We start from the raw sequence: 57,332 nt of genomic DNA on the forward strand, positions 1-57,332 counted from the left end.
GCCCACAGGCACGACACCCGCCCGATCCCGGTGTGATCGAGCGGGCGTCGCACCGCATCAGACCGCGGTCTGCTTCTCTGACGCAAGCGGTGCCGACCCGCCTTGCGCAGCCGGTTCAACAGCCTTGCCGCGCAGCGGAACTTCCTCGATGAACCAGGAGATCACGAAGCCGAGCGCACAGATCACCGAGGCGGCCAGGAAGACATTCCCGACGCCGGAGGCGAAGGCTGCCAGATATCCGGGACCGTCGGCGGGCGCATGCCCCTGAAGTGCCCTGGTGAACAGGGATCCGAAGGCCGCGACACCGATTGATCCGCCGAGGGTGCGGAACAGGGTGACCGCGCCGGATGCCGCGCCGATATGCGATATCGCCACGCTGTTCTGCGCGATGGCGGTGGACAGCTGCATCGAGAAGCCGAGTCCGGCTCCCATCAGCGCCATCGCGAATCCCGTTGCCAGCCGCCCGGTTTCGGCATCGACGGTGGCCAGCAGTACGGCACCCGCGGTGAGGAACACCCCGCCGAGAATGAAGAAGATCTTGTACTTTCCGGTGGCGGTCATCCGCTTGCCGACGATCTGGGACACGATGAGCAGGGGGATCATCATCGGCAGCAGCAGCAATCCGGAGTTGGCCGCCGAGGCACCCTGCACCGTCTGCTGGAACAGCGGCAGATACAGCACCGATCCGAACATGATCACACCACCGACCAGTGCCGTCAGCGCGGCCAGGGTCAGATTGCGGGCACGGAAGATCTCCAGCGGAATCACCGGATCGGCGGCCCGGCGCTCGATGACGAGGAATGCGGCAAGAGTGGCCACCGCGAGCACGGCGAGTCCGATGATCCGGGCCGAGAGCCAGGCGTAGTCGACACCGCCCCAGGTCGCGATCAGCACCAGCGCGGCGATCGCGATGGCGAGCGTGCAGATGCCCGCGTAGTCGATGGTTACCTTCCTGCGCGCGACCGGAAGCTCGAGCCGCCACCACGACCAGGCGAAGGCCACCAGGCCCAGCGGGATATTGATGTAGAAGGCCCACCGCCAGTCGAGTCCGTCGGTGATAACACCGCCGAGCAGCGGTCCGCCGATGGTGCCGATGGCCATCGTGGTGGCGGTCATGCCCTGGTACTTCCCGCGTTCGCGCGGCGGGACCAGCGCGCCGATGAGGGCGAACGCGGTGACGGCGATACCGCCCGCGCCGAGCCCCTGCAGTGCGCGGAATCCGATCAGCGCCGACATCGACCACGATGCACCCGCCAGCACCGAACCGATCAGGAATACGCCGATAGCACTGAGGAATACGGTCTTTCGGCGGTAGAGGTCGCCGAGCTTCGCCCATACCGGCGTCGAGATCGCCGATAGCAGGGTGTACGCGGTCACCACCCAGGCGACCTGGGACAGTCCGCCCAATTCACGCACGATCGTCGGCATCGCGGTGCCGACGATCGCGTTGTCCAGCATTGCCAGCAGCATTGCCAGCAGCACCCCGGCCAGCACCAATCGGATCGATCGCGTTGGCGCGGTTCTCATTTCGGTCATTTCTGCGGACATGACCGCTCACCTCCTTCGGACTTGTCATCGGCAATCCGGACCGCCGACCGATCCAGAAAAGCATAGCCGCTACAAAAGTACAACTGCTCCGACTTTGGTGCAGATAGCCGAATCGAGTAGGGTCGGCAATATGACCGCGACGACCGGACGCCGTGAGCGCAAGAAGGCCCAGACGCGCCAGGCCCTGGCCGACGCCGCGATGCAGCTGTTCACCGAACGCGGCTATGACAATGTCGGCGTCCGGGAGGTCGCCGAGGCGGCAGACGTATCACTGAGCACGCTGTTCAAACATTTCCCCAGCAAGGAATCGTTGGTCTTCGACCTGGACGCAGATGTCGAGGCCGATCTGGTCGCGGCCGTCCGCGATCGCCCCTCGGGACAACCGGTCATGCACGCGCTGCGCGACTATCTGATGCGCAGTCGCACCGCGCGCAGCGATGATCCCGGCATCGTCGCCTTCCATCGCCTCATCGACTCGACGCCAGCACTGCGCGAATACGCACACCAGATGCTGCTGCGGCACGAGTCCGCGCTGGCGGCCGCAATCGCCGAGGCGACCGGCAAACCGGATGGGGATCTCGCCGCCGCGGGATTGGCCCACTTCGCCCTGGAAAGCTCCAAAGTCGCCAGTACACGGGAGGATCCGCCGCGCGCGCTCCGAGAGCTGTTCGACCTGCTCGAACACGGCTGGGGCACGGACGCCGCCGGCCAGTGACTTGCGGCGGCACGAAACCCTTTGGGCACCAAGCACATCGCAAGCACACTTCGCGACAATGCCCGCCGACGGCCACGGCGCAGTAGCCGGTGCCACATCGAAGCCGTGTCGCGCGCTGATACGCCGTGACGGAATGACCAACTTCGAGCAGTGAGTCGGGCGCGGCGAGTTGATGACGCCCAGCCGGAGCGCTCGACCGCAGAACCGCCGACGATCGGGCCGCTGCGGACCAGGTAGGCGCAGACCGGCCCGCACGTTCCGACTCCACACCGATACGCCCTGAGCCAACGCACCTCCGCGCTTGCCGCAGCATTCCTGCAGACATCGCACGCTTGGATCGCCCATCGGCGTCCAGCCAGCATTCATCACATTTCAGCTAACAGAAGGCTACCGAACCGAACCGGGCGGCGGCCGAGGGGAATCCACGCATCGGCAGCAACCGGTTGACGCATAGATCTAGCGCTGCTAGATTCTCTATCGACGCTAAACACGAAGAACGGAAGCCATCATGATCACCACCGCCATTCAGATCATCGCCATCGCCTCGGTCCTCGCGAACGCCGTCGTCTACGGCACCGACGCCTGTTTCGCGCTGATCACGCGTTCGGTGTACGACAAGCTGGACGACCGGACCGTGACCATCTCGGCGGGATGGGGCCATTACTACGGCGATCGCCGGATGCCGATCGTCGGCATCGGCGGCGTGGTGACCGCCGTCGCGGCAACGCTGCTCGCGGCCATCGGCGGTCACGTCTCGGCGGCGATCGCGGCGGGTATCGCCGTCATCGCGCTGGTGACCTGGCTCGGGATCTACGTTCGGGTCGCGAAGCCGGTGAACACCCAGCAGACGGCCGCCGCGAAATCCGGCATCATCCCGTCGAATGCGCGTGCGCTGCAGGATAAGTGGAACAGCGTCATCAACGGCCGGGTCGCCCTTCAGTTCATTGCCGTCGGCGCACTCTGCGCCGCCATCGCCCTTGCCTGATGCTGCTCATCGAAACCCTGTGTCGAACGCACATCGGATGTGCGGTCGACACAGGGTTTCGCTGGCATGTGGCCATCTCGAAATGTGTTGTCTAGCGGATGATCTGGTCGATCAGCAGGCGCGCGGCTCGGTCGGTGCGTTCGACGTCACCGGTGATCAGCCGATCCTGAATAATGCCGCGCAGACCCGAAATCAATAGCGTGGCAACGGCTTCCGGATCGTCAATGGTGGTCTCGATCCGACACAGCGCATCGGTGAGTGTGCCGACGAAGGTCGCGATCGCAGCATTCGCGTATTCGCCATAGGGGCTCCCCGGCGCACACGCCGCGCCCAGTACTTGCAGCAGCACGCGCCCACTCGTCGTGGCCTCCCCCGCGAGATTCACCGAGCAGAATGCGCCGAGCCGCTCGCGCAGCGCCGCCGCATCGGTGACATCGGCGAAGATGGCGGGGATATCCGGGCGCTGCGTGGTGAGCGCCTGGACCAGCAGCTCCTCCTTAGTTTTGAAGTAGTGGATCAGCATGCGGGAGCTGGTGCCGAGTTCGGCGGCGAGCGGGCGCAGCGACAGATCGCCGAGGCCGTGTTCGGCGATGTATTCGACGACACCGGCCAGCAGATCGGCGCGTTTCGCGTGGTCGAGGGGGCGGGCCATGAGTTGACTGTAGCGATTGGTACAGGTATCCATGACATCGTGACTGTAACAATCGCTTCAGAAACTCGACCGTCGGTCGTGGTCACCGCGGTCGCCGCGACCACATCGATTGCCGATGACATCGACGCGACCTGGTCCGGCCTGCTCGCCGGACGCAGTGGTATCGGCAGGCTCACCGACGATTTCGTCGCCGAATACGATCTGCCGGTCCGCATCGGCGGCAAGTTGACCTCGCATCCGGGCGCCGAACTCACCCGCGTCGAACAGCGACGCCACTCCTATGTCGAGCAGATGGCCCTGGTGCTCGGCCGCCAGGTGTGGCGCAATGCGGGCTCACCCGAGGTCGAGGGCGAACGGCTCGCGGTGGTCATCGGCACCGGCCTCGGCGGTGGCGATGCGCTGATCAACGCCGTCGACTCGATGCGCGACGGCGGCTACCGCAAGGTGTCGCCGATGTCGGTGCCGATGGTGATGCCGAACGGCCCGGCCGCCACGGTCGGCCTCGAGATCGGCGCAAAGGCCGGGGTCTTTGCGCCGGTCTCGGCCTGTTCGTCCGGTTCGGAGGCGATCGCGCACGCGTGGCGGCTGATCAGCACCGGCGAGGCCGATGTCGTGGTCGCGGGCGGCGTCGAGGGTCATATCGATGCGGTGCCGATCGCGAGTTTCGCGATGATGCGCGCGATGAGCACCCGCAATGACGAACCGGAGCGGGCGTCGCGGCCATTCGATCGGGATCGGGACGGCTTCGTTTTCGGCGAGGCCGGTGCATTGCTGGTGCTGGAATCCGAGCGGCATGCGCGGGCGCGCGGCGCGCGGATGCATGGGCGCGTACTCGGCGCGGGGATCACCTCCGACGCCTACCACATCGTCGCCTCGGAGCCGGACGGCATCGGTGCGGCCCGCGCTATGCGCAAGGCGATAAGTACTGCCGGACTTCAGGTTTCGGATATTCAGCACGTCAATGCGCATGCCACCTCGACATCGATCGGCGATGCGTCGGAGGCCAATGCCATCACCGCCGTCACACCCGAGGCATCGGTCTACGCACCCAAATCCGCACTCGGCCATTCGATCGGCGCGGTCGGGGCGCTCGAATCCATCCTCACCATGCTGACGCTGCGCGACCAGATCGTCCCGCCCACACTGAATCTCGACAATCGCGATCTGGAGATCGACCTCGATATCGTCGCGGGCGCGCCCCGCGAGCAGCGCATCGACTTCGCCCTCAATAACTCCTTCGGCTTCGGCGGCCACAATGTCGCCCTCGCCTTCGGCCGGGCGTAGTGACGCCCAGCCGGTTACCGGGGAGTAGCGTCGTAGCAGAATCGTTAACCGGACGAACAATTCCCCGGGCAGCTTTGATGGGACAACGACGTGGCCGACGCTTTCTACACACCGGATCCGACGAATCCGAATCGGTTCGTCTCAACCGAGCTCACCCGCGGTCCGTGGTCACCGGACGCCCAGCACGCCGGACCGCCCTCCGCGCTGCTCGGGTATGCGATCGAGCGCTGTGAGCCGCGGGCCGGATTCCAGGTCGGGCGGGTCGCGGTGGAGATTCTCGGCCCGATTCCGCTGGAGCCGCTGACGGTGGCGGCGCGGGTGGCCCGCCCCGGCCGCAGCGTCGAACTGATCGAGGCGACCCTGTCCACCGATCGCGGGCCGGTGCTGCGGGCGAATGCCTGGCGCTTCAAACTCGCCGAGCCGGAACTCGAACTGCCCGAACAGATTCTGCCGACCGGTGCGCGCCCCGGCCCCGATCAGGGTGCGCCGTCCCCGTTTCCCTCGGATCAGCCGGTCGGCTTCCACACCGGCATCGACTACCACTTCGTCACCGGCTCATTCGGCGAACCCGGCCCGGCGATCTGCTGGATCCGGCTGCGGTATCCGATCGTCGCCGGAACCATCCCCAGTCCACTGGAACGCACACTCGCGGCGGCGGATTCGGGCAATGGCGTCAGCTCGGTGCTGGACTGGTCCCGGTACCTGTTCATCAATACCGATCTCACGGTCACCCTGCACCGGCAGCCGGTCGGCGAATGGGTCTGCCTGGACGCCGTCACCTATCCGCAACCACACGGCATCGGCCTGGCGGAGTCGGCACTGTTCGATGAAAAGGGCCCACTCGGCCGCAGCACCCAAACTCTGTTCCTCGGACCGCGCTAGCGTCCGCGCGGGCCGAAGTTCGCGGCCTGCGCAGATGCTCGGCGCACGCCGTCGAATCGGATTGCGCAGCAGCTGAGACTGCGGCCACACGGCACAAACTTCGCAGGTGGAGACCAACGGTCGGCCTGTTGCTGAGCAATCGCCGCATGTGAAACCATAAAAGTGATTCGGTCGACCCAAGAACTCTGATGACTGGACACCCGGCAGCAAACCGCGCACCGCGGACACCGGGCCCGGCGACCGACACCACTCGCGCAATGGTTTCCGGTCCGGGTCTTGCTGGTTTATGTGCCCTGCTCGGGCTGCTTCCGATCGCGCCGCTGCTGGCCTGGGCGTACGCGCCGGGACCTTTCCGAATCTGGCTCTGGACGCCTGCGCGCAGCGCCCCGGACGCGGGAAGGAGTTGAATCCGATGCGTTTCCGACTGAACCCGGACCAACTCGCCGCGGCCCTGTCCATCGCTGAGGTGCAGCCGGGGCCGCGCTCCACGCTGCCGGTGCAGACCCCGCCGACCGACCCAGCGGCGGCGCTGCAGGACACCGGACTGCTCGAAGATGACGGCCGACTCATCGGACCGACGATGCGAGCGTTGCGAATCGCCGCCGATCCCGCCCGCACCGTCGTCATCACCGCCAACCGCGCCGGACAGGCCAGCTGGAAGTCGGCGCTGCTGCTGCACGGGGACGAAAACGACACCTTCGTCATGCAGGCCGGGACCGGCGACGACGGCTTCGATTTCGCCGTCGTGCCCACGCTCGCCCAGGCCACCGTGCTGGTGGACGAACTGCTCGATCTCACCTCCTACGGCCCCGGAGCCTCATCGCCCCCCATCGACCTCGATCTCATCGCATTCGCCGCCCTGCTCGCCGCCACCGACACGGCGCAAGAGGCCCGCCTGGCCGGGGGCCTGGGTCGAAAGGTCACACCCGGACCGCCCGAACTGCGGGCGCTCGAACTGGAGGAGCAACTCGCCAAGGGGCTCGCCAGCGGCGACACCCGTTGGGCCCTGCCCGCCGCCCAGGGGGCCGCACCGGTGTCACTCGCGGCCGCGGCCGGTCGGATGACCGAGGGGCTGGCCAGGCTGGCCCTGCTGGGCCTGGTCCGACTGGAGGCGCTCGGCAGCTACCGATTCACCCACGCCGGGACCGCGGTGGCGCGGACGTTCGGTCAGCTATTGACGACGGGCAGCATTGCCGTGTTCACCGGTGCGGCAGCGGAACGGACCGCACTCGCCCATTTCACGGTGTTCCGATCGACGTTCACGACGCGGTTCGCGTTCTGGAGCGAGCTGGCGGCGCGAAACCCGCGCGTGGAATTGTTCGAGACCACAGCGGAAGTCGCACTGCGTCTGGTGCACGACGTGCTCGATCCTGCCGTGGTCACGTTCGCCGGTGGCACCGCGGCATTCGACGCGGCCTCGGCCCCCACGGAGGCCGTACCGGTGGTCGAGCGCGGCGGCGCAGCGGCGTGGTATCCGACCCACCAGGTGCCCGATAACGGCATGCCCGCCTGGGCCACACCCGACCCGTCCCAACCACCCGTCGCGCACATCGATCCCGGCGTCGAACTCCAGATCCTCGAACGCGCCGGCGACTGGGCACATATCGCCTGCAATAACGGCTGGACCGGCTGGGTAGACGGCCGCGCCGTCGAACCCCTCGCGGCCCCCGCCGCAGCACCCTGGTACCCCACCCACCGGGTTCCCGAGGGCGGAATGGCCGCGTGGGCTTCGCCGGATCCGAGATTCGGACCCATCACCAGCATTGATCCCGGCGTCGAACTCCAGATCCTCCAACGCGCCGGCGACTGGGCACATATCGCCTGCAACAACGGCTGGACCGCATGGGTCGACGGCCGCGCGATCCAACCCCTGACACTGCCCCCCACCGCGCCAACGACATCCACCGACAACAGGCGCGTCTGATGTCTCAGCACGAGTCGGACAGTGCGTGAAATGGAAAGGGGCCGAACGCATCAGGGGCGGGTCGAGATCTGCTGAACCGCCCAGCCGTTGCCGTCCGGATCGCTGAAGAAGCAGAAGCCGACATTGTCGAGCGGGTCGGGCATCGGGGTCGGGTTCGTGCCGAGGACCTGGACATCGCCGACCTCGACACCGCGTTCGACCAATTCGGCGTGGGCCTTGTGGATATCGGGGACGACGAGCTGCAGGCCCTGTATCGAGCCCGGTTCCATCTTCGGAACCGCGCCCTTGCCGATCACGATGGAGCAGCCGGAACCGGGCGGGGTCAGCTGGACGATACGCATATCGTCGCCGACCGCGGTGTCGTGGTCGAGAACGAAACCCAGTTTGTTCGAGTAGAAGTCCTTGGCCCGGTCGATATCGGATACCGGCACGATCACGACCTCGAGCGTCCAGTTCATTGCACATCCCTTCGCTGCGGCGGACAGGTCCATTCGTAACAGTGCAGACGGCGCGCCGCGGCCGAATTCATCGGCGCTACGCGCGCGGCTGCCAGCGCCAGGCGAATTCACCCGGCTGCGGCGCCGGACCCGGCAGCTCGCCCTTTCCCGAAAGACCCGCGACCAGCATGGCCAGCACCCGCCTGCGCAGCTGGGCGGTGCGGAGCTGATCCGGCATGGCGATGGCCGCGCACGACTCCAGGATGAGACCGAGATCGTTGGCATTGACATCCGCGCGCAGCCGACCGGAGGCATGCGCCCGCCGCACCAGTTCCTCGGTGACCTCACCCGAATGCGTGATGTCCGGAAGCATCGAGTCCTCCGGGGTGAAGGTACCCGCCAGATGCACGGCCAGCGAGTGCACGTCGGCGTCGACCACCCGTTCCAGGAATCCGACCAAACCGCGCCAGCCATCCGAATCCTCCAGTGCGGCATCGGCTTCCGCGTTGTAGCGGCGCAGGCCCTCATGGCAGAGAGTGCGCAGCAGCACCTCCTTGCTCGGATAGCGGCGATAGAGGGCGCTGATCCCGACACCCGCGCGTTCGGCGACGGCGGCGATCGGCGCATTGGCATCGGCCAGGAAGACCGCGCGGGCGGCCTCCAGGATGAGTCCGTCATTGCGGGCGGCCTGGGCCTTGCGTCCTGGCAGACCCTTCTGAGCTGGGGCGTTGGATGTTTTCGGCATGGGTTCAGATTAGCACTTGAAACGGAATGATCCGTTCTGTTACTGTTCAAACAGAACGAAGCATTCCGTTTCACAAGGAGTAGAGATGACCGCCATCACCCCCTTCACCATCAACATCGACCAGGCCGAGCTGGACGACCTGCAGGACCGGCTGGCCCGCACCCGCTGGGCGGATCAGATCCCCGGGTCGGACGACACCTACGGGGTGAGCGTCGAGCGCGTGCGGCATCTGGTGAACTACTGGCGCGACGGATTCGACTGGCGCGCGGTCGAGGCGAAGCTCAATGCGTACCCGCAGTTCACCACCGAGATCGACGGGCAGAACATCCACTTCCTGCATATCGAGTCCCAGCGGGACAACAGCTTTCCGCTGATCCTGACCCACGGCTGGCCGGGCACCTTCGTCGAATTCCTCGGTGTCATCGAGCCGTTGACCGCGGCCGGATTCGATCTGGTGATCCCGTCGGTGCCGGGCTACGGATTCTCCGGTCCGACAACCGAATCCGGCTGGAACGATCAGCGCATCGGCAAGGCTTGGGCCGAGCTCATGCGGCGGCTCGGGTACACCAAGTACGGTGCGGTCGGCAATGACGGTGGCGCGCAGATCTCGCCCGAACTCGGTCGAGTCGCGCCGGAAAATGTTGTCGCCATTCAGGTTTCGCAGGTGTACTCGTTCCCGTCGGGTGATCCGTCGGAACTGGCCGATCTGACCGAGGACGAGCAGCAGTCACTGGCGACGCTGGATTGGTTCGTCAAGAACAAGATGGGCTTCAATATCCTGCAGTCGCAGCAGCCGCAGACGCTGGCGCACGCGCTGATGGATTCGCCGACCGGCCTGGTCGGCTGGAACAGCCAACTGCTGGGTCCGGATCTGGACGATGAGTTCGTGCTGACCAATATCGCGATCCACTGGCTCACCGGCACCGCGGGTTCGGCCATCCGGCACTACTTCGAGAAGGCCAGGGCGCAGCAGCCGACCGAGCCGACCACGGTGCCGCTCGCGCTGTCCGGATCCAATGGCGACTTCCACGGAATCCGCCGGTTCGCCGACCGCGATCACAGCAACATCGTGTCGTGGCGCACCCACGACGTCTACACCCACTACCTGCACCACGTCGCCCCCGCGCTGATGGCCGGCGAGATCACCGAATTCTTCGCGCAGTACCGCTGACGCCCGATGCCGGTTCCGTGCGGCACCTCGCGTCCCCGTACGGTGCCGCACGGACATTGCCTTCCGATCGACCAGGGAGATTGCCGTGACCGCTATCCGCCCCTTAACCATCGACATTCCCCGGGCCGAGCTCGACGACCTGAACGACCGGCTCCGACGCACGCTGTGGCCGGACGAACTGCCGGGTGGCAGCTGACAGGAAACCGCTGGGCATCGGCCCGCGTTCGACACACGCCGAACGCGGGCCGATGCGCGTAGACCCACTCTTATGTCCGCGAGACTCACGGCCATGGTTCGTCTCGCTCTCCGTTGATGTACTGGATTCACCAACAGCTCAACAGCTTTCAGGAAACCCCCGCGATGCGAGCGTCAGGGCCTGCGTAACCGCGTAGGGCCCGGGAGCATCGCGCATTCAACAAGGAGAGAACAATGCGGATCGCAGTCTTCGGAGCAACCAGCACCGTCGGTCGTCTGGTCGTCGAGCAGGCGCTCGAACAGGGGCATGAGGTCACCGCCTTCACCCGCAATGCGGCCAGCGTCGGGCAGCGGCATGAGCGGCTGCACATTGTCGAGGGCAATGTGCTGGATACGAATTCGGTCGAGCGGGCGGTCGTCGGTCAGGACGCGGTGCTGATCTCGCTCGGCGCGGGCCGCAAGGGCGTCATCCGGGCCGAGGGCACCCGCGCGGTCATCGAGGCGATGAACCGGACCGGCGTCAAGCGCCTGATCTGCCAGACCACCCTCGGAGTCGGTGACAGCGAGGGCAACCTGAACTTCCTCTGGAAGTACGTGATGTTCGGGATGCTGCTGCGCCAGGCCTATGCCGACCATGTCACGCAGGAGGAATACGTCCGCGCCAGCAATCTGGACTGGACCATCGTCCGCCCGAGCGCCTTCACCGACGGCCCCCGCACCGACGCCTTCCGTCGCGGCTTCGGCACCGAGGAAAAGGGCCTGTCGCTGAAGATCGCCCGTGCCGATATCGCGGCGTTCATGCTCGAACAACTCACCGACGCCACCTACACCCACCGGGCCCCCGGCATCTCCAACTGAGCCACGATGCCGCTCGAACTCAGCAGGTTCCCCCAATCGACCAGCAACCCACGCCCCGATCCGGTGCGTGGGTTGCTGGCGCTCAGTGGTGGTTGTGGAGTTCACCCCAGGTGGGGAACGGGTCGGGGTAGGTGGACCAGGCGGTCGGGCCAGCGGCGAATTCGGCGTCGGTCAAGACCGCGGCATCGAGGAGTCGGCGAATCTCGTCGAGGTCGAGTTTCACGCCGATGAAGACGATTTCCTGGCCCGCGGGGACTTCGAGGGCGGACCACCAGGTGGCGGGCTCGAAGGTCAGGTTGGGACCGGCCTGGGACCAGATGGCGGCGAGCTCGGGGCGGGTGGCCAGCCAGCAGAAACCCTTGCTGCGCAAGATGCCGCGGAGTCGGGCGAGGGCATCGGCCAGGCGTTCGGGATGGAAGGGCCGCTCGGCGGTGTAGGTGAGGCTGCGGATGCCGTATTCCTCGGTTTCGGGGGTGTGGCCGCCGGCGAGTTCCTCGGCCCAGCCCTCGGATTCGGCGGCGACGACCGGGTTGTAGCGGCCGGTGGCGAGGACTTCCGCGAGATCCACCACACCCTTTTCGGTGCGCAGCACATGGGCGCGCGGATTGAGCCGCCGCACCGTCGCTTCCACGGTTCCGACGGCATTCGCGCTGACCAGGTCGGTCTTGTTGATCAGCAGCACGTCCGCGAATTCCACCTGGTCGACCAGCAAATCGGCGATGGTGCGCGTATCCCCCTCGCCCGCTTGCAGATTCCGTTCGGCGAGTGCCTGGCCGCGAGCGATCTCGGCGAGGAAGGTCGAGGCGTCCACCACTGTGACCATGGTGTCGAGGCGGGCGATATCACCGAGTTTGAAACCGTCCTCGAACTCCCAGTCGAAGGTCGCGGCCACCGGCATCGGTTCGGAGATCCCGGTGGATTCGATGACCAGTTGATCGAAGCGACCAGCCCTGGCGAGCCTGCCGACCGCTTCGATCAGATCTTCGCGCAGGGTGCAACAGATACAGCCGTTGGTCAGCTCGACCAACTTCTCCTCGGTGCGGTCGAGCTGACCCTGCCCCGCGACGAGCGCGGCATCGATATTGACCTCGCTCATGTCATTGACGATGACCGCGACGCGGCGGCCGTCCCGATTGGCCAGGATGTGGTTGAGCAGGGTCGTCTTGCCCGCGCCGAGGAAGCCGGAGAGCACGGTCACGGGCAGCAGATCAGGAGGCGATGCAGTGGTCACGCATTAATGATAATGGTTTTCATTTAGATGCGGCCGGGTGGGTCGTCCGGGACATCAGGACGACGCGACTTCGAGACCGCGCTGCGCCACCACCGGCGCATCCGGATGCCGCCACAGCCCACGCGCGGCCAGCCGCGGCAACACGCCCTCACCGAACCAGTACGCCTCCTCCAGATGCGGATATCCGGAGAGCACGAACTCATCGATGCCGAGGTCGTGGTATTCGAGAATGCGCTCGGCCACCTCCTCGTGACTGCCGACCAGCGCCGTGCCCGCGCCGCCGCGCACCAGTCCGATGCCCGCCCACAGATTCGGGTAGATCTCCAGCGCGTCGCTGGCGCCCGCGTGCAGCGCGAGCATTCGGCGCTGCCCCTCGGATTCGCTGCGCGCCAACGATTTCTGGATATCGGCGACGGCCGCCGGATCGAAACCGGCCAGCAGCCGGTTCGCCTCGGCCCAGGCCAGTTCCGAGGTGTCGCGGGTGATCATATGCAGTCGGATACCGAAACGCACGGTGCGGCCCGCACGGTGGGCCAGTTCGGTGATCCAGGCGATCTTCTCGGCAACCTGCGCGGGCGGCTCACCCCAGGTCAGGTAGACATCGGAGTGCGCGGCCGCGACGGTGCCCGCGATCGGCGAGGAACCGCCGAAGTACACCTCGGGCACCGGATTCGGCACCCGGGCCAGTTTTGCGTGGGCGATGTGGATGTGCTCGCCGGTCAGGCTTACGGTGTCGCCCGCCCAGAGTTTGCGCACCACCTCGAGGAATTCGCCGGTGCGCACATAGCGGGCGTCCTTGTCGAGGAAGTCGACATAGGCGCGCTGCTCGGTGGACTCACCGCCGGTCACCACATTGATCAGCAGGCGGCCACCGCTCTGGCGCTGGAAGGTGCTGGCCATCTGCGCGGCCAGCGTCGGCGAGATGAATCCGGGCCGCAGGGCCACCAGGAACTTCACCGGAATGGCGAGGTCGGTGCGGCCGCTGAGTAGGGTCTGGGGTGTGAAATTGCTGCCGCTTGTGCCCGACGGGCAGACTCCGGTTCGTGTCCTCACCATTGCCGGAACCGACTCCGGGGGCGGCGCGGGTATTCAGGCCGATTCGCGGACCATGGCCCTGTGCGGCGTGCACGCGTGTGTGGCGGTGGCCGCGGTGACGGTGCAGAACTCGGTCGGGGTGAGCGGGTTCCATGAGATTCCGCCGCAGATCGTGGCCGATCAGGTGCGTTCGGTGGTCGGGGATATCGGGGTCGGGGCGGCCAAGACCGGGATGTTGGCCTCGACGGCCATTATCGAATCCGTCGCGGCGGTCTGCCAGGAGGTGGGGATCGGGCGGAACCGCACGCCCCTGGTGGTCGATCCCGTCGCGGCGTCCATGCACGGTGATGCGCTGCTGCACGCGGAGGCGCTGGATGCGGTGCGGCATACGCTGATTCCGCTGGCCACGGTGGTGACACCGAATCTCGACGAGGTGCGGCTGATCACCGGCATCGAGGTCACCGATGACGCCTCGGCGCGGCGCGCCGCGCGGGCGCTGCACGAGCTCGGGGCGCAGTGGGCGGTCGTCAAGGGCGGACATCTGCGATCCTCCGAGGTCAGCACCGATCTGCTCTTCGATGGCGATCAATTTCTGGAGTTCACCGCGCCGCGGATCAGCACCGGGAACGACCACGGCGGTGGGGACACCCTGGCCGCCGCCATTGCGTGCGCACTCGCCAATGGTTACTCAGTGCCCGACGCGGTCGCGTTCGCCAAGGACTGGACCTACCGGTGTCTGGCCGCGTCCTACGATCTCGGTGCAGGTCACGGGCCTGTTTCCCCGCTCTGGCGGCTGTCGGCGAGCTAGCGCCGAAACTTGTCGGTGGGTGGGTACATACTCGAGGTATCGCAGCCACCGTGGGCCGCAACGGAGCGGTTCAGTGAGAACAATGGGGTTCGATGTGGCTGTGGAAGCCGACCGCCACTGGCGCGCCCGCGGTCGGCGCCACCGGTGGTGCGCACATCACTCGCTGGAAAACGCAAGGTGCAGTGGCAGATCCGCGTCCATGCTGATGCCGTTCAATCGCGCGTTGGCCTCGGCCAATGCGGAGATGATCTCGGCCAGATAGGCGACGAACTTCTCGATCGGCATCCCATGCGCCTGTAGTCGGTTCGCGCCGAGCCACCAGTCGGTGGCCGAGGCCACCGCGCCGAAAATGGAATAGTTGACCAATTCGACGCTGGACACCTCGACGGAACTGTCCGCGAGCAATCCGGTGAACAGATCGGCCGCCCGCCTGGCCGACTGGCGAGCCGACTGCAGCGCGCGCTCGGAATCATCGGCGCGCCGGGTGAAGTGGCTGTGCAGCATGAAGCGGAAGACATTCGGATGCTCGGTCACCACGAGCACATATTCGGCCGCGCCACGCCGGATCACCTCGCGCGCTGAATCATTGGTCAGGTCGACACTGGCGACGATCCGCTCCCACAGCATGTCACCGACCCGGTCGACAATGGCGTTATAGAGATCGGTCTTATCCTCGAAGTGCCGATACAGCTTGGGTTTGGCCGCACCGGCCTCCTTCGCGATATCGCCCATGCTGACCTCGGGCCCGAACGTGTCGAGCGCCCGAAACGCCGCATCGACGAAATCCGCCCGAACCTTGCGCCGATGCTCCCGCCACCGCTCGGTCCGAGCATCCACCCGCTCAGGCGGCACCTCACCCACGCCCCGCCCACTACGTATCACACCCCCGACGGTACCAACACCCCACCCGACCTCGGCCAACTCGGTCGAACCGCAACCGCACCAGCCTCCTTCAGAGTTCGACAAGCGCCGGGAGCCCCCTCCACCACAGCAATCCTGGACCGATGATCACCATGCGCTCACGCAGGCAAACGTCGAGAGCACACCCGCACCAGCGCATTCTCGAGGCCGGGTGGGGGTTTGCTGGAGTGGCAAGAAAGTTGGGTGTTGGGGGTGGTGGGGGGAGATTATGCGGTCGGGGTGGTTGTGGCACGGGGCGATTTGGATAGGAGATCGACGGATGGGCGACGGGGCTGGATTGCAGACTGGTCGGGAATTTTGGGAGGAGTTTTATCAGGATCGGGATCAGGTTTGGACTGGGAATCCCAATCCGTTGTTGGTGCGGGAGGTTGTCGGGCTTGCGGTGGGGACTGCCCTGGATCTCGGGTGTGGTGAGGGGGGTGACGCTGTGTGGTTGGCACGAAACGGGTGGCGGGTTACGGCGGTCGATGTGTCTGCGACGGCGTTGCGGCGGGCGGGGGCGCATGCCGCTGAGGCGGGGGTCGCGGATCGGATCGTGTTCGCGGAACATGATCTGGCGCAGTCGTTTCCGGAGGGGGAGTTCGATTTGGTTTCGGCGCAGTTCTTTCATTCACCGGTTGCGCAGGGGGACGAGCGGGCGAAGATTTTGCGGCGGGCCGCTGAGGCGGTGGCCGTTGGCGGGGTGCTGTTGATTGGGTTGCATGCGGGGTGGCCATCGTTTATGGAGCATCGGCATGACGTGCACTTTCCGACGATGGATGAGGTACTGGATGGACTCGCATTCGACGGAGATGAGTGGCGGGTGGAGACTGCGGATGAGGTCGAGCGGGTGGCGACCGGGCCGGAGGGGCAGGTCGGCACCCGCTCCGACACGATCTTGCGGATCCGCAGGCTCCGGTAGGCAATAGTCCCCAGGAACCTCACAGCCAGGGCCCAGCTGGGCTCCAGCGCGGTTGGCGAGGGTGGTCACCATGACCGAATCGACGACCGCCGCGCACCGGGCGGATATGACCGAAACGGTGATCACGCCCGTGCTGGACGTCGTGATCCCTGTCTATAACGAAGAGGCCGACCTGGGCATTTGCGTGCGGCGGCTGCACGCCTACCTGCGCGACGGGTTTCCGTTCCCGACCCGGATCACCGTTGCCGACAATGCGAGCACCGATGACACCATGCAGGTCGCGCAACTGCTCGCCGATGAGCTCGACGATGTGCGGGTGGTGCATCTGGACGCGAAGGGCCGGGGCCGCGCACTGCGCGCGGTGTGGGAGCACTCCGACGCGCAGGTCGTCGCCTATATGGATGTGGATCTGTCCACGGATCTGAATGCGCTGCTGCCCCTGGTGGCTCCGCTGATCTCGGGACATTCGGATCTGGCGATCGGCACCCGGCTCGACGCGTCGTCGCGGGTGGTTCGCGGTCCGAAGCGGGAGTTCATCTCGCGGTGCTACAACCTGATCCTGAAAGCCTCACTGCAGGCGCGGTTTTCGGATGCGCAGTGCGGATTCAAGGCGATGCGCACCGATGTCGCGCGCCAGCTGCTGCCGCTGGTGCAGGACGGTGAATGGTTCTTCGATACCGAGCTCCTGGTGCTCGCCGAGCGTGCGGGCCTGCGCATTCACGAGGTGCCGGTCGACTGGATCGATGATCCGGACAGCCGCGTGGATATCGTCGATACGGCACGCAAGGACCTGCTCGGGGTGTGGCGGCTGCTGCGCGGACTGACGACCGGTGCGCTGCCGCTGGAGGAACTGCGGCGCGCGGTCGGACGCGAACCACTGGTTCCCGGTGTGCCTTTGGGGATGGTCGGGCAGGTCGTTCGGTTCGCGATAGTCGGCGTGATTTCCACGCTCGCCTATATGCTGCTGTACCTGGTGTTGCAGCCGATGACCGGTGCGCAGGTCGCGAACTTCCTCGCACTGCTCATCACCGCGATCGGCAATACCGCCGCCAATCGCGCCTTCACCTTCGGAGTGCGTGGGTCGACCGGCGTGGTGTCGCATCAATTCCAAGGGCTGCTGATATTCGGCTTCGGCCTGCTGGTCACCAGCGGATCGTTGTTCGCCCTGCATCGCTGGGCCCCGGATGCGGCCGTTCACCTGGAGCTGTTCGTCCTGGTGGCGGCCAATCTGATCGCAACCCTCATCCGATTCGTCGGTCTGCGTTGGGTATTCCGAAACCCCACCGGCGGGGTCGAAACCCGAACGATCGCACCGGATGGGGTCACCCAGCCGATGCTGCGCGCGACGAAGACGACCATTGATGGAGTTCGCCGATGACAGCGACGCTGACGCCACCGACTGCGGCGACCCTGCCGGAACCACAACCGAAGCAGCAGATCCGCTGGGAATACCCGGCATTGGCCACACTCCTGATCGGCACCGGTATCGCCTACCTGTGCAACCTCAGCGCCAACGGCTATGCGAACTCCTTCTATTCCGCTGCGGTACAGGCGGGTTCGAAGTCCTGGAAGGCCTTCTTCTTCGGCTCCTCGGACGCGGCCAACTCGATCACCGTCGACAAACCACCGGCCTCGCTCTGGCTGATGGAACTGTCGGTACGGGTGTTCGGGCTGAATTCCTGGAGCATCCTGGTCCCTGAGGTGCTGCTCGCCATCGCCTCGGTGGCACTGGTGTGGGCGACGATGCGCAGGCCCTTCGGCCCGGCGGCCGGGCTCATCGCCGGACTCGTGCTCGCGCTGACTCCCGTCGCGGTGCTGATGTTCCGGTTCAACAACCCGGATGCGCTGCTGGTATTCCTGATGGTCGCGGCGGCCTGGGCGATGACGAGGGCGGTCGAGGACGGGCGCATCCGCTGGCTGGTGCTCACCGGTGTCTTCATCGGATTCGGGTTCCTCACCAAGCAATTGCAGGTGCTGCTGGTGGTGCCCGCGCTGGCGCTGACCTATCTCATCGCCGGTCCGCCCAAACTCGGCAAACGCATTCTGCACCTGCTCGCGGCGGGCGCGGCCATGCTGGTCTCGGCCGGCTGGTGGCTGCTCGCGGTCGAGCTGTGGCCGGCATCGTCGCGGCCGTGGATCGGTGGGTCGCAGCATAATTCGATCCTCGAACTCACCCTGGGCTACAACGGGCTCGGCCGGTTGAACGGCAATGAGCACGGCAGCGTCACCCCCGGCCGGGGCGATATGCCGCCCGGTGGCGGGGGCATGTGGGGCAGCACCGGGATCACCCGGCTGTTCGAACCCGCACAGGGCGGTCAGATCGCCTGGCTGATCCCGGCCGCACTGGTCGCACTGGTTGCGGGAATCCTGCTGCGCGGCAAGGCCACTCGCACCGATGGGCAGCGTGCGTCGCTGATCCTGTGGGGCGGCTGGGTGCTGGTGACCGGACTGACCTTCAGCTTCATGGCGGGCATCTTCCACCAGTACTACACGGTGGCGCTGGCCCCGGCGATCGCGGCATTGGTCGGCATCGGCGCGGTCCAACTGTGGCAGCAGCGGCATCGGCTGTGGGTCCGGTTGTTCGCGGCACTCACGGTCGGCCTGACCACCGCGACCTCCTGGATGCTGCTGTCGCGCGACTCGCACTTCGTGCCGTGGTTGCGCTGGACGATGCTGGTGGTCGGCGTGCTCGCGACCATCGCGGTGCTCTTGCCCGCACCGCGCAAGCTGGCTCTGGTCGCGGCACTGGCCGCCGCCTTCGCCGGATTGTCCGGGCCCGTCGCGTATTCCGCCCAGACCATTGCGACCTCGCACGAGGGCGCCATCCCGTCGGCGGGACCGAATGTCGGAATGTTCGGTCATCGACCCGGCGAAGGCGGCTTCGGCGGGCCGGGCGGCCTGCCAGATGGACGAAATGGCAATGGACGCAATATGAATGGCGCGCGGGGCATGAATGGTGCAATGGGCACTCCGCCCGGCGGCGCCGACCTGCCGCCCGGCGGCACCAATGACCCTGCGGGCCAGGGTGGTCCGATGATGGGCGGCCCCGCCGGTGGGCTGCTCGGCGCGAGCAAGCCGAGCGATAAGGTCGTCGCACTGCTGGAAAACCATGGCACCGACTACACCTGGGTCGCCGCCGCCAGCGGCTCCAATAGCGCCGCCGGATTCCAGCTGGCCACCCAACTGCCCGTCATGCCGGTCGGCGGCTTCAATGGCAGCGATCCGTCGCCGACGCTGGATCAGTTCAAAGCGTTTGTCGCCGACGGGAAGATCCACTACTTCATCGGCAGCGGCAACCGCGGCGGCGAAGACGGCGGCTTCGGTCCCGGTCGGTCCGGCACCAGCGCCGAGATCAGCAAGTGGGTGCAAGAGCATTTCACCGCGACGGAGGTCGACGGCGTCACCCTCTACGACCTGACCACCGCCCACTGATCCACTGCATAAGGTGATCCGCCCGGTGCGTGCGCACCGGGCGGATCGGTTTCGGCGGCTCGGACACCACATCGGAGTCGCCGAAGCTCGGGCTACTTCGCCGCGGACTCGGTCGCATCGAGCCATTCCGCGAAGGTCGGGCCCGCGAGGACCGCGTGCGGACCGGCGAGCAGGGTGCCGTCCTCGAAGATCTCGCGGTCGGCGTTGTCCGGGTCGCTCACCTCGCGGACCTCGGCCGGAGTGCCGCGGCGAGCGGCCAGCAGCGCAGCCGCACCCGCCATGGTCTCCGCACGTGGACCCGCGATTTCCGGGACCGGGCCAGCCGAGGACTCCGGCAGCGGATTCACCGCGAGATCCACCAGCGCCTCCGCGACCGAACGAGCCGCAACCAGTTGGGTTTTCATATTCGCGACGTAGGAAACGTCGCCCTGGGTGCCCCACTGCATCATCACCTCGACCAGTTCATGGAACTGGGCGGCGCGCAGGATCTGTACCGGCAGTGGACCTTCGAGCAGCACCTTCTCGTGGACGAGCTTGGCGGCGTTGTAACCGGCGACGGTGTCGTCGATGCCGATGATGGAGACCACGACCAAGCGCTCGACACCGGCCTTCTGGCCCGCCTCGTGCAGGTTCTTCGCCGAAGCGGTGAAGAATTCGGTGGCAATGTCCTTATCCGCGGACGGCGTGCTGGACGCGTCGATGACAACCTGCACCCCTTCGAGCGCTTCTACGAGTCCTGCACCGGTTTCGATATCGACACCGTTGGCCCGGGAGAAGGCGACCACCTCATGTCCCTGCTCGTTCAGCACCTCCACCACGTGGCGGCCCAGCCGTCCGGTCGCTCCGGCCACTGCGATCTTCTTGGTGTTCGACATGATTCCCGCTCCTGGTTCGTTGCGTTGTTTCGCGTTCACAGAGACGACGGAGCAGGATGGGCGAGTGTGACATGCCCTCGCGGACAGGCTTCCTCGAAATCCTCTTAATGAGGCTTTCACGCGAAACTCTTTCGCACGCCGCGAACTCCGGCAATGATGAAGTCCCGCGCGGGACTCTGCGGTCGGAATCCGCGATCAGGTCACGCGCCAACTCCGAGCCATCAGGACAACTGTGAGAAGCATTTCGAGATTCGCCTTAACCGTCATCGGCGCACTGGTCGCCATCGCGCTCACCGTCGGATTCGCCGCCAACGCATCGGCGGAACCGGTCGAATCGCCAGCGCCCGCCGCACCGGTGGCCTCGTCGGAGCCGATCGCCGCGGCATCCGAACCGGCCCCGCAGGCGAGCCTGATCAACGGCTGCCTGGCGCCCGGCGACAGCATCGAGCTCAGGACGGCACTCGGCGGCCTGCTCGGTGCCACCATCGGCGGCATCGCGGGCCTGCCCATCTTCCTTTTCGGCGCGATTCCCGGAGTGATCATCGGCGGCCTGCTCGGCGTCCTCATCGGTTCCTCCTCCTATGCGGTCGATGAGGGGCACGCGCAGCAGCAAGGTCTGTGCTAGTCACGAAAATGGTTGTGTAACAGCGTGTTAGCGTGCAGGCATGAGCTCGACCACCGATCGATTCATTGACGCCGTCTTCGATTTCGAGCGCGCGGTGCACGCGCAGGACCCGCAGGAACAGCAACAGGCTCATATGGAGATGCACCGCCTGTACCAATCGGCGACTCCACAAGAGCTCGCACAGGGCGGAAAGCGGCTCGCCGACCTGTTGACCGATGTGCAGCTGGGACCGCGGGCGAGTATCGCGGTCCTCATCGGCGCGTGCGTCGAGGGTGGTGCGGATCCGGTGCCATGTGCACCCCAGGTACTCGGCAACCTCGCGAAAACACTCGACAGCGCCAAGGAATTCGCCGAAATGTGGGCGGCGGCCGATGCCGGCGACGCACCCGACCCGGAACAGGTCGAGCTGGACCCGGAGCTGTTCGAGGTCTTCGGATTCGACCAGACGCTGTCGTGGTGGACGCTGGACGACTGGAACCGCGCGGGTCTGGCCATGTTGCAGCACAAGTCGGTGCGGCAGAAGTTCGGACAGGCGGGGCGCGACATCATCCGCGAGCGTCACGATGCGCTGGGCGAGATCTCCGCACGGTGGGACAAGTGCCTCGGATACGCGCTGATCGTGCTGGACGACGAGCCGCTCATCGCGCTGCACCGCGAGACCGGCACCGGTTACGCGATGCGAATGACCGGCATCGGTGACAACTTCCAACTGCACACCCTGCTCGCCGATGCGCTCATCGGCGGTGGGCATATTCCCGGCGAAGCACCAACGGCGGAGGCGGTCGCCATGTGCCGCGATATGCCGGGCATGGTGCACACCACCGGATCATTCAATCTGGTCGCGCCGGACGGCTCCTGGATCTGGAACGAGGGCACGCCCTCCGATATCCCGGTGATCGACGGCACCCGCCTGCTGATCCTGGATCCGCCGCCGTACCAGCGCAATTGGCCAGCGGGCCGGTTCTTCCCGAATATGCTGGGCGATCTGACGCTGGAGCGGGTACTGACTCCCGAGGAGGCGGCCAGCTGGTTCCGGCACGTATCACCGGACAAGGGCCCAGTCGAGGATTAGCTCGACACCCCCCACCGATAAACGCTCGAGCCGTCGCTTGACGCACCTCGCGGCTCTGCGCCGGTTCGATCAGCCCACATGCGGGCGTATGTCCGCCTGAGCCGATGCCTCGGACCGGGTACCACCGAGACGTTAGGCTCGCGGCATGAGCGAGGCTGTCGACTGGTCATGGCTGCGTACGCCGATCCCGATTGTCGACATGACCATGTACCTGGACATGCCCGAGGACATAGCCCGCACCCTCGAGATTCGCGATGGCATGATCGTGCATCGCGAATCCCCGTCGCCGAACCACGTCGCGATCAGCGACAACATCAAGGGAGCACTGCGCGAGGCGGTATCCAAGCGTTCCCGTGACATGCCCTGTTTGCGGGCCAGTGGTGAACTCGACATGTTGGTTTCCGAGGTTCCTTTTCATTACAAGCGGCCGGATGCGATTGTGTACCGCTGCATCGATGAGCCGCGGGGCAAGTGGAAGACGAAGCCGACAGCGTCGGACACGCTGTTGGTTGTCGAGGTCGTGTCCCCGAATACGGTGACGGCCGATCTGGTCGAAAAGCGCGCGGAGTACGCGCGGCTGGGAATCCCCTGTTACTGGATCGTGCGCATGGTGCAGGACGATGGGCCCGCGACATCGATCGAGATGCTGAGACTCACCACCGATGGCACCTACGTCCGGGAGAACATGTCGCTGCGGGCTCGCGGTGACGCGGTAGCGGTCGATGTTGCCGACCCACTTGACGTGGCGATCAGCTGGAATCAGCTCGATGTCGGCCTGGACTGATATCGGATAGTCATTCCGACGGCGACCCACAGTGACCGATGTTCGTCGTGTGCGGGATTGCCGCAGCCATATCCGCGTACACGAGGGTGGGTGTCAAAACCGACGGATCACCGCGGTGCGTTCAATGCGGTGTGTAGTGTTGCCGCCCACTGCGAAATGATCTGCTTGCGGCGGGCCGAGTCATCGGTCAGCACATCGGCCAGGCCGAGCCCGCGGGCCAGATCGAGGGTGGCCTGGACGAGGTGGTGGGCAACGGGGTCGGAGTCGTCCACCCCGAGCGCCTCCACCGCACGCCGATGCGAGATGCGACCGAATTTGGCTTCCAGCGGCACGATTCGCTCCCGCAGCGCCGGATCGGCCGCCGCATGCGTCCATACCTGCAGCGCCGCCTTGAACAGCGGACTGGTGTAGGACTCGACCAACCCGGCCACCACCGCCTCGGTGCGGCCGATCCCTTCGTCCATGGCGGTCACCACCCTGCCCTCGTCCACGGCGTGCTGGGTGCGGCTGTCGAACATGTACTCGAGTGCGGCGGTGATCAGATCTTCCCTGGTCGGAAAGTGATGCTGAGCCGCACCACGCGACACCCCCGCCCGTTCCGCGACGACCGCGACCGTGGCCGACGCCCAGCCCATTTCGGCCAGGCATTCGATGGTCGCCTCGAGCAGGCGCTGCCGGGTGGCTCGGCTGCGGTCCTGCTTGGGTTCGTGGGGTGTGACCATGGGCGCTATTCTGCCCAGCTCGGAGGACGGCGCTGCAAGAAGGCCGCCATGCCCTCGTGCACCTCAGGAGTGCCGAAGAAGCTCGCCGAGCGGGTGGCCAGCTCCTCCGCAGAGCTGTCGAACTCGGCCAGGATGGCCGCGTTGACCAGCCGCTTGGCCTCGGCGAGGCCCTGCGGTGAGCCCTTGCGCAGCTCCGCACACAGCCGGGCCACCTCCGCTACCGGATCGTCGGCGGTGACCGTGACCAGGCCGATCTGCTCGGCGATATCCGCGCCGAACTTCTCACCGGTCAGGTAGTACCGGCTGGCCGCGCGCGAGCTGAGCCGCGGCAGCAGGGTCAGCGAAATCATGAACGGCGCCAACCCGATTCGCACCTCGGTGAGCGCGAAACTGCTGCCGGGACCGGCCACGACGATGTCGCAAGCGGCGACGATACCCATACCGCCCGCGCGCACATTGCCCTCGATTCGGGCAATGATCGGCTTGGGTGTTTCGACGATTCTGCGCAGTACACCGATCATCACGCGGGTGCGCTCATCGGCGGCCACCGCCGGATCGGCATTGCTGGCTTCGCTGAGGTCGGCGCCCGCGCAGAAGGTATTGCCGGTGTGCGCGAGCACGATGCCGCGCACGGCGGGGTCGGCCGCGGCATCATCGAGACCTTGCAGCAGCTCGGTCACCAATCGCGAGGAGAGCGCATTGCGGTTGTGCGGTGAGTCGAGTGTGAGCGTCGCGAAGCCATTGGCGATCTCGTACCGCACATACGGCGCGGTGGATGTCTCGGGCATCGAACCTCCTATAGAGTGGCCGCCCCCGCCCTCGTCGCCCGGAGTCGGGACGAGGGCGAGAGTGTCAGTAGGACTTGGGCAGGCCCAGCGAGTACTGGGCGACGAAATTCAGCACCATCTCGCGGCTGACCGGGGCGATGCGACCGATGCGGGCGGCGGCGAGCATGGCGGCCAGGCCGTACTCCTTGGTGAGGCCAGCGCCGCCATGAGTCTGGATCGCCTGATCGAGCGCCTTGATACTGGCTTCCGCCGCAGCGTATTTCGCCATATTCGCGGCCTCGGCGGCACCCATCTCATCGCCAGCGTCGTACAGGGTCGCGGCCTTCTGCATCATCAGCTTGGCCAACTCCACCTCGACCTTCACCGCCGCGAGCGGATGCGAAATGCCCTGGTGCGCACCGATCGGCGTCTTCCACACCGTGCGTTCCCTGGCGTACTCGACGGCGCGTTCGATGGCATAGCGGCCCAGGCCCACGGCCATGGCCGCACCCATGATCCGCTCCGGGTTGAGACCGGCGAACAGTTGCATCAGCGCGGCATCTTCCTTGCCGACCAACGCATCCGACGGCAGCCGCACGTCATCGAGGAACAGGGTGAACTGGTGGTCCGGCTCGATAATGTCCATTTCCTGCGGCGTCTTGACGAAGCCGGGGGTATCGGTCGGCACGATGAACAGCGCGGGCTTGAGCTTGCCGGTCTTGTGATCCTCGGTGCGGGAGACGATCAGCACCGCCTCGGCCTGGTCGACGCCGGAAATGAAGATCTTGCGGCCGTTGAGGATCCAGTCCTCGCCGTCACGGCGCGCGGTGGTGGTGATCTGATGTGAATTCGAGCCGGCGTCCGGTTCGGTAATGCCGAAGACCATCTTGCCGCTGCCGTCGGCGAGTTTGGGCAGCCACTGCTGCTTCTGCTCGTCGGTGCCGTATTTGGTGATGATGGTCCCGCAGATGGCCGGTGAGACCACCATCAACAGCAGGCCCGCGCCCTGGGCGGACAGCTCCTCCATGACCAGCGAGAGCTCGTACATGCCCGCGCCACCGCCGCCGTACTCCTCGGGCAGATTCACCCCGAGGAAGCCGAGTTTGCCTGCCTCATCCCACAATTCGGTGAGCGGTTCGTGCTTGCGCGCCTTCGGCAGCACATAATCGCGGTAGCTGTACTTCGCGGCGAGCGCGGCCACCGCGGCCCGCAGCGCCTTCTGCTCGTCGGTTTCGATGAAGCTCATTGGTTCTCCTGGATTTCGGTGGGATCGACGACGGCGAGTAGGGCGCCGACATCGACCTGCTGGCCGACAGTGACATTGAGGGCACTGAGCACACCTGCGGCGGGCGCGGAGATGGTGTGCTCCATCTTCATCGCCTCCAGCCACAGAATCGGCTGGCCCTGTTCGACGGCGCTGCCGACCTCGGCGCCGATCCGGATCACGCTGCCCGGCATGGGCGCGAGCAGCGAACCGTATGCGACCTGATCGGCCGGATCGCTGAAGCGCGGCTGCCTGCGCACCGAGACCGGTCCGAGCGGCGAATCGACGCAGACCAGATCCCCGTAGCGGGCGATATCGAATTGCCGACGCACCAGTCCGCGTTCGCCCGGAACCGCGAGCACAACCCGGTCGGGTCCGGCTGCTACCAGTTCGAGGCCGTCGTGACCGTCCACCGTGACGCCGGTGCGGGTGAAGCGGTAGCCGATGTCATGTGTTCCGCTGGTACGGCTTTCATACGACTTGTGCAGCGACTGCGACGGCAGGTTCCGCCAGCCCGCGGGCAATCCCGCACCGACCCGCGCCGCCTTGCGATTCGCCGCGGCATCCGCGAGTGCGGCGGCCACGATCGACAGCGATTCGTCGGCCGCCGAGACCAGCGGCGCGGACAGCGCGTCCAATCCGTGGGTGTCGAAGAAGGCGGTATCGGTGTCTCCGGCGAGGAATGCCGGGTGGCGCAGCACCCGGACCAGCAGATCGCGATTGGTGACCAGACCGTGAATCCTGGCACGCTGCAATGCCGTTGCCAGCAGGCGTGCGGCCTCGGCGCGCGTCTCGGCGTAGGAGATGACCTTCGCGAGCATCGGGTCGTAGTGCACCCCGACAACCGAACCGTCGACCACACCGGTGTCCAGTCGCACCCCCGGCCGGTCGAGCATGTCGAATTCGGTGAGCACCGATGGGATTTCGAGCCGATGCACCGTGCCGCTCTGCGGCTGCCACTCGTGCGCCGGATCCTCGGCATAGAGCCGGACCTCGATCGAGTGTCCACGCAGCGGCGGCGGGCTGGCGGCCAGGGCACCGCCCGCCGCGACCTCCAGCTGCGCGCGCACCAGATCCAGTCCGGTCGTGCATTCGGTGACCGGATGTTCCACCTGCAGACGGGTATTCATCTCCAAGAAGAAGAATTCGCCCGCCTCGTCGGCGAGGAATTCCACGGTTCCGGCACCGGTGTAGCCGATCGCACCGGCGGCCAGCTTGGCGGCCTCGAACAGCCGCTCCCGCATGCTCTGTCCATCGGCCATGCGCGCGGGCCCTGCGTGCGCGTGTACACCTTGCGGGGTACCGCTTTGACGGCCCCCGCCGCGTGCCTCCGGGCCTGACGCGCGCATGGCGTCGATCCGCTCCACCAGCGGCGACGGCGCCTCCTCTAGCACCTTCTGATGGCGGCGCTGGATCGAGCACTCACGCTCGCCGACCGCCCAGATGGTGCCGTGGGTATCGGCCATGACCTGGACCTCGATATGTCTGCCGGTCTCCAGGTACCGCTCGCAGAACACCGTCGGATCGCCGAAGGCGGATTCGGCTTCCCGGCGCGCGGCCGCGATCTGGGATTCCAGATCGGCGAGGTCGCGCACCACGCGCATGCCGCGACCGCCACCACCGGCGGAGGCCTTGATAAGCACCGGCAGATGCGCGGGGGTGACCTCGGCCGGATCGAGTTCGGCGAGCACCGGAACACCGGCGGCGTCCATCATCTTCTTCGAGGCGACCTTCGAGCCCATCTGCTCGATGGCCTCCACCGGCGGGCCGATCCACACCAGTCCGGCCGCCTGCACCGAACGTGCGAATTCGGCATTCTCGGAAAGGAATCCGTAACCCGGGTGGATGGCATCGGCACCGGTGGCCAGGGCCGCCTCGATGATCAGCTCGCCGCGCAGATATGTCTCCGCCGGAGTGCTTCCCGGCAGGCGCACCGCCGCATCGGCCTCCGCGACGTGCGGTGCCGCGGCATCCGCGTCGGAGTAGACCGCGACCGTGCCGATACCCATGCGGCGGCAGGTGGCGAATATCCGGCGGGCGATCTCACCCCGGTTGGCGACCAGAACATTGCTAAGCCCACCCGCCACCCGGCCACCGCCCCTCACCGAATCGCTACGCGATGCTGTCATTGTTCGGCCCTTCACATCCGGAAGACGCCGAAGCCCTCGGCGCCCTTGACTGGGGCATTGTGGATGGCGGACAAGGCCATTCCCAATACCGTGCGGGTATCGCGGGGATCGATCACGCCGTCGTCGTAGAGCCGCCCCGACATGAACATCGGCAGCGATTCGGCCTCGATCTGCGCCTCCACCATCGCGCGCATCCCGGCATCGGCCTCCTCGTTGAACGCAATACCCTTGGCCTCCGCGGCTGCCCGGCCCACGATCGAGATCACTCCGGCCAGCTGCGCGCCGCCCATAACGGCGGATTTCGCACTGGGCCAGGCAAAAACGAACCGCGGGTCGTAGGCGCGACCGCACATGCCGTAGTGCCCCGCACCGTAGGACGCGCCCATCAGCAGCGAAATATGCGGCACCTTCGAATTCGAGACCGCATTGATCATCATCGCGCCGTGCTTGATGATGCCCTTCTGCTCGAATTCCTTACCGACCATGTAACCGGTGGTGTTGTGCAGGAACAGCAGTGGCGTATTCGATTGGTTGGCGAGCTGGATGAACTGGGTCGCCTTCTGCGACTCCTCCGAGAACAGCACACCGCGCGCATTGGCCAGAATGCCGACCGGATAGCCGTGCAGTTCTGCCCATCCGGTGACCAGACTGCCGCCGTAGAGCGGTTTGAACTCGTCGAAATCCGAACCGTCGACAACGCGGGCGATCACCTCGCGCGGGTCGAACGGAATCTTCAGATCGGATGGAACAATGCCGAGCAGCTCTTCCTGATCGTAGCGCGGTTCGATCACCTCGGCGCGGGGCGCGGGCCCCTGCTTCTTCCAGTTCAGCCGCTTGATAATGGAGCGGCCGATGCGAATCGCGTCCTGTTCGTCGACCGCCAGGTAATCGGCCAGACCCGAGACGCGCGCATGCATATCCGCGCCGCCCAGCGATTCGTCATCGGACTCCTCGCCGGTGGCCATCTTGACCAGCGGCGGTCCGCCGAGGAATACCTTGGAGCGCTCCTTGATCATGACCGTGTAGTCCGACATACCCGGGACATATGCGCCACCGGCGGTGGAGTTGCCGAAAACCAAGGCGACGGTGGGGATTCCGGCCGCGGACGCCCGGGTGAGATCCCGGAACATCCGCCCGCCGGGCACGAAGACTTCCTTCTGCGTCGGCAGATCCGCGCCGCCGGATTCGACCAGGCCGATCACCGGTAGTCGGTTCTGCATGACGATATCGTTCATGCGCAGGTTTTTGCGCAGTGTCCACGGATTCGAGGTGCCGCCGCGCACGGTCGGATCCGGTGCGACGATCATGCATTCGACGCCCTCGACAATGCCGATTCCGCACACCACGCTGGCACCGACATGAAAGTCGCTGCCCCATGCGGCCAGTGGGCACAGCTCCAGGAACGGCGAATCCTCGTCGATGAGCAATTCGATGCGTTCGCGCGCGGTCAGCTTGCCGCGCTTGCGGTGCCGGGCCAGTTTATCCGGGCCGCCGCCCGCGATGGCCTTGGCGAATTCGGCCTCGACCTCATCGAGTTTGGCGGTCATGGCCGCGGCCGCGGCCGCGTACTCCGGCGACGCGGTATCGAGCGTGGTTCGTAATGTCGTCAAGACTGGTACCCCAATCGTTTCGCGGCCAAGCCGGTGAGGATTTCGGTAGTGCCGCCGCCGATGCCGAGAATGCGGATATCGCGGTACTGCCGCTCGACCTCGGATTCGCTCATATAACCGAGGCCGCCGAAGAGCTGCACGGCCTGGTTGACCACCCATTCGCCGGCCTCGACGGCGGTGTTCTTGGCGAAGCACACCTCGGCGATCAGATCGGTTTCCCCAGCTGCGCTGCGCCGCACCACATCTCGGGTGTAGACCCGGGCCACATCGATGCGGCGGGCCATTTCGGTCACCGTATTCTGCACGGCCTGCCTGCTGATCAGCGGGCGGCCGAAGGTCTCTCGATTGCGCACCCATTCCAGGGTCAGATCCAGACAGCGCTGCGCTTGCGAATACGCCTGCACTGCGAGGCCGACGCGCTCGCTGACGAAGGCACCCGCGATCTGATAGAAACCGGAATTCTCGGCGCCGACCAGATTCTCCACCGGCACCCGGACATCCACGTAGGACAGTTCGGCGGTATCGGAGGCGCGCCAGCCCATCTTGTCGAGCTTGCGGCTGACGGTGAATCCCGGCGTGCCCTTCTCCACCACCAGCAGCGAAATCCCGCCGGAACCAGGGCCACCCGTGCGCACCGCGGTCACCACGAAATCTGCTCGCACACCCGAGGTGATGTAGGTCTTGGCGCCATTGACGATGTAGTGGTCGCCATCGCGGCGCGCGGTCGTGGTGAGATGGCCGACATCGGAACCGCCACCCGGTTCGGTAATGGCGAGCGAACCGATCTTTTCCCCGGCCAGGGTCGGGCGCGCGAAGCGTTCGATCAGATCCGCATTGCCCGAGGCGACAATGTGCGGCACCGCGATACCGCAGGTGAACAGGGAGGCGAACAGACCACCGGAACAACCGGCCTGGTGCATCTCCTCGCAAACGATCATGGCGTCGATGCCGTCACCGCCGGAACCGCCTGCGGATTCCGGGAATTGGATGCCGAGCAGGCCGAGGGCTCCGGCCTTCTTGTGCAGTTCGCGCGGAATCTCACCATTGCGCTCCCAGTCGTCGAGATACGGGAGGACTTCCCGCTCGGCGAAACCTCGTACAGTCGAGCGCAATTCGCGACGCTCTGGCGTATTCCACGAATCCCCATCCGTCGCCCGGCCACCGCCCCCGGTCGAATCGCTTCGCGATACTGAATTCATAACAACTCCAACGGGATATCGATATAACGCGAGCGCAGCCATTCGCCGAGCCCCTTGGCCTGCGGATCGAATCGGGCCTGATAGGCCACCCCCTGTCCGAGCAGACCTTCGATAATGAAGTTCACGGCACGCAGATTCGGCAGCACATGCCGGGTGACGGTCAGCTGCGCGGCCTCGGGCAGCAATTGTTTGACCCGCTCGACCGTTAGCGCATGCGCCAGCCAGCGCCACTGTTCATCGGTGCGCACCCACACGCCGATATTGGCATTGCCGCCCTTGTCGCCACTGCGCGCCAGTGCGATCGTGCCGAGCGGGACGCGGCGAGTTTCGCTGGCGGGCAACGGTTCCGGCAGCTCGGGTGCGGCGACCTCGGCCAATTCCCGGGTATCCGATGCTGGCTCGATATCGACGCGGGTGCCCTGCGGCAGCACCGCCGCATGCGGCACCTCGGCGGCGTCGACGAATCCCGGTGTATACACACCGTACGGCGATCCATTGCCGGGCAGACTGGTGAAGTTGGTCCCCGGATAACTGGCCAACGCCAACTCGACCGCGACATTGGAGAAGCCACGACCGACCTTGTTCGGATCCGGATCGCGAACCACACAGCGCAGCAGGGCACTGGCCTGCTCCTCGGTTTCGGCATCCGGCCGGTCCAGTCGCGCCAGCGTCCAGGTCAGCTCGGCGGGCCGCACGGGCAGCCAAGACTCCAGCTGTCGTTGTGCGAGTGCGGCTTTCGCCTCGATATCGAGTCCGGTGAGGACGAACTCCATTTCATTGCGGAAGCCGCCGAGCGTATTGAGGGAGACCTTCAGCTGCGGCGGCGGCGCTTCGCCGGTCACACCGCCGATCAGCACCCGATCGGGGCCGTCCGAACTCAGCTCGATACTGTCCAGCCGCGCGGTGACATCGGGCCCCGCGTAACGCGCGCCCTGGATCTCGTACATCAGCTGCGCCGCAACGGTATCCACGGTGACCGCACCGCCGGTGCCCTGATGTTTGGTGATGACACTGCTGCCGTCCCTGCGCACCTCGGCGATCGGGAAGCCGGGGCGGCCCAGATCGGCCAATTCGGTGAAGAACGCGAAATTGCCGCCGGTGGCCTGGGTGCCGCATTCGATGACATGTCCGGCCACCACCGCACCGGCCAACTGGTCGTAATCGGTTCGCCCCCAACCGAAATGGGCGGCGGCGGGGCCGACGATCACCGAGGCGTCGGTGACCCGTCCGGTGACCACGATATCCGCGCCCGCGTTCAGACATTCGACAATGCCCCAGGCACCGAGGTAGGCATTGGCGGTGAGCGGCGCACCGAGGCCGAGTTCGCCTGCCCGGCCGAGCAGGTCGTCCCCCTCGACATGGGCGATCTTGGCGTCCATGCCGAGATCCGCGGCGACCTTGCGCAGCTTCTCCGCCAACCCGGCCGGATTGAGCCCACCGGCATTGGTGACGATCTGGACATTGCGTTCCAGCGCCAGCCCGAGACAGTCCTCGATCTGCCGGACGAAGGTCTTGGCATAGCCGAGGCTCGGATCCTTCATCCGGTCGCGGCCGAGGATCAGCATGGTCAACTCGGCGAGATAGTCCCCGGTGAGCACATCGAGCTGCCCGCCATCGAGCATCTCCCGCATGGCGCTGAGCCGATCACCGTAGAACCCGGAACAGTTGCCGATTCGGATCAGCTCCGGATCGGCGGCCAGCATACTCATCAGCTGGAAGGCCCTCCTGTGCGGCGAACCGTCCCGGCGCGCCGCGTTGCGCCGCCGGTGGAGTCCGCGTTCCCGGGTCCAGCATCACACTCGATCCAGAAAAAAGCAAGCACGCGTGCTTGTTAATTGGCCAGACCAGACACTGCACTCAGGGCAGCAGCCGTACACAACAGCCGACCACCACGGAGCGAGTCTTACGAGCGACCGTTCGCGGCCCCGTCTCACGTCCGAGTCGTCGAAGCGCATGCGACGAAGTCGCGAGTCTCGACGGCTCGGACGCGAGACAAAAGGGGGCCGCGAACCCGCCGCGCCGAAGGCGCGGCCAAAGATACAGAATGGGCGAATGCCCTCGTACATCCTGTTCGCCCTGGCCGGATTCCTCCTCGGCGGGGCCTACACCACCTGGAAGACCACCCGGCCGCTTGCCATCACCCTCGCGGTACTCGGCGTACTCGCGGCCGCTGGCGCGGCCCTGTGGTTGATGTAGATCAGCCTTTCGACAGCCGGAAGATCCGCAGGTCCTCGGGTACACCGCTCAACGGCGCCGCGAAGAAGCTGCGGCGGTACGGCTTGACCACGAATCCGAGCTCCCCCAACGTCTCCGGCGCCAGCGACTGCAACGTGGCCTCCGACAGCATGGTGTTGCCATTGCCGCCGGCCTCCATCACCCGCGCGGCGATCGTGACATCGACTCCGAGCCAGTCGCCGCCGATCTCGCGCGGCGTGCCGGTGTGCAGGCCGATCCGCATCTGCGGCCGATAGCCGCGCACGTCGACCTCGGCCAGATTGCACTTGGCCTGTACGGCGGCGCGCAATGCGCGATCGGCCGAGGTGAATACGGCCATCACACCGTCGCCCATGCGCTTGACCACCTGGCCGCCGCGATCGGCGATGGGCGGTTCGATGGCCTTGGCTACCACCCGCAACAGTTCGAGGGTCACCTCATCGCCCGCTGAGAGCGACCAACTCGAGAACGCCACCAGATCGGTGAACATCACAGTTATTTCTTCGCTACCGTGTCCGCGACCAACGCGCTCCAGCACGGCCTGCCAGACCTGCAGTGCGCCGAAGCCGATTTCCCTGGCCGCACTCGGCGCATCGCCGACCAACTTGTCCGCCGCACGCGCAACTGCACGCGCACCGCCCGGACCCGAAACCGACAGTGGGTCACCGAAAGACGGGTCACCGGGCAGCTGTTCGCGCGCCTTGCGCAGGGCACCGATGAGGTCCGGCCGCTGGTTCGCGGCATTCATCAGCGCGGAGAGCTGCCCACGAGGAAATCCCGGACCGGAACGCCGCGGTGTGTCGGCCTCATCGGCGGGCACCAAGGGTATCGATACTTCGGGCGCAACGCCGCCGTTGTCCTCCGGCTCCGACGCGGGCTCTCTACCGCCGGAAGGTGTTTCGGTCACGCTCCGAGCGTATCTCAGCCGACCAACCGTCGGCGGGCTACTTATTACCGCCATCTGCCACCCCTAGATCAGACTCAGCGGGCACTTCAGCGGGTCCACCGATAGATAACTCACTGGTTGCTGTTCCCGAGCGTAACGAGCATCGCTTCCCGATGGAAGCGACGCAAATCACAGTTTTCTGGATATTCACAATGTCGCCCGGATTATCCCGAAATACGCATCGGCCCGGTGTGGAAGGGGATTCACACACCGGGCCGATGACACCGTCCGCCGGGCAGTGGCGAACGGTGCACCGGGCGCGCGGACCTCCCGACAAGGTCGGCGCCCATCACCCGAGTGGCGAGGGAGGGCAACTCGGGTAGCCGATATCAGGCGTCGCGCTGGTTGACCACGAACAGCGCGGCGCCGAAGACGATCGCGACGAAGGCGGCGAAGTAGAGCAGGCTGCCCCACGGTCCCCAGTGCCAGTTCGCCGTCGATTCGGTGGCGCTGTAGAAGTGGCTCGCATTCGCGAAGGGCAGGAACGGCTGCACATTGCGCCCGAAGCTGCCGAAGGCGCCGAGCAGCGGCTCGATCAGCAAGGGCCACAAGACGATCAGTGAAATCGCCGCGGCCGACTGGCGCACCAGCACACCGATGCCCACCGCGAGGAGCACACTGAGCAGCGCGTAGATCGGGATGCCGTAGATCTCGCGCCAGGCATCGCCGCCGGAGAGCGTCAAATTGCTGCTCGCATCGCCGCCGACCGCCTTGGCGATCGCGAAGGCGGCGAAGGCCAGCACAATGGTGAGCACCGCGCCGTACACCCCGACCAGACCGGCCTTGGTCGCGATCACCTTCGCGCGGTGCGGCGTCGCCTGGAAGGTCGTCCGGATGATGCCGAAGCGGTATTCGCTGGTCACCGTCAGGGTGGCCATGATCATCAGGACCATTACGCCGAATCCGCTGATCCCGCCGACCGCCGTGGCGACGGTCAGATCCAGTGCGTTCTCCTTGCCCGATGACGAGCGGGCCACCGCTGCGAACAGCGCGGCCAGGCCGAGGGCGAGCACCACCACAATGGCCGAGCACCACCAGGGCGACCTGGTCGAGGTGAGCTTGATTCGTTCCGCTGCCAGCACGCCCATCAGAGCGCACCTCCCATCACCTGGTCGAGACCTTCACCGTGGTACTGCACCGCGCCACCGGTCATCCGCATGAAGGCCTCCTCCAGCGAGGCCCGCTGCGGCGCCAGCTCGAACAGGGTGATGTCATTGGCGCCCGCGAGCTTGCCGACCGCGTCGCTGGTCACCCCGGCGACCACCAGCGCGGCGCCGTCCTGGCCCGCGCCGTCTTCACGGACGGTCAGCCCGTTGGAAGTGAGCAGGCTGCGCAGCTGCTCGAGCTGCGGACTGCGCACGCGCACCGACTGTTCCGAGGCGCGCTCGATGAATTCCTGTGTGGTCGAATCGGAGATCAGCTGACCGCGTCCGATCACCACCAAATGCTCTGCGGTCTGGGCCATTTCGGAAAGCAGATGGCTGGAGACCAGCACCGTCCTGCCCTCGGCCGCCAGCCGCTGCATGAAACGGCGGATCCAGAGAATGCCCTCCGGGTCCAGGCCGTTCACCGGCTCGTCGAACAGCAGCACCGGCGGATCGCCGAGCAGCGCACCGGCCAGGCCGAGCCGCTGTGACATACCGAGGGAGAAGCCGCCCGCGTTCTTGCCCGCCACCTCGGACAGGCCGACCAGCCGCAACACCTCGTCCACGCGGGACATCGCGATGCCATTGGAGGCGGCCATCCACTGCAGATGCGCGCGAGCCGAACGGTTCGGATGCACCCATTTGGCATCCAGCAGCGCGCCAACGGCGCGCAGCGGATGGTCCAGCTCGTGGTAGGGCTTGCCATTGATCAATGCGGTGCCCGCGGTGGGCTTGTCCAGGCCGAGGATCATCCGCATGGTGGTGGATTTACCGGCGCCGTTCGGCCCAAGAAACCCCGTCACCTGTCCGGGTCGAACGGTGAAGGAGAGATCTTGAACCGCGACGGTCTGCCCGTAATGCTTGGTCAGGCCTCTCAGCTCGATCATGGTGACCAGCTTTCCTCATCGCGCGCCCACGCGCGTCATTAAATGGTGCCTAGTTCAATCATCCTCGAGGATGACGAAGGATCCGACCGGCCCCGAGCCGCATCAGGGAATCCCCCTGACCAATGCCCCCGTTAATGCGCCGGGCGCGGCGGGTCTTCGAACGGCCCGCCACGAACCAGCCGCTGTACGTCAGCGGATGCTGGCGCTGGCCGGTTTCGCGATCCGCGGCAACTGTGAGCCGCAAACCCATCGTTGTGTCGGAGCCAACACCATGCCGTAGTCGACGGGCCTTGTCTACTCGTCGTCCTCGTCATCGCGGCCATTGGTCGGCCAGCAAACCGCGCCGACAAGCACCGCCAGCGGCAACCCAACCGCCACAGCCAATTCGAACGCAACCGTCCCGCTCACCGAAGCCATCCGGCAGGCGCGATCTCCGCCCAACGATGAAACGACAGCCGTGGCAGCACGATCTCCACATCGGCAACACTCATGATCGCGTTCACCGCAAGCACATTCAGATGTTCGAGCGACGGTGTGATCACAGCATCTACATCAGCGCAGCGCACTTGGTCGATCAGCGGAAGCGGCGACAACTCCGGCGGCCAGACCAGCGCGTACCCCAGCCGCTGCGCCAGCCGCCGCACCTGCGCCACATCCCAGTCCGCCGCCGAACTGATTTCGAGGTCGACCCATCCCAACGCAGTCGGCTCGTCTCGCATCGCATACCCCCTCATTCGCATGGTCGGCACCCGCCGCCGGGGACCGGAAATGTCAGCCCAACGGCGGGGTTGACCAGTAGCGTCGCCCCTCCGAGCGGCTGCGAAGCGCCACAGCGTGTGGCACTGTTGGGGTATGGATGAGATGGGGGTCGGCGCTCGCACCTCCAGGGCACGCAAGCTCGCGCGGCTGACGCAGATCCAGCTTGCGCAGAAGGCCAACGTCTCGCTGTCGCTGCTACGCAAAGTCGAACAGGGCGACCGGCCCGCGTCACCCGCGTTCATCGCCGCTATCGCCCGCGTGCTGGGAGTGAGCATCGGCGACTTGACCGGTCAGCCGTACACGCCCGACCACGCTGACGCGGCGGCACATGCCACCATTCCCGAGCTGCGGCGCGCGATCGTGGCATTCAACGACGAACCCCTCACCGGGCCAACCACATTCGAGGACCTGTCCGCTGCGCTCGATCGTGTGCGCGAGGGTATGCGCCGAGCCCGATACACCGATCTGACCGCAGATCTTCCGGACGTCATCCGTGGCCTGCACATGCTCGCCGACAACGAGAATCCCGGCCGCGAACTCGAAGCCATTCACTCGACGTTGGCCTACGCCTACAGCAAGGCCATGCTGTTCGCCTACCAGTACGGCTACCTCGACTTGGCGGGGCTGGCCGCGGAACGCTGCCGCTGGGCAGCCGAACGCAGCGGTGACCCGATCTGGCCCATCGCCGCCGAGTACAACCAGGCGTTGATCCTGCTCTACTCCGGCGCCTACGTCGCGGGCTCGAAAACGATCGAACGCGCCTACACCGCCAGCGAGCAACTGAACACCACACCGGATCTGCTCGCAGTGCGCGGCGCGCTGCACCTGCGCGGGTCGATCCTGTCCGCCCGCGCACTCAACGGCGATGCCGCAGATTCGCACCTACGAGAAGCCCGCGATATCGCCGAGGCAATCGGCGAAGACCGGTACCGCAACTACGGGACCGGATTCCGGCCCTCGAACGTCGCCATCCACTCCGTCGCTGTACCGGTCGAGTTGTCCGATGGGACCACCGCTGTGTCGCGGGCCGAACGCATCCACCTACCTGCCTCGGTGGCACCCTCTCGCGCCGGACACCACCTGATCGACGTGTCGCGCGCATGGCTGTTGCACGGCGACAAGCAGCGCGCACTCGGCAGTCTCGAGCAGGCGCGGATGGTGGCTCCGGAATTGACTCGCAACCACCCCCAAGTTCACGAAACCGTTCGCGTCATCGCTCACGCCCGACGCGGCACGGACACACTCGCGCGCTTCGCCCGCTGGGCCAACGTCAAGATCTGAGCTCGGCTACAGCCACAGCCGACCGCGACACCGAGAAGTTCGACAAGCTCCCGCTGCGTCAGGCCGCGCCGCTTCCGAACGATTGCAGGCGTTCCCCGAGATCCGCGCCCATGCCTCCAAGCCTACGGCGGCCGTACGAGTATGTGCGGCCTCCGGCGCTCAATTCATGCGCCTGAGTTGCGAATACCCGCGCGACGGGGCCGCCCCCGATTCAGCGTTTGACGAGGCCTCGGCCAGAACCGCTTGGGAATGCGACCGGCCTGGCGAACCAGGTGACCGGCATGCACCGCAGCTAACTCGCCGAGCAGTCCCGGCATAAATTCCCCCTGCACTGCGTAGTCGCCGGTGCCCTGGCCTGGTGCCGCTCCCCAGCTAGCTCCTGCCGTATCGCCCCCTGGGTCCAGGGTGCGGTCGAAGGTAGTCGAACGGTGGTCGCCCAGGCCGTATTCGACCGCCGAATGACTACGCTCGGCGAGCATCTTGCCCTCGACGTAGGCACCGCATGCCATCGTGTCACCGACAATGAGGCCCTGCACGTACGGCGACAGCTGCAACGACCAGATCAGCCGGTTACCGCCGGTCGGGTTGCTGGCTCGCATAGACAGCGCCCCACGAACGTTCCACATCCCACCCCAACCAGCCCAACATCCGTCGAGAATGCGCTGATGCAGGCCCTTCTCGGTGTTTGCCTGCACCAGCGCATGGTGATCAAACGTCCAGGTGCTGGGGGGCGGGGCGGAATATCACCGCTGTTGTCTGCTTCGATATGGAAAGTCTTGCAACGCAACCACAGCCAGTCTTCACGCCGGAAGCTGCGGGCCTGCCTACGTAAGTTGCGGAAGAGAAAGTCGGGTACGTCACTCGTCGCGCCCAGCACGGCCCCAGCAAAACCCCTGTACGGCATCCATTCCTGGACAGCCAGGATCACTCTCTTCGGTACACCGACTTTGCGCGACATGTGCACTCCCCCTGCGGGATCGGCTCGACATCGACATCGACCGGTAGTCCCTCGGCGATCGTGGCTATATCGAGATCCCCGCGAGCGTCCGACAGGTGGAACCAAACAAGCGTGCTGTCGGCGTCATCGAGTTTGATCACGCCGGTACCGTTACGCGGTTTCCAGCGCCACACTGTGCCGGTTTCCATCTTTTGCCCCTCTCCTGTCGCGGCCTACTCGGTCGCATTCAATGATCGCTTGAAAGCACCTCGCGCCGAGACGGTTTCGTGACGACTCACCGAGCCTATGCCGCCGCAAGCCACCCAGGCATCGGCTGCGGCCACTGCGTCATTGAACAATGGTCGGATTCAGAGCTGACCGCGACACCGCAACCCGTGCGAGCGCCGAACCCTGGGCGATGGGGTCACTCCGACTCAGCGGGCCGGTGAGGAGGCCTGGGCCCAGAAGCGCTTGGGGATGCGACCGGCCTGGCGGGCCAGGTGACCGGCGTGTACCGCATTGCGCATGGCGGCCGCCATCAGGGCGGGGTGGCGGGCGCGGGTGACGGCGGTGGCGAGTAGGACCGCGGAGCAGCCGAGTTCCATGGCCAGGGTGGCGTCGCTGGCGGTGCCGATACCCGCGTCGAGGATCACGGGTACACCCGCACCTGCCACGATCATCTCGATATTGTGCGGGTTGCCGATGCCGAGTCCGGTGCCGATCGGGGCACCCAGCGGCATGACGGCGGCGCAGCCCGCGTCCTCCAGTCGGCGGGCCAGGATCGGATCGTCGGTGGTATAGGGCAGTACGACGAATCCGGCGTCGACCAATTGTTCGGCGGCGGTGAGCAATTCGATCGGATCCGGGAGCAGGGTGCGCTCGTCGGCGATCACCTCGAGCTTGACCCAGTTGGTGTCGAGCGCCTCGGCCGCGAGCTGCGCGGTGAGCACGGCCTCGGCGGCGGTGCGACAGCCGGCGGTATTGGGCAGCGGCATGATTTCCAACCGTTTGAGCAGGTCGAGGACGCCGGTGCCGCCGACCGCGTCGACCCGGCGCATGGCGACCGTGGTCAGTTCGGTGCCCGAGGCGAGCAGCGCCTCCTCCAGGACGGCAAGGTTTTCCGCGCCGCCGGTGCCCATGATGAGGCGAGAGCCGAACTTTTTGCCCGCGATCTCCAGTGCGCCGATTTCTGCCGGGGTGCTTGCGTTCTCCCGTGTGTCAGCCACCCTGAACCGCCGTCAGCACTTCGATCTGCCAGCCGCGACCGACCGGCTCGTCCCAGCGGGACTTCGGGAACACCGCACCGTCGACCGCGAGCGCGACGCCCTTGGACGGCAGCCCGAGGCGATCGAGAAGTTCACGCACCGTGAGTGATCGGTCGAATTCGTGGTCCTGCCCGTTCACGGTGACACCGATGGGGACCGAGGTCGAGGTCATCGAACTCCTCCTGCAGATGTGGCGAGCGACGGCGGGTGCGCCGTCGAAAAACGTTGGGGGTCGGCGGCTTTCGCGTCATCGAGCAGTGCGCCGTCGAGCAGGCTCTGCACCGCGTCGACGGTGAGCGGGACCGCGAGCATGCCATTGCGGCCGTGACCGGTGGCGGTCACGATCCGGTCGGTGAGTCGCCCGATCAATGGGAGATTGTCGGGGGTGCCCGGCCGGGATCCGGCGCTGGCCTCGGCCAATTCGTATTCGCCGATGCCCGGCAGCACCGCCTCGGCGTCGGCGATCAGATCGCGGACCCCGGCGACGGTCACCGTCGTATCGAAGCCCGCCTCGTATTGTGTTGCGCCCACGACGATTCCGTCCGCACGCGGCACCAGGTAGACCTGCCTGCCGTGTACCCGCGCCCGGATCACCCGCCGCGGCGGCGGTGTCGCGCCCGGCCGATGACGCAGGCGCAGAATCTCACCCTTGACCGGGCGGACCTGCAACTGCGGCCACAGCCGCGCCGAGGCCGCGCCAGCGGCGAGCAGGATCTGATCGTGGGCAAGCGCGTCCAGCGACTCGACCGTTTCCGCGCGCATTTCGACTCCGACTGTCCCACAGGCCTTTTGCAGCGCGATGAGCAATTGCCGATTGTCGATGGCGGGTTCGGCGGCGGCGCGCAGACCGGCGCGCACGGTGCGCGCCAGCGCGGGCTCCAGCGCGCGGACACCGGCCCGGTCCAGTACCTCGAGTTCGTGGCCGTGGTCGCCGACCCATTCGGCCACCGTGCGCAGGTCCGCGGCGTCGGCGCCGTCCAGTGCGACGGTCAGGGTTTCATCGGCCACGAACACCGACACCCCGGTCGCGGATTCGAGCCGGGCGGCGAATTCGGGCCAGCGGGCCAGCGAGGCGGCGCCGAATTCGAGGACCAGATCCTCCCCCGGCCACCCCTCGGACAGCGGTGCGAGCATTCCCCCGGCAACCCAGGACGCTCCGGATCCGACGGCGGGATCGAATATGGTGACCGACCATCCCGCCTCGGCCGCCCGCCAGGCGGCGGCGAGTCCGATGGCGCCGCCACCGACGACGGCCAGAGTCCGCATTGATTCCACCTGCCTTACTATTTTCATCCCCACGGTAGCGCGACTACGGTCGAGCACGTGCAACCCTCCCACCAGTACCGGCCGCTACCACCCAGGGAGCGTTTGGCTACCGCCCGGCTGTATCTCTGCACCGACGCCCGCAGGGAGAAGGGCGACCTGGCCAGGTTCGCCGAGGCGGCGCTCGCGGGCGGCGTCGACATCATTCAGCTCCGGGACAAGGGGTCGCCCGGTGAGGCGAAGTTCGGCCCGCTCGAGGCCAAGGCCGAAGTCGGCGCGCTGGCCGAACTGAAGGCCGCGGCCCGCCGACACGGTGCGCTGGTCGCGGTGAACGACCGGGCCGATATCGCATTCGCCGCCGGTGCGGATGTGCTGCACCTCGGCCAGAACGATCTGTCGCCCTGGTACGCGCGGTGCATCCTCGGACCCGATGTGGTGATCGGCCGCTCGACGAGCAGCCGGGCCCAGGCCGGACTCGCCGCGATCGACGAGCACATCGACTACTTCTGCACCGGTCCGGTATGGGCAACACCGACCAAGCCCGGACGTCAGGCCGCCGGCCTGGACCTGGTGCGTTCCACCGCCGACGCCCACCCGGTCCGGCCGTGGTTCGCGATCGGCGGCATCGACGCCGAGCGGCTGCCCGAGGTCCTCGCGGCCGGAGCCGAGCGCGTTGTGGTGGTGCGAGCGATCACCGAGGCCCGCGACCCGGAGGCCGCGGCGCGTCAGCTCAAGTCCGCACTGTTGCAGAACGCTCACCTCGGCTGAGACGCGCTCAACCCGATCCCAGTGCGGCGATGATGTTCGATTCGGCCAACTCGCGAAGGATGATCTCGAGCAGACACCGCTCGCGAATGCTCAACGCGGCCGAAACCCACCGAAACCGCGATCTCCCAGACCAGCGCTGCGCATTACTCGACACGGCTGACCCACAGACAGCGATCTCGAATCGACACCACTCAGGAACGGTCAACACCGCCGAAACCCACCGAAAGCACAATCTCCCAGCCCGGCCCTGCGCATCACCCGACACGGCTGACCCACAGACAGCGATCTCGAATCGACACCACTCAGGAACGGTCAACACCGCCGAAACCCACCGAAAGCACAATCTCCCAGCCCGGCCCTGCGCATCACCCGACACGGCTGACCCACAGACAGCAACCTCGAACCGACACCACTCACGAACACTCAACTGGGCCGAAACCCACCGAGCACACTCTCGTCACGACATAGCTCCGGGTTCGACCGCAGGTCCCTTGTGCGGTACGCGCGGGCCCGAGACCGCACTTGTAGCGACTTCCACGGCGTGTTCGCGGAAGGTGTGCGCTGCGACCGATCCCTCAGGACAGCAGTTGCACACGGGTGAGCGACAGGATCGGATCGGCCGCATCCGGCTGCTCGACCGCCGCCGAATCCAGCTCTTGGTCGACAATTCGGGCGAACGTGCCCGGCCCGTCCGGTTCGGCGTGCAGCCAGACGAATCCCTGGTCGGCCAGGTCGACGGTGCGCGGCAGTACGGCCGCGACCGCATCCGCGTCATCGACATACACCTCGTCGAGGCAGACGCGCGCCGGAGCCGCACGCAGCGCCGGCCAGGAAGCGGCGAATCCGGGGTGCAGCGGATGGCTGTCGACCGCGTCCTCCGGAACCCAGGCCAGCGCACTGCTCTCCCGGTTGCGACTGGTCGGCAGCGTCATCGCGGCATCGGCCACCACGGTGACGTAGGTCCAGCCGCTCAATGCGGTCGCGGTGACCCGCTCGCCGCGCACGCGCACATCGGTGGGATGGATACCCGCCTCCTCCCAGGCCTCGCGGACCGCCGCGTGCACCGGGGTCTCGTGACTGTCGCGGGCGCCGCCGGGCAGCGCCCAGGTGCCGCCCTGATGACTCCACGGGGCACGGTGCTGCAACAAGACCGCCGAACCGCCGCCGGCGAGCGGCGCCCGCAACAGCAGTCCGGCAGCGCCGAAGCGGCCCCAATGCCGCTGTCCGTCCGGACCACGGGACCAGCCGTCACCGTCACCACGCATCTGGTTACCATCCTCATCCAGCCGAGGCGGGGGTATTGCACACGCCACGCCGCCGGTAAGACCACAATAAGCTCGCAGCAGGAGCACACGTGCGCACCAACCGGGGAGGTGGAGATGGCAGCGCTCGAAACGACAACGGCGGCCCGGCCGAAATCGGTCACGGCCGATACCGCGCCGGAGCGGCTCGACGTGCCGCGAGAGGCCGGACTGCGCGCCCATTTGGACCCGACTAACCTGCGGTCCTTCGCGCTATCGACGCCCGGTCGGCTCATCGCCATCGGCTTACTGCTGATCGGACTCTGTCTCGGCGCGGGCATGATGACCGCCGCGACGGTCAACGATCGTCAGCATGCACTGGACACCCTGCTCGACGAAACCGAGCCGGACGCGAACTCCTCGCATCACCTCTACACCTCGCTATCCATCGCGGACGCCGCCGCGAGTACCGCGTTCATCTCGGGCGGCCTGGAACCGCAAGCCGTGCGCGACCGCTACAGCCAGGCGCTCGGCGAGGCGTCCGCGGAGCTGGTCACGCAAACGGGCCACGCGGCCGGACAGGCCGCCGGCAATGACGATCCGGATACCCGGCTGCGCGCGGGCATAGCCACCGGCCTGCCGGTCTATTCGGGTCTGATCGAGACCGCCCGTGCGAACAACCGCAATGGCTATCCGGTCGGCGCGGCGTATCTGAGCGAGGCGTCGAATCAGATGCAGACCGTCCTGCTGCCGATGGCCGCCCAGCTGCAGAGCCATCGCTCCGATGCGGTCAGCACGGCCCAGCGCCATCACGTCCAGCCGCCATGGCCCGCGATCGCCGTGCTGATCGTGGCGCTCGGCACGCTGGTCTGGGCGCAGTTCGATCTGTCGAAACGCTGGCACCGCGTGCTCAATCCGGGACTGCTGCTCGCCTCCGCCGCGATGCTGATCCTGTTGGCCTGGACACTGACCGCCGGATCGGTCTCGGCGGCGGAGATGATCGGCGGGCGGGACAATGGAGCGGTGCCCGCCTCCCGATTGACCGAGAGCCGGATCCTGACCCAGCAGGCCCGTTCGGCGGAGACGCTGAAGTTGGTCCGGCGCGATGCCAGCGGCGACTACGACCGGACCTATGAGGCCAGCGTCACCCGGCTCAACGAACTGCTCGGTGGCTATCCCGATGACGCGCCAGCGGCCGGAGAGATCGCCAATGCCCGGGCGGCACTCGGACGTTGGCGGGCGGCTCATCAGCGGATGACCGACGCACTGGCGCACGGCGATTTCACCGGCGCGGCGACGGTGGCGACCGGACCCGGTTCGGCCGATGCCGCGGCGCAGGTGGACGCACTGGACCGGGCGCTCGGCCAGGGCCTGGACGAGACCCGCGATACATTGCGCGACGACATCTCCGGCGCGGCACTTGCGCTGGACTTCCTGGCCCCGGGTGCCCTGGTGCTCGGCATTCTCGCCGCGGCCTATGTCGGCCTCGGTATCTGGCCACGACTTCGGGAGTACCGGTGAACCGGGCGCGCGGACTGCTCGCCGCGCTCGCCGCAACGGCCCTGCTCGCGGGTTGTACCTCCGGCTCGGATGCGACGATCACCCCGAAGACCGTCAAGTACACCGAGCCGCCGCTGCCCGCGCAGGCCGTTACGATACCGACGAATGCACCGGTCGCGCCGGAACGCGATGCACTATGCGGCGATGCGACCGCCAGCCTGCGGCCCACCGGTGCCGGCGCGAGCGCCCACGGCCCGACCATCGACGCGATCCGAGCCCGCGGTCGCCTGGTGGTCGGATTGGACACCGGCAGCAACCTTTTCAGCTTCCGTGATCCCGTCAGCGGCAGCGTTGTCGGCTTCGACGCCGATATCGCCAGAGAGGTCGCCCGCGATCTGTTCGGCAATCCGGATCAAATCGAATACCGCAGTCTCGGTTCGGCCGAGCGTGAGAGCGCGCTGCAGAATCACAGCGTCGACCTGGTCGCCAAGACCATGACGATCAACTGCGAACGGCGCCAGCGGGTCACCTTCTCCACCGTCTATCTGCAGTCGTATCAGCGCGTGCTCGTGGTGAAGAACTCCGGTATCCGCACGCTGGCCGATCTGGCTGGTAAACGGGTGTGCATCGTCTCGGGCACCACCTCGCTGGACCAGATGCGTCGCAGCCAGCCCGCCGCGACCATCCTCACCGTGCCCACCTGGGCCGACTGTTTGGTCGTCCTGCAGCAGCGCCAAGTCGACGCGGTCAGCACCGATGACGCCGTGCTCGCGGGTCTCGCCACACAGGACTCGTCCTATACCGAAATGGTCGGCCCCAGTATCAGTTCCGAGCCCTACGGCATCGGAATACCAAAGGGCAATGACGACCTGGTCCGCTTCGTCAACGGCACGCTGGAGCGCATCCGCAACGATGGCACCTGGGTTCGGCTCTACCAGCAGTACCTCACCGCCCTGGGCCCGGTCCCAGCACCGCCCGCGGCTACCTATCAGGACTGACGGCGATGACGCCACCGCACGATGTCCCTTCCGAGGATTCCCCCGATTCGACCGAAACCGAGCAAGAGGAACCTGCCGAGCAGACCGCGGAATCGGTTCCGCACCACCCCTCATCCGCCGATACGATCTGGCGCGAACCCGAGTCCAGCGAAACCGGTCGCCGCGACGACTTGGCCGCCGAATTCACCGTCGGCGCTTGGAACCCACCCGCCGAACCGACCTCCGCCGCAACCATCCGCACCTCTGGTCGCAGCGCCCGCACCGCGCGCTCGCGGCCGACGACACGCAAACTCGGTGCCGGACTCGTCACGATCGCTGCGGTCCCGCCCGCCGATCCACGGACCGCGGTGCTCGTCGATCCCGTTGTCGCCGAGGGCAGGCGCTACTGTTGGCGCTGCGGCAGCCCGGTCGGCCGCGCCACCGCGATCCGACCGGCGATGAGTGCGGGCATCTGCCAAACCTGCGGCGCGCCATATGATTTCCGCCCGTCACTGCACGAGTGCGATATCGTGTCGAGCCAGTACGAGATCCAGGGCTGTATCGCGCACGGCGGGCTCGGCTGGGTTTACCTCGCGATCGACCGCAATGTCAGCGATCGCTGGGTGGTCCTGAAGGGTTTGCTGCATGCGGGTGACACCGACGCGCAAGCGGTGGCCGTTGCCGAACGCCAATTCCTCGCCGAGGTGGCACATCCCAGCATCGTCAAGATCCACAACTTCGTCGAGCACACCGGTCCGGACGGTGCGTCGATCGGCTACATCGTCATGGAGTACGTCGGCGGTCGCTCACTGCGCGACATCCTCGACACCTACCCGCGGCCGGAGCGGATGCCGGTCACCGAGGCCATCGCGTACGTGCTGGAGATCCTGCCCGCGCTGGATTATCTGCATTCGATCGGGTTGACCTATAACGACCTCAAACCCGACAACATCATGGTCACCGAGGATCAGGTCAAACTCATCGATCTCGGTGCCGTCGCGACCATCGGCGCCTACGGAAATCTGTACGGCACCAGGGGATTCCAGGCGCCGGAGATCGCCAGGACCGGTCCGACGGTGGCCACCGACACCTTCACGGTCGGGCGGACGCTGGCCGTGCTGACGCTGGGCATGCCGATGGAGCGGGGGCGCTACCTCGATGGCATTCCGGACCCCGCCGACCAGCCGGTACTCCAGCGCTACGAGTCCTTCTATCGCGCCCTGCTGTGTGCGACCGATCCGGATCCCGAGCGCCGCTTCCCCTCCGCCCGCGCCATGTCCGCCCAATTGGCCGGAGTGCTGCGCGAGATCATATCCATGGAGACCGGCACCGAACATCCACAGCTGTCCACAGTCTTCAGTCCACAACGTGGCAACTTCGGCACCGAGGAGTTGATCAGCCAGACCGACGCCTACGCCGACGGCATCGCCAGGAGCAAACTGCTGCGCGCGGGCGAAGTGGCCACGGCCCTTGCGGTTCCGCTCATCGACCCGGCCGACGCGACGGTCCCGGTACTCGCGGCCGCCGCGCAGGCCGAGCCGCGGGATGCGCTCGCCGCATTGCAGGAGGCCAGGATGCGCGGCGCCGCCGATACCGACGATGCGCTGGGCGAACTGGATCTGGAGCTGACCCTGGCCGAGGCCCGGCTCCGACTCGAACTCGGTGAATCGGCCGTGGTACGGCAGATGCTGTCGCGGATCGCCGGCGATCACGACTGGCGCATCGACTGGTATCTGGGCCAGGCCCAACTGCTGGAATTGGATTTCGAGCGGGCCTACACCAGTTTCGATGCGGTACTCCGAGTGCTGCCCGGTGAGATCGCGCCCAAGCTCGCCCTCGCGGCCACCGCGGAACTTGTCCTGCAGCACTGGGATTCCGAGGATCCGCAGCGGTGGCACGCCTGCGCGGAGAAGTTCTACAGCACCGCCTGGCGCACCGACCACGCGGCGGTGAGCGCCGCCTTCGGCCTGGCCAGACAACTCGCGGTGGCAGGCCGGGTCGACGATGCGGTGCGCGCCCTCGACGAGGTACCTGCCGCCTCCCGGCACTACACCACGGCCCGGATGACCGCCGTGCTGCTGCTGCTCACCTCCGCGCCGGTCGCCGAACTCCCCGAATCCACCCTGCACATTTCGGCCTTGCGCATTCTCGACCTGCCGACCAGCGAAGGCCGCGCGACCCAGATGCGCGTGCTCGTCCTCGGTACCGCACTGGCCTGGCTGCAAGCAGGCAACTCACCCAGAGGCGACGACGCGACTCTCTTCGGTGCCCCCTTCACCGAGCGCGACCTGCGCGCGGGCATCGAAGCCGGACTGCGCGCCCTCGCCCGCAGTGCCCCGGGCCGCACCCACCGCTACGCGCTGGTCGACCTGGCGAACTCGATCCGAGCCAAGACTTGGATCTAGATTCGAAGCCGGACAACTGATCTCGTAGAACATGGGTAACTCACCGGGTACCCCCAGAACCGAGCACGCTCAGAACCGTCTGCCCGCGACGACAGTCCCCCGCCTCCCAACGACCGGCAAAAGGCCCGGGGAGACGGGGGAGCTTCGGATACAGGTTCGCGGAGCAGTCGGCATACCGACGACCCGGGAATCCGCGTGCGTCCCGCCCGCCCCGGGGGCAGCCGGAGCGGACACATCGAGAGTGGCGAGGGCATCGCGGTCCCGATCGCGGCGGATGGTCCGCCCCGGCTTCGGTGTCCAGCGCGAACCTGATCCGACACCCATCCTGACCGATCGAGTGTGAGGATTTCGTGAGGTTTTCCAGAGCCCGGGCCCGACCCCTCAGCCAGCGCCCTGAGCTGCGACAACACGTTGCGCGGCGCGGGCGATCGCCAATTCCTCGTTGGTCGGCACGACAAGTACGGCCACCTCGGCGCCGGGTGTGGAGATATGGCGGGCCGTGTGTTCCCCTGCGGCGTTGCGAGCCGGGTCGACCTCGATGCCGAACCGGGACAGCCCGGCCAGCGCGTCGGCACGGACCTGCGGACTGTTCTCGCCGACTCCGGCGGTGAAGGTGATGGCGTCGACGCTGCCCAGTTCGATCAGGTATGCGCCCAGGTAGCGGCGTAGCCGGTGGATATAGACGTCGTAGGCCAGGCGAGCCGCGGCGTCGCCCGCGTCGATGAGCCGCTGCAGTTCACGGAAATCGTTGACGCCGGACAGGCCCTTGAGTCCGGAGTTGCGGTTGAGCATTTCGTCGATCTGGTCGATATCCATATGCGCCGAGCGGACCAGATGCGCGATGATCCCGGGATCGAGATCCCCGCCCCTGGTACCCATCACCAGACCCTCCAGCGGCGTGAGCCCCATGGTCGTATCGATCGGGTGGCCGCCGCGAATCGCCGACGCCGATGCGCCATTGCCGAGATGGAAGATGATCTGATTCAGCTCGGCCGGATCCCGCTCGAGCAGTGCGGCGACCCGGCCGCAGACGTACTCGTGCGAGGTGCCATGGAATCCGTACTTCCGAATGCCCTGCGCAGCAGCGATTTTCGCATCGATGGCATAGGTTTTGGCGGCATCGGGCAGGCCGTGGAAGAACGCGGTATCGAAGACCGCGACCTGCGGTACGCCCGGCAGCAGTTCGCGCGCGCTCTCGATACCCGCCAGATTCGCCGGATTGTGCAGCGGTGCCAGCGAGGACAGCTCGGATATCGCCGCGACCACGGCGTCATCGAGCAGCGTCGGCCGGTAGAACACCTCGCCGCCGTGCACCACCCGGTGCCCGACCGCGCGCACACCCGCGGCGGCCAGATCGTGACCGGTTTCGGCGAACATATCGAAGACCAGCCGCAGGCCCGCCGTGTGATCGGCGATCGGCCCGCGATGTTCGATGGTCCGGCCATCGACCTTGTGCTCGATCCCGGCGTTCTCCTCACCGATCCGATCGACCATGCCGGATGCGGCGACCACACCCGACTCCGGGTCCAGCAGTTGGTATTTGATCGACGACGAACCGGAATTGATCACCAACACCAGGTCATCGGCATCCTTGGTCATCATGCCTCCTGCATCTCGCGCGTTCCCCGCACGCTGTCGGCAACCACGGCGACGACCGCGTTCTTCCGCATCATGGCGCCCGTGTGTCGCGAGCCACTGGTGTGGGAGCGGTGCGAGGCCGAGGTGCTCGCATCGAACGACGGCACCGGGTCAGCCCTCCTGCGCCTGGATCGCCGTGATCGCAACGGTATTCACGATATCGGCGACCAGCGCACCACGGGACAGATCATTGACCGGCTTGCGCAGCCCCTGCAACACCGGGCCGATCGCGATCGCGCCGGCGCTGCGCTGCACCGCCTTGTAGGTGTTGTTGCCGGTGTTGAGATCGGGAAAGACGAAAACCGTTGCTCGCCCCGCCACCTCGGAGTCGGGAAGTTTGGTGGTCGCGACGGTGGGTTCGATCGCGGCGTCGTACTGGATCGGGCCCTCCACCAGCAGATCCGGCTCGCGCTCGCGCACCAGTTTGGTCGCGACCCGCACCTTGTCCACATCCACGCCACTGCCGGACTCACCGGTCGAATAGGACAGCATCGCGACGCGCGGCTCGATGCCGAAGCGGGCCGCGGTGCGCGCCGAGGAGATCGCGATATCGGCCAGCTGTTCCGAGGTCGGGTCGGGGACGACCGCGCAATCACCATAGGCGAGCACCCGATCGGCCAGACACATGAGGAACACACTGGAGACGGTTGCGACGCCCGGCACGGTCTTGATGATCTCGAAGGATGGCCGGATGGTGTGCGCCGTGGTGTGCACGGCACCGGACACCACGCCATCGGCAATGCCCCGATGGACCATCATGGTGCCGAAATACGAGATATCGGCCATGGTTTCGCGAGCGCGGTCGAGCGTCATACCCTTGTGCTTGCGCAGTTCGGTGTACTCCGTGGCGAATTCGTCGAGATAACCCGAGGTGCGCGGATCGAGTACCCGCGCGGCCGAGATGTCGACGCCGAGTTCCGCGGCGCGGGCACGCACCGCCGCCTCGTCGCCGAGGATCATCAGATCCGCGATCTTGCGCTGCAATACCCGACCGGCCGCGCGCAGGATGCGGTCGTCGTCGCCCTCCGGCAGCACAATGGTCTTGCGATCGGCCCTGGCGCGTTCGATCAGCTGATATTCGAACATCTGCGGTGTCACCACCGAGGTATCCGGAATCTCGATGCGCTGCAATAACTCCGACGCGTCGACGTGCTGTTCCATCAGCGCCAGCGCGGTATCGACCTTGCGCGGACTGCCCGCCGACATCCGCCCGCGGGTGCGGTAGGCGGCGCTCGCGGTGTCGTAGGTGCCCAGCTCGGTGGTGAGGATCGGCAGCTTCGGTTTGAGGCCGCTCATCAGCCTGGCGATCGCCGGATGCGGCAGCATGCCACCGTTCATGATGATGCCCGATAGCGACGGAAAGCCCTCCGCCTCATGTGCATTCACCGCACTGAGCAATACGTCGGAACGGTCCCCTGGTGCGACCACCACGACGCCGTCGACCAGCCGCTCCAGAATATGTTCGGCGGTCATGCCGCCGACCATGACCTGCAATGCCTCGCGCTGCAGCAATTCCATATCGCCGCTGTACATTTTGCCGCCGATCGCGGTACACAGCTCGGCCATAGTCGGCGAAATCAGCAGCGGCACCTCGGGCAATGTCCACGACGGCACATCGAAGCCGCCCAGCGCCGCGCGGACCTCATCCAAATGCTCCGGATCGCAACGATTGGCAATAATGGCCACCAGATGCGCATGTTCGAGCGACAGTTCGCTCGCACACAGCTCGGCCAGCTGTTTGACCTCGTCCGGTGTGCGGCCCGAACCGCGGACCACCAGCAGCACGGGCGCGCCGAGGTTCACCGCGATGCGGGCATTGAAGCGCAGTTCGCTCGGGCTGGCCACATCGGTGTAGTCGCTGCCGACGATCACCACCGCGTCGCACAACTTCGCGACCTCATGGAAGCGCATGACGATCTCACTGATCGCGGCATCCGGATCGGCGTGCACCTGCTCATAGGTGACGCCGGTGGCCTGCGCGTAGTCGATATCGGCGGTGCTGTGCTCGAGCAGCAGCTCCAGGATGTAGTCCGGTTCGGTGGTCGAGCGGGTGATGGGCCGGAAGACGCCGACCCGGGCGGTGCTCGCACACAGCATCTGGAGCATTCCGAGCGCCACCGTCGATTTTCCGGTGTCACCCTCCGGAGATGCGATGTACACAGCGGATGGAGCGGAGTCGGCCATAGTCGAGAGCTTAGTGAACCCGCGGCTACCTCGACGGTCCAGCGAGATCGCGATCACTCATGCTGTTGGCGACGCACCCGGATATAGTCCGGGCATGGCCGAGCAGTTCCCGAACCACCAGTGGGGTTCGAACACCAATCTTCTTGCCCGCGTGGCGAGTAAGTTCGCTGCCACCAAGCCCGGTTCATGGTTCATCCGGCAGATCACGCCGCTGGATCGGGCCGTGCTCGAGCGCACCGACGCCAAGTACACGATCCTCGGCCCGATCGGCGCACCGGTCATCCTGCTGACCACCATCGGCTGCAAATCCGGCCAGCCGCGCACCCAGCCACTGCTCTATGTGCACGACGGCGCCACGCTGTATGTGATCGGCAGCAACTTCGGCCAGGAAAAACATCCGGCATGGTCGGCCAATCTGCTGGCGAATCCGAAGGCCACCGTCGCCATTGCGGGTCAGCGCATTCCGGTCCGGGCCGACCTGGTCGAGACCGACAAAGACGCCATATTCGCCCGCTTTGTCGAGGTCACCGGCGCATACCACGCCTACCGCACCCGCACCACCCGCGACCTGCGCATCTTCGCCCTTACCCGGGGCTAGTCCGGGCCCGAACACAGCCGCACCCTTTACACCCACACGGGTGCGCTAGAACGAGCGCGAAGGCCGACAAAGAGTGCCGGAATCCCCGCGACCTCCGCAATCCAGTGCGGTCAGCACTGCAGCCTAGGAAGTCACACATTCTCGGCACGCCCAACTCGACCAAGCGGAACAACAACCGCACGCCGAACACCTCGGCACAGGTGTCAGAGCGATCGCGAAGGCCGACACAGGGTGCGGGAATCCCGCGACCTGCGCAATCCAGTGCGGTCAGCACGGCAGCCTGAGCGAGTCGCACGTTTATCGGCGCGGCCGATCGACCGGGTGGAACACGGCCGCACCATGTACACCCAGCGCAGGTGTCAGAGCGATCGCGAAGGCCGACACAGGGTGCGGGGGACCGGCGCGACCTGCGCTATGTGGTGGGTGAGCGCGGCTTGGGCGAGTCGCGCGTCTCGGCGCGCCCATGGAAGCGGGCGCGCCGAGGCGATGGCTCAGCCCAGTGCGCGCAGGCGGGGGGCCAGGTCGCGCTGGAAGAGGTCCAGGAAGCGACGCTGGTCGTGGCCGGGGGCGTGGAAGACCAGGTGGTTGAGGCCCGCGTCGAGGTAGGGCTTGATCTGCTCGACGGCCTGGTCCGGATCGCTGGCGACGATCCAGCGCTTGGCGATCTGCTCGATCGGGAGGGCGTCGGCGGCGGCCTCCATTTCGATCGGGTCGGTAATGGAGTGCTTCTGCTCTGCGGTCAGCGAGAGCGGGGCCCAGAAGCGGGTGTTCTCCAGTGCCAGTTCGGGATCGGTGTCGTAGGAGATCTTGATCTCGATCATCCGGTCGATCTGCTCGACGGTGCGGCCGACCTTGGCCGCACCCTCGGCGACGGCCGGCATCAACTTCTCGGTGTAGAGGTCCATGCCCTTGCCGGAGGTGCAGATGAAACCCTCACCCGCGCGTCCCGCATAGCGCGCCACCAGCGGTCCGCCCGCCGCGATGTAGATCGGGATGCCGCCCTTGGGCACGTCGTAGATCGAGGCACCGACGGTCTTGTAGTACTCGCCGTCGAAATCAGTGCGCTCGCCGGTCCACAGTGCGCGCATGAGATCGACGGATTCGCGCAGCCGGGCGAAACGCTCCTTGAATTCCGGCCATTCGCCGGTGTAGCCGGTCGCAATCTCATTGAGCGCCTCACCGCTGCCGACACCGAGCATGATGCGGTCCGGGTACAGACAGCCCATCGTTGCGAAGGCCTGCGCGATGACGGCTGGGTTGTAGCGGAAGGTCGGGGTGAGCACCGAGGTGCCGAGTTGGATGCGCTTGGTGCGCTCACCGACCGCCGCCATCCAGGCCAATGAGAACGGTGCGTGCCCGCCCTTGTGCCGCCACGGCTGGAAATGATCGCTGACCGTCGCGCTGTCGAGGCCGTGCTCCTCGGCCAGCACCGCGATTTCCACCAGTTCCCGCGGCCCGAACTGCTCCGCCGACGCCTTGTATCCGAGCTTGAGATCACCCATATGCGCCACTCCTGTCGCTTCGCTCAACGGTCGGTACGGGAGGTTCCGCACACCGTCGGCCGCATGCGTCCCGCGACCGCATCCCGGTACAACCGCAAGGGCGACACGGGAGTTCCCGCACCTCGATCGGCGTACCTGGGCGCTGCGCGATCGCTTCTCACACGGCCTCCCCTCGACCATAGTCAGCGCGGCTCGACCTGTGTGCAGGGCCATACCAAAGGCCCACACCAACTCGACCGCCATTCCCGACGGGGCCACATCGAATGCGGCAAGTCACGCAACCATGGCACCCGCCATCCGATTTGCTCTCGCATATCGAATAGGCGTCGCGCACAACCCACAGAGTCTGTTGCCGAATACGCCGAACGTGCAATCGTGCCGCCACACCACCGTCACAGCGACCGACCAAATCACCTAGCGGCGGGCATGATTGCGCCTCAGCTGTCCACATAGGCACGTGACCTGTGCCACGACCAAAGCCGCGCCAAATTCGGCAACAGACTCCACACCGTGTGCGGGATGCCCCGTGGCTGTGCGTAGGCAGCAGACCCTCACGCTCGATGTGCACACCTCGCTGGTGCGGTGGACGCGGTAGCTCGGCGCGGATGGTGTGGGGATGGTCGCATCAGGATGGGTATTCGCCCGGTGGGCTGGCCGATAGCCGACAATTGACTCGTGACCACACCGGCTGAACCGATCCTGTCCTACCTCACCGATATGGATGGCGTGCTGGTGCACGAAGACCATCTGGTGCCCGGTGCCGATAAGTTCCTCGCGGAGCTGCGGGCCAATGAGATCCCGTTCCTGGTGCTCACCAATAACTCCATCCGCACTCCGCGCGATCTGCAGGCCCGCCTGCGCCACACCGGACTCGATATCCCGGAGGAGGCGATCTGGACCTCGGCGCTGGCCACCGCGACCTTCCTGAACGACCAGCGCCCCAACGGAACCGCCTATGTCGTCGGCGAATCCGGACTCACCACCGCACTGCACGAAATCGGGTATGTGCTGACCGATAGCGATCCCGACTACGTGGTGCTCGGCGAAACCCGCACCTACTCCTTCGAGGCGATCACCACCGCGATTCGCCTGGTCGAGCGCGGCGCGCGGTTCATCGCGACCAATCCGGACGCGACCGGCCCGTCCCGCGACGGTCTGCTGCCAGCGACCGGTTCGGTCGCCGCGCTGATCACCCGCGCGACCGGCAAGGAGCCGTATTACGTCGGCAAGCCGAACCCGCTGATGATGCGCTCGGCACTGCGCCGAATCGGCGCCCACTCTCAGTCGACCGTCATGATCGGCGACCGCATGGATACCGATATCGTCTCCGGCCTCGAGGCGGGCATGCGAACCATCCTGGTCACCACCGGCATCTCCAGCCGCGCATCCATCGAGCAATTCCCCTACCGCCCAACCCTGGTCGTCGATTCGGTCGCCGACCTGATAGGCCGCACCGACAAACCCTTCGACTGATCCGGGCGGCAGTCGCACCCTTTGCCTCGATCCCCATTTCGTGCGGGGTTCACAACGGTGCGACTGTCGTGCGGGGTGCAAGGTGTGCGCGAGCGCATTGGACGGTTACGCGCGAGCAGGTTCAGCAGTCACCCGCGAGCGGTTCAGCAGTCACGCGCAAGCGGGTTCAGCAGTCACCCGCGAGCGGTTCAGCGGCCACGCGCAAGCGGGGTTCAGCAGTCACCCGCGAGCGGTTCAGCGGCCACGCGCAAGCGGGTTCAGCGGCCACGCGCAAGCGGGTTCAGCGGTCACCCGCGAGCGGTTCAGCAGTCACCCGCGAGCGGTTCAGCGGTCACCCGCGAGCGGTTCAGCGGTCACCCGCGAGCGGGTTCAGCAGTCACCCGCGAGCGGTTCGGCGACCACGCGCAAGCGGGTTCAGCAGTCACCCGCGAGCGGTTCAGCGGTTACGCGCGACTACGTGGCGCGGTTGCGCAAGTTGAGCGCGAGTGCGTTGCGCAGTTGCACACGAGCGCGCTCGGTTGTCCGATCACTGACGCGCCGGTCACGGGCTGATTGCGCGCGGAACTGCGACTGGGAGTTCAGGTTTCGTCGGTGATGGCGTCCAGGGCGGCGGAGAGTCGGGTCAGGACCTGGACGGTCAGGGTGAACTGTTCGGGGCCCAGTTCGTCGGCGAGGTGTGCGGCGAGGACCGCATGCTGCGGGTTGATGCGTTTGATCGCATCGCGGCCGGCCTCGGTGACCGCGACGAGTTTCGCGCGCCGGTGCGCCGGGTTGGGCCGATACTCGGCAAGTCCCTTGTCCACCAAGAGATCCGCGATGCGCTGCACACTCTGGCGGGTGATGCCCATCGCGCGGGCGATCCCGGAGACCGGCAGCGGTCCGCGCAGCACCGCGCCGAGCACCTGCCACCAGGCGGCGGTCAGCCCCGCCGGACCGGCCAATTCCTCTGCAATGGTGAGGAATTGGCCGTTCAGCCGGAACGAGGTGATCGCCGCGGTGCTGAATAGCTCTTGTTCGGGCGTATCGCTCATGTCTGCGACGATGCCATCTCGTATTCGGCGAGTTCGGCATAGCCCGTCGGATCGCCGTGCCCGTACAACCGGTACCAGGCGTCGAGGATGCGCGGCTCGTAGACGCCGAGCAGGTCGAGCACCTCACGCGCGAATTCGAAGGGCGCCACCGCGCTGGCCGTGATCACGTTATCGCCGGTCACGGCGGGTTCGGCGACATAGTGCGCGGCACCCGAATACCCGCTGTACTGAAGAACTTCGACCGCATTGCTGGTGTGCGCCCGGTCATCGAGCAGCCCCTCCTTCGCCAAACCGAAGGTGGAGCCGCAGATCCCCGCGACCGGTACCCCCGCGTCGACGAACTCCCGGGCCTTGTGCGTGAAGGGCGCCAGTTCTTCGCCGGTCATCCACAGATCGGCCCCCGGCAGGATCAGCATCGCACTGTCGGCTGGGGTGATATCGGCGAGCGCCACATCCGGCACGATGCGGACTCCCGCCATTGTGGTGATCGGATCCCGCGTCGGCCCGACGGTCCGCACCCGGAATGTCCCAGGAGCGAGCTGCCACC

The 57,332-nt window shown here is 66.4% G+C and carries 52 protein-coding genes (1 of these 52 cut by a window edge); 22 read left to right on the top strand and 30 right to left on the bottom strand.

Translation table 11 applies throughout. The features are described 5' to 3' along the window. Window positions 1-57: 57 nt before the first annotated feature. Window positions 58-1,548, bottom strand: a complete 1,491-nt coding sequence (locus tag ACWEO2_RS08565) for an MDR family MFS transporter (protein ID WP_452404740.1) — start codon at window positions 1,546-1,548, stop codon at window positions 58-60. 130 nt (window positions 1,549-1,678) lie between these two features. Here ACWEO2_RS08565 and ACWEO2_RS08570 point away from each other — a divergent pair, with 130 nt between their 5' ends. Continuing rightward, entirely contained in the window at window positions 1,679-2,263 is a 585-nt protein-coding gene (locus ACWEO2_RS08570) for a TetR/AcrR family transcriptional regulator (protein WP_354955482.1), read from the top strand. A 508-nt stretch (window positions 2,264-2,771) separates the two neighbouring features. Beyond that, the gene (locus tag ACWEO2_RS08575) at window positions 2,772-3,248 is read left to right on the top strand and encodes a DUF1772 domain-containing protein (protein WP_452404741.1); all 477 of its coding nucleotides are present in this window, start codon (window positions 2,772-2,774) and stop codon (window positions 3,246-3,248) included. A gap of 91 nt (window positions 3,249-3,339) precedes the next feature. Here ACWEO2_RS08575 and ACWEO2_RS08580 read toward each other — a convergent pair whose 3' ends face one another. After that, complete coding sequence (locus ACWEO2_RS08580) at window positions 3,340-3,900, bottom strand: TetR/AcrR family transcriptional regulator (RefSeq protein ID WP_452404742.1); 561 nt, start codon at window positions 3,898-3,900, stop codon at window positions 3,340-3,342. Between the two features lie 39 nt (window positions 3,901-3,939). Between ACWEO2_RS08580 and ACWEO2_RS08585 the strand changes: the two genes are divergently transcribed. The 3 genes from ACWEO2_RS08585 to ACWEO2_RS08595 all read left to right on the top strand — a co-directional run bounded on the left by ACWEO2_RS08585 (window position 3,940) and on the right by ACWEO2_RS08595 (window position 7,990). Further along, window positions 3,940-5,184, top strand: a complete 1,245-nt coding sequence (locus ACWEO2_RS08585) for a KasA/KasB family beta-ketoacyl-ACP synthase (protein WP_452404743.1) — start codon at window positions 3,940-3,942, stop codon at window positions 5,182-5,184. Window positions 5,185-5,274: 90 nt separating this feature from the next. Next, a complete protein-coding gene (locus ACWEO2_RS08590; protein ID WP_452404744.1) occupies window positions 5,275-6,066 on the top strand; it encodes a thioesterase family protein in 792 nt (263 codons plus the stop codon). A gap of 412 nt (window positions 6,067-6,478) precedes the next feature. Then, entirely contained in the window at window positions 6,479-7,990 is a 1,512-nt protein-coding gene (locus ACWEO2_RS08595; RefSeq protein ID WP_452404745.1) for an SH3 domain-containing protein, read from the top strand. 50 nt (window positions 7,991-8,040) lie between these two features. Here ACWEO2_RS08595 and ACWEO2_RS08600 read toward each other — a convergent pair whose 3' ends face one another. Next, window positions 8,041-8,448, bottom strand: coding sequence for a VOC family protein (locus tag ACWEO2_RS08600; protein ID WP_452404746.1), 408 nt, complete (start codon window positions 8,446-8,448; stop codon window positions 8,041-8,043). A gap of 76 nt (window positions 8,449-8,524) precedes the next feature. Beyond that, window positions 8,525-9,172: a TetR/AcrR family transcriptional regulator gene (locus ACWEO2_RS08605; RefSeq protein ID WP_452404747.1), complete on the bottom strand. Its 648-nt coding sequence runs from the start codon at window positions 9,170-9,172 to the stop codon at window positions 8,525-8,527. Window positions 9,173-9,257: 85 nt separating this feature from the next. Here ACWEO2_RS08605 and ACWEO2_RS08610 point away from each other — a divergent pair, with 85 nt between their 5' ends. Together ACWEO2_RS08610 and ACWEO2_RS08615 are read left to right on the top strand one after the other, a co-directional pair. Then, a complete protein-coding gene (locus tag ACWEO2_RS08610) occupies window positions 9,258-10,343 on the top strand; it encodes an epoxide hydrolase family protein (protein WP_452404748.1) in 1,086 nt (361 codons plus the stop codon). A gap of 429 nt (window positions 10,344-10,772) precedes the next feature. Further along, window positions 10,773-11,396 (top strand): NAD(P)-dependent oxidoreductase, encoded by a 624-nt coding sequence (locus ACWEO2_RS08615; protein ID WP_452404749.1) that lies wholly within the window; start codon window positions 10,773-10,775, stop codon window positions 11,394-11,396. An 82-nt stretch (window positions 11,397-11,478) separates the two neighbouring features. On the opposite strand, the gene ACWEO2_RS08620 is transcribed toward ACWEO2_RS08615, so the two are convergent. After that, window positions 11,479-12,627: a GTP-binding protein gene (locus ACWEO2_RS08620; protein WP_452404750.1), complete on the bottom strand. Its 1,149-nt coding sequence runs from the start codon at window positions 12,625-12,627 to the stop codon at window positions 11,479-11,481. A gap of 54 nt (window positions 12,628-12,681) precedes the next feature. Next, on the bottom strand, window positions 12,682-13,683 hold the full coding sequence (locus ACWEO2_RS08625; protein ID WP_452404751.1) for an LLM class flavin-dependent oxidoreductase: 1,002 nt from the start codon (window positions 13,681-13,683) through the stop codon (window positions 12,682-12,684). On the opposite strand from ACWEO2_RS08625, the gene thiD reads away from it, so the two are divergent. Next, the gene (gene thiD, locus ACWEO2_RS08630; protein ID WP_452404752.1) at window positions 13,628-14,470 is read left to right on the top strand and encodes a bifunctional hydroxymethylpyrimidine kinase/phosphomethylpyrimidine kinase; all 843 of its coding nucleotides are present in this window, start codon (window positions 13,628-13,630) and stop codon (window positions 14,468-14,470) included. The genes ACWEO2_RS08625 and thiD overlap by 56 nt on opposite strands. A gap of 156 nt (window positions 14,471-14,626) precedes the next feature. Here thiD and ACWEO2_RS08635 read toward each other — a convergent pair whose 3' ends face one another. After that, window positions 14,627-15,352 (bottom strand): TetR/AcrR family transcriptional regulator, encoded by a 726-nt coding sequence (locus tag ACWEO2_RS08635; protein WP_452404753.1) that lies wholly within the window; start codon window positions 15,350-15,352, stop codon window positions 14,627-14,629. Window positions 15,353-15,650: 298 nt separating this feature from the next. Between ACWEO2_RS08635 and ACWEO2_RS08640 the strand changes: the two genes are divergently transcribed. From ACWEO2_RS08640 to ACWEO2_RS08650, 3 genes are all read left to right on the top strand, one after another. Next, window positions 15,651-16,292, top strand: a complete 642-nt coding sequence (locus ACWEO2_RS08640; RefSeq protein WP_452404754.1) for an SAM-dependent methyltransferase — start codon at window positions 15,651-15,653, stop codon at window positions 16,290-16,292. A gap of 70 nt (window positions 16,293-16,362) precedes the next feature. Next, window positions 16,363-17,670: a glycosyltransferase gene (locus ACWEO2_RS08645; protein ID WP_452404755.1), complete on the top strand. Its 1,308-nt coding sequence runs from the start codon at window positions 16,363-16,365 to the stop codon at window positions 17,668-17,670. Next, a complete protein-coding gene (locus ACWEO2_RS08650; RefSeq protein ID WP_452404756.1) occupies window positions 17,667-19,724 on the top strand; it encodes a glycosyltransferase family 39 protein in 2,058 nt (685 codons plus the stop codon). The genes ACWEO2_RS08645 and ACWEO2_RS08650 overlap by 4 nt, the downstream gene beginning before the upstream one ends. 92 nt (window positions 19,725-19,816) lie before the next feature. Here ACWEO2_RS08650 and ACWEO2_RS08655 read toward each other — a convergent pair whose 3' ends face one another. Continuing rightward, window positions 19,817-20,599, bottom strand: coding sequence for an SDR family oxidoreductase (locus ACWEO2_RS08655; protein ID WP_452404757.1), 783 nt, complete (start codon window positions 20,597-20,599; stop codon window positions 19,817-19,819). A gap of 232 nt (window positions 20,600-20,831) precedes the next feature. Between ACWEO2_RS08655 and ACWEO2_RS08660 the strand changes: the two genes are divergently transcribed. The 3 genes from ACWEO2_RS08660 (at window position 20,832) to ACWEO2_RS08670 (ending at window position 23,080) form a co-directional block, all read left to right on the top strand. Next, the gene (locus ACWEO2_RS08660) at window positions 20,832-21,224 is read left to right on the top strand and encodes a hypothetical protein (protein WP_452404758.1); all 393 of its coding nucleotides are present in this window, start codon (window positions 20,832-20,834) and stop codon (window positions 21,222-21,224) included. 40 nt (window positions 21,225-21,264) lie between these two features. Next, on the top strand, window positions 21,265-22,296 hold the full coding sequence (locus tag ACWEO2_RS08665; protein WP_452404759.1) for a hypothetical protein: 1,032 nt from the start codon (window positions 21,265-21,267) through the stop codon (window positions 22,294-22,296). A gap of 145 nt (window positions 22,297-22,441) precedes the next feature. Next, window positions 22,442-23,080 (top strand): Uma2 family endonuclease, encoded by a 639-nt coding sequence (locus ACWEO2_RS08670; protein ID WP_452404760.1) that lies wholly within the window; start codon window positions 22,442-22,444, stop codon window positions 23,078-23,080. 107 nt (window positions 23,081-23,187) lie between these two features. On the opposite strand, the gene ACWEO2_RS08675 is transcribed toward ACWEO2_RS08670, so the two are convergent. From ACWEO2_RS08675 to ACWEO2_RS08705, 7 genes are all read right to left on the bottom strand, one after another. Further along, the gene (locus ACWEO2_RS08675) at window positions 23,188-23,802 is read right to left on the bottom strand and encodes a TetR/AcrR family transcriptional regulator (RefSeq protein WP_452404761.1); all 615 of its coding nucleotides are present in this window, start codon (window positions 23,800-23,802) and stop codon (window positions 23,188-23,190) included. Window positions 23,803-23,807: 5 nt separating this feature from the next. Beyond that, window positions 23,808-24,590, bottom strand: a complete 783-nt coding sequence (locus tag ACWEO2_RS08680; protein ID WP_452404762.1) for an enoyl-CoA hydratase family protein — start codon at window positions 24,588-24,590, stop codon at window positions 23,808-23,810. A gap of 64 nt (window positions 24,591-24,654) precedes the next feature. Continuing rightward, window positions 24,655-25,815, bottom strand: a complete 1,161-nt coding sequence (locus tag ACWEO2_RS08685) for an acyl-CoA dehydrogenase family protein (protein ID WP_452404763.1) — start codon at window positions 25,813-25,815, stop codon at window positions 24,655-24,657. After that, on the bottom strand, window positions 25,812-27,962 hold the full coding sequence (locus ACWEO2_RS08690) for an ATP-binding protein (protein ID WP_452404764.1): 2,151 nt from the start codon (window positions 27,960-27,962) through the stop codon (window positions 25,812-25,814). The genes ACWEO2_RS08685 and ACWEO2_RS08690 overlap by 4 nt, the downstream gene beginning before the upstream one ends. 11 nt (window positions 27,963-27,973) lie before the next feature. After that, on the bottom strand, window positions 27,974-29,572 hold the full coding sequence (locus ACWEO2_RS08695) for an acyl-CoA carboxylase subunit beta (RefSeq protein ID WP_452404765.1): 1,599 nt from the start codon (window positions 29,570-29,572) through the stop codon (window positions 27,974-27,976). Continuing rightward, window positions 29,569-30,771: an acyl-CoA dehydrogenase family protein gene (locus ACWEO2_RS08700; protein WP_452404766.1), complete on the bottom strand. Its 1,203-nt coding sequence runs from the start codon at window positions 30,769-30,771 to the stop codon at window positions 29,569-29,571. Before ACWEO2_RS08700 ends, ACWEO2_RS08695 begins: the two co-directional genes overlap by 4 nt. Further along, entirely contained in the window at window positions 30,768-32,480 is a 1,713-nt protein-coding gene (locus ACWEO2_RS08705) for an acyclic terpene utilization AtuA family protein (RefSeq protein ID WP_452404767.1), read from the bottom strand. The genes ACWEO2_RS08700 and ACWEO2_RS08705 overlap by 4 nt, the downstream gene beginning before the upstream one ends. A gap of 343 nt (window positions 32,481-32,823) precedes the next feature. Between ACWEO2_RS08705 and ACWEO2_RS08710 the strand changes: the two genes are divergently transcribed. After that, window positions 32,824-32,967, top strand: coding sequence for a hypothetical protein (locus ACWEO2_RS08710; RefSeq protein WP_452404768.1), 144 nt, complete (start codon window positions 32,824-32,826; stop codon window positions 32,965-32,967). Window position 32,968: 1 nt separating this feature from the next. Here the strand turns inward: ACWEO2_RS08710 and ACWEO2_RS08715 are convergent, their stop codons facing one another. The 4 genes from ACWEO2_RS08715 to ACWEO2_RS08730 all read right to left on the bottom strand — a co-directional run bounded on the left by ACWEO2_RS08715 (window position 32,969) and on the right by ACWEO2_RS08730 (window position 36,616). Then, entirely contained in the window at window positions 32,969-33,892 is a 924-nt protein-coding gene (locus tag ACWEO2_RS08715; RefSeq protein ID WP_452404769.1) for an adenylate/guanylate cyclase domain-containing protein, read from the bottom strand. A 368-nt stretch (window positions 33,893-34,260) separates the two neighbouring features. Then, window positions 34,261-35,019 (bottom strand): ABC transporter permease, encoded by a 759-nt coding sequence (locus ACWEO2_RS08720; protein WP_452404770.1) that lies wholly within the window; start codon window positions 35,017-35,019, stop codon window positions 34,261-34,263. Next, window positions 35,019-35,963 (bottom strand): ABC transporter ATP-binding protein, encoded by a 945-nt coding sequence (locus tag ACWEO2_RS08725; protein ID WP_354957409.1) that lies wholly within the window; start codon window positions 35,961-35,963, stop codon window positions 35,019-35,021. Before ACWEO2_RS08725 ends, ACWEO2_RS08720 begins: the two co-directional genes overlap by 1 nt. Before the next feature lie 404 nt (window positions 35,964-36,367). After that, a complete protein-coding gene (locus ACWEO2_RS08730) occupies window positions 36,368-36,616 on the bottom strand; it encodes a hypothetical protein (RefSeq protein WP_452404771.1) in 249 nt (82 codons plus the stop codon). 199 nt (window positions 36,617-36,815) lie between these two features. Between ACWEO2_RS08730 and ACWEO2_RS08735 the strand changes: the two genes are divergently transcribed. Next, entirely contained in the window at window positions 36,816-38,003 is a 1,188-nt protein-coding gene (locus ACWEO2_RS08735; RefSeq protein WP_354957411.1) for a helix-turn-helix domain-containing protein, read from the top strand. A gap of 164 nt (window positions 38,004-38,167) precedes the next feature. On the opposite strand, the gene ACWEO2_RS08740 is transcribed toward ACWEO2_RS08735, so the two are convergent. The 5 genes from ACWEO2_RS08740 to thiO all read right to left on the bottom strand — a co-directional run bounded on the left by ACWEO2_RS08740 (window position 38,168) and on the right by thiO (window position 41,471). Beyond that, window positions 38,168-38,698 (bottom strand): hypothetical protein, encoded by a 531-nt coding sequence (locus ACWEO2_RS08740; RefSeq protein WP_452404772.1) that lies wholly within the window; start codon window positions 38,696-38,698, stop codon window positions 38,168-38,170. A 229-nt stretch (window positions 38,699-38,927) separates the two neighbouring features. Beyond that, entirely contained in the window at window positions 38,928-39,149 is a 222-nt protein-coding gene (locus ACWEO2_RS08745; RefSeq protein ID WP_452404773.1) for a hypothetical protein, read from the bottom strand. Between the two features lie 225 nt (window positions 39,150-39,374). Further along, on the bottom strand, window positions 39,375-40,166 hold the full coding sequence (gene thiG / locus ACWEO2_RS08750; protein ID WP_452404774.1) for a thiazole synthase: 792 nt from the start codon (window positions 40,164-40,166) through the stop codon (window positions 39,375-39,377). Then, the gene (thiS, locus tag ACWEO2_RS08755; RefSeq protein ID WP_354957415.1) at window positions 40,159-40,377 is read right to left on the bottom strand and encodes a sulfur carrier protein ThiS; all 219 of its coding nucleotides are present in this window, start codon (window positions 40,375-40,377) and stop codon (window positions 40,159-40,161) included. Before thiS ends, thiG begins: the two co-directional genes overlap by 8 nt. Further along, window positions 40,374-41,471: a glycine oxidase ThiO gene (gene thiO / locus ACWEO2_RS08760; RefSeq protein WP_452404775.1), complete on the bottom strand. Its 1,098-nt coding sequence runs from the start codon at window positions 41,469-41,471 to the stop codon at window positions 40,374-40,376. The genes thiS and thiO overlap by 4 nt, the downstream gene beginning before the upstream one ends. A gap of 57 nt (window positions 41,472-41,528) precedes the next feature. Here thiO and thiE point away from each other — a divergent pair, with 57 nt between their 5' ends. After that, on the top strand, window positions 41,529-42,236 hold the full coding sequence (gene thiE, locus ACWEO2_RS08765; RefSeq protein WP_452404776.1) for a thiamine phosphate synthase: 708 nt from the start codon (window positions 41,529-41,531) through the stop codon (window positions 42,234-42,236). A 575-nt stretch (window positions 42,237-42,811) separates the two neighbouring features. Here thiE and ACWEO2_RS08770 read toward each other — a convergent pair. Continuing rightward, window positions 42,812-43,501: an NUDIX hydrolase gene (locus ACWEO2_RS08770; RefSeq protein WP_452404777.1), complete on the bottom strand. Its 690-nt coding sequence runs from the start codon at window positions 43,499-43,501 to the stop codon at window positions 42,812-42,814. A gap of 114 nt (window positions 43,502-43,615) precedes the next feature. Here ACWEO2_RS08770 and ACWEO2_RS08775 point away from each other — a divergent pair, with 114 nt between their 5' ends. The 3 genes from ACWEO2_RS08775 to ACWEO2_RS08785 are packed head-to-tail and all read left to right on the top strand — an operon-like array spanning window position 43,616 to window position 48,359. Then, window positions 43,616-44,998: a hypothetical protein gene (locus ACWEO2_RS08775; protein WP_452404778.1), complete on the top strand. Its 1,383-nt coding sequence runs from the start codon at window positions 43,616-43,618 to the stop codon at window positions 44,996-44,998. Further along, window positions 44,995-45,975, top strand: coding sequence for a glutamate ABC transporter substrate-binding protein (locus ACWEO2_RS08780; RefSeq protein ID WP_452404779.1), 981 nt, complete (start codon window positions 44,995-44,997; stop codon window positions 45,973-45,975). Before ACWEO2_RS08775 ends, ACWEO2_RS08780 begins: the two co-directional genes overlap by 4 nt. 5 nt (window positions 45,976-45,980) lie before the next feature. Next, on the top strand, window positions 45,981-48,359 hold the full coding sequence (locus ACWEO2_RS08785; protein WP_452404780.1) for a tetratricopeptide repeat protein: 2,379 nt from the start codon (window positions 45,981-45,983) through the stop codon (window positions 48,357-48,359). A gap of 381 nt (window positions 48,360-48,740) precedes the next feature. Here the strand turns inward: ACWEO2_RS08785 and ACWEO2_RS08790 are convergent, their stop codons facing one another. Beyond that, entirely contained in the window at window positions 48,741-49,958 is a 1,218-nt protein-coding gene (locus ACWEO2_RS08790; RefSeq protein ID WP_452404781.1) for an acetate kinase, read from the bottom strand. A 150-nt stretch (window positions 49,959-50,108) separates the two neighbouring features. Continuing rightward, entirely contained in the window at window positions 50,109-52,181 is a 2,073-nt protein-coding gene (gene pta / locus ACWEO2_RS08795) for a phosphate acetyltransferase (RefSeq protein ID WP_452404782.1), read from the bottom strand. A gap of 94 nt (window positions 52,182-52,275) precedes the next feature. On the opposite strand from pta, the gene ACWEO2_RS08800 reads away from it, so the two are divergent. Continuing rightward, on the top strand, window positions 52,276-52,779 hold the full coding sequence (locus tag ACWEO2_RS08800; protein ID WP_452404783.1) for a nitroreductase family deazaflavin-dependent oxidoreductase: 504 nt from the start codon (window positions 52,276-52,278) through the stop codon (window positions 52,777-52,779). A gap of 491 nt (window positions 52,780-53,270) precedes the next feature. Here ACWEO2_RS08800 and fgd read toward each other — a convergent pair whose 3' ends face one another. Next, window positions 53,271-54,281, bottom strand: a complete 1,011-nt coding sequence (fgd, locus tag ACWEO2_RS08805; protein ID WP_355189665.1) for a glucose-6-phosphate dehydrogenase (coenzyme-F420) — start codon at window positions 54,279-54,281, stop codon at window positions 53,271-53,273. A gap of 717 nt (window positions 54,282-54,998) precedes the next feature. On the opposite strand from fgd, the gene ACWEO2_RS08810 reads away from it, so the two are divergent. Continuing rightward, window positions 54,999-55,754: an HAD-IIA family hydrolase gene (locus ACWEO2_RS08810; RefSeq protein ID WP_452404846.1), complete on the top strand. Its 756-nt coding sequence runs from the start codon at window positions 54,999-55,001 to the stop codon at window positions 55,752-55,754. 578 nt (window positions 55,755-56,332) lie between these two features. On the opposite strand, the gene ACWEO2_RS08815 is transcribed toward ACWEO2_RS08810, so the two are convergent. Further along, window positions 56,333-56,785 (bottom strand): MarR family winged helix-turn-helix transcriptional regulator, encoded by a 453-nt coding sequence (locus ACWEO2_RS08815; RefSeq protein ID WP_452404784.1) that lies wholly within the window; start codon window positions 56,783-56,785, stop codon window positions 56,333-56,335. Beyond that, window positions 56,782-57,332 carry the 3' portion of a DJ-1/PfpI family protein gene (locus ACWEO2_RS08820; RefSeq protein WP_452404847.1) on the bottom strand. The gene runs 82 nt beyond the window's last position, so the window shows 551 of its 633 coding nt (coding positions 83-633); the start codon falls outside the window, past its right edge; its stop codon occupies window positions 56,782-56,784. The genes ACWEO2_RS08815 and ACWEO2_RS08820 overlap by 4 nt, the downstream gene beginning before the upstream one ends.

The sequence above is a fragment of the Nocardia sp. NPDC004278 genome, assembly GCF_053602975.1.

Excerpts from the sequence above, each read along its gene's own strand:
- ACWEO2_RS08565 (WP_452404740.1), bottom strand. The coding sequence starts at position 1,548 with ATGTCCGCAGAAATGACCGAAATGAGAACCGCGCCAACGCGATCGATC.
- ACWEO2_RS08570 (WP_354955482.1), top strand. The coding sequence starts at position 1,679 with ATGACCGCGACGACCGGACGCCGTGAGCGCAAGAAGGCCCAGACGCGC.
- ACWEO2_RS08575 (WP_452404741.1), top strand. The coding sequence starts at position 2,772 with ATGATCACCACCGCCATTCAGATCATCGCCATCGCCTCGGTCCTCGCG.
- ACWEO2_RS08580 (WP_452404742.1), bottom strand. The coding sequence starts at position 3,900 with ATGGCCCGCCCCCTCGACCACGCGAAACGCGCCGATCTGCTGGCCGGT.
- ACWEO2_RS08595 (WP_452404745.1), top strand. The coding sequence starts at position 6,479 with ATGCGTTTCCGACTGAACCCGGACCAACTCGCCGCGGCCCTGTCCATC.
- ACWEO2_RS08600 (WP_452404746.1), bottom strand. The coding sequence starts at position 8,448 with ATGAACTGGACGCTCGAGGTCGTGATCGTGCCGGTATCCGATATCGAC.
- ACWEO2_RS08605 (WP_452404747.1), bottom strand. The coding sequence starts at position 9,172 with ATGCCGAAAACATCCAACGCCCCAGCTCAGAAGGGTCTGCCAGGACGC.
- ACWEO2_RS08610 (WP_452404748.1), top strand. The coding sequence starts at position 9,258 with ATGACCGCCATCACCCCCTTCACCATCAACATCGACCAGGCCGAGCTG.
- ACWEO2_RS08615 (WP_452404749.1), top strand. The coding sequence starts at position 10,773 with ATGCGGATCGCAGTCTTCGGAGCAACCAGCACCGTCGGTCGTCTGGTC.
- ACWEO2_RS08625 (WP_452404751.1), bottom strand. The coding sequence starts at position 13,683 with ATGGTGAGGACACGAACCGGAGTCTGCCCGTCGGGCACAAGCGGCAGC.
- ACWEO2_RS08640 (WP_452404754.1), top strand. The coding sequence starts at position 15,651 with ATGGGCGACGGGGCTGGATTGCAGACTGGTCGGGAATTTTGGGAGGAG.
- ACWEO2_RS08645 (WP_452404755.1), top strand. The coding sequence starts at position 16,363 with ATGACCGAATCGACGACCGCCGCGCACCGGGCGGATATGACCGAAACG.
- ACWEO2_RS08650 (WP_452404756.1), top strand. The coding sequence starts at position 17,667 with ATGACAGCGACGCTGACGCCACCGACTGCGGCGACCCTGCCGGAACCA.
- ACWEO2_RS08655 (WP_452404757.1), bottom strand. The coding sequence starts at position 20,599 with ATGTCGAACACCAAGAAGATCGCAGTGGCCGGAGCGACCGGACGGCTG.
- ACWEO2_RS08665 (WP_452404759.1), top strand. The coding sequence starts at position 21,265 with ATGAGCTCGACCACCGATCGATTCATTGACGCCGTCTTCGATTTCGAG.
- ACWEO2_RS08670 (WP_452404760.1), top strand. The coding sequence starts at position 22,442 with ATGAGCGAGGCTGTCGACTGGTCATGGCTGCGTACGCCGATCCCGATT.
- ACWEO2_RS08675 (WP_452404761.1), bottom strand. The coding sequence starts at position 23,802 with ATGGTCACACCCCACGAACCCAAGCAGGACCGCAGCCGAGCCACCCGG.
- ACWEO2_RS08680 (WP_452404762.1), bottom strand. The coding sequence starts at position 24,590 with ATGCCCGAGACATCCACCGCGCCGTATGTGCGGTACGAGATCGCCAAT.
- ACWEO2_RS08685 (WP_452404763.1), bottom strand. The coding sequence starts at position 25,815 with ATGAGCTTCATCGAAACCGACGAGCAGAAGGCGCTGCGGGCCGCGGTG.
- ACWEO2_RS08690 (WP_452404764.1), bottom strand. The coding sequence starts at position 27,962 with ATGACAGCATCGCGTAGCGATTCGGTGAGGGGCGGTGGCCGGGTGGCG.
- ACWEO2_RS08700 (WP_452404766.1), bottom strand. The coding sequence starts at position 30,771 with ATGAATTCAGTATCGCGAAGCGATTCGACCGGGGGCGGTGGCCGGGCG.
- ACWEO2_RS08705 (WP_452404767.1), bottom strand. The coding sequence starts at position 32,480 with ATGAGTATGCTGGCCGCCGATCCGGAGCTGATCCGAATCGGCAACTGT.
- ACWEO2_RS08710 (WP_452404768.1), top strand. The coding sequence starts at position 32,824 with ATGCCCTCGTACATCCTGTTCGCCCTGGCCGGATTCCTCCTCGGCGGG.
- ACWEO2_RS08720 (WP_452404770.1), bottom strand. The coding sequence starts at position 35,019 with ATGGGCGTGCTGGCAGCGGAACGAATCAAGCTCACCTCGACCAGGTCG.
- ACWEO2_RS08725 (WP_354957409.1), bottom strand. The coding sequence starts at position 35,963 with ATGATCGAGCTGAGAGGCCTGACCAAGCATTACGGGCAGACCGTCGCG.
- ACWEO2_RS08735 (WP_354957411.1), top strand. The coding sequence starts at position 36,816 with ATGGATGAGATGGGGGTCGGCGCTCGCACCTCCAGGGCACGCAAGCTC.
- ACWEO2_RS08745 (WP_452404773.1), bottom strand. The coding sequence starts at position 39,149 with ATGGAAACCGGCACAGTGTGGCGCTGGAAACCGCGTAACGGTACCGGC.
- thiS (WP_354957415.1), bottom strand. The coding sequence starts at position 40,377 with ATGACCTCGACCTCGGTCCCCATCGGTGTCACCGTGAACGGGCAGGAC.
- thiO (WP_452404775.1), bottom strand. The coding sequence starts at position 41,471 with ATGCGGACTCTGGCCGTCGTCGGTGGCGGCGCCATCGGACTCGCCGCC.
- ACWEO2_RS08770 (WP_452404777.1), bottom strand. The coding sequence starts at position 43,501 with ATGCGTGGTGACGGTGACGGCTGGTCCCGTGGTCCGGACGGACAGCGG.
- ACWEO2_RS08775 (WP_452404778.1), top strand. The coding sequence starts at position 43,616 with ATGGCAGCGCTCGAAACGACAACGGCGGCCCGGCCGAAATCGGTCACG.
- ACWEO2_RS08785 (WP_452404780.1), top strand. The coding sequence starts at position 45,981 with ATGACGCCACCGCACGATGTCCCTTCCGAGGATTCCCCCGATTCGACC.
- ACWEO2_RS08790 (WP_452404781.1), bottom strand. The coding sequence starts at position 49,958 with ATGACCAAGGATGCCGATGACCTGGTGTTGGTGATCAATTCCGGTTCG.
- pta (WP_452404782.1), bottom strand. The coding sequence starts at position 52,181 with ATGGCCGACTCCGCTCCATCCGCTGTGTACATCGCATCTCCGGAGGGT.
- ACWEO2_RS08800 (WP_452404783.1), top strand. The coding sequence starts at position 52,276 with ATGGCCGAGCAGTTCCCGAACCACCAGTGGGGTTCGAACACCAATCTT.
- fgd (WP_355189665.1), bottom strand. The coding sequence starts at position 54,281 with ATGGGTGATCTCAAGCTCGGATACAAGGCGTCGGCGGAGCAGTTCGGG.
- ACWEO2_RS08810 (WP_452404846.1), top strand. The coding sequence starts at position 54,999 with ATGGATGGCGTGCTGGTGCACGAAGACCATCTGGTGCCCGGTGCCGAT.
- ACWEO2_RS08815 (WP_452404784.1), bottom strand. The coding sequence starts at position 56,785 with ATGAGCGATACGCCCGAACAAGAGCTATTCAGCACCGCGGCGATCACC.